Raw genomic sequence first — 57671 nt, 5'->3', positions numbered from 1 at the left:
AATGCTCAACGTCCAATACAGCTAACGTTGTGACAGCTTATTTAAAAGGTGCCCCCCTGACTGATGTGAGTACCTGGACGAATGAGAATAGAGATAAACCCACAACGCCCTGGATCTATTGATAACCAGGATAACATTGCAAACCATATGGCAGAGATGAACCCGGTAATGCAGCTGGCTTATGATTATTTGGAGAGCACGAATACCGTGGTTTTCCTGACAGGTAAGGCGGGTACGGGTAAAACAACCTTCCTGCAAAACCTGCGGCAGGCATCCAAAAAGAGGCTGGTGGTAGTAGCGCCAACAGGTGTGGCGGCTATCAACGCGGGCGGGATGACCATCCATTCCTTTTTTCAGCTTTCTTTCGCGCCTGTTATCCCTTCAGGAACAGAGCGGCCCGATGTGCATTACAGCGCAGAGAAAAAGGACTTGCTGGCTAACCTGGAGCTCCTGATCATTGATGAGGTGAGCATGGTGCGGCCGGATGTACTCGACCAGATCGACCTGATTCTGCGGAATGTCAAAGGATCAGCTCATCCTTTTGGTGGTGTGCAATTGTTATTAATCGGCGACCTGTCGCAATTGAGCCCAATCATTCGGGATGAGGAATGGAGCATATTAAGGCCCTATTACTCAACGCCCTACTTCTTTAGCAGTCTGGTTATGCAGCAAGCGCCTTATGTGCGCATCGAATTGAATCATGTCTTCCGGCAGAAGGAACAGACCTTTGTGGATATTTTGAACGAAGTGCGCAACCAGCAGATCAGCGCCGAAAGTCTCGCGCTGCTGAATGCGCGATATGTGCCGGACTTCCGTCCTGCATGGGACGACCCTTATATTACGCTGACCACGCATAATAGCATTGCACAGGAATTAAACCAGGAGTTTTTAGATGCGTTGCCGGGGCAGCAAATTGAATTTACGGCGATCATCCGGGGTGAGTTCCCAAGGGATGCCTACCCGACAGAAACGAGCCTGAAGCTTAAAATTGGCGCACAGGTTATGTTTGTGAAAAATGACGGCTCGGCAGAAAAGCTGTTTTATAATGGAAAGATTGGGACGGTGACGAACATATCGGGGAATACGGTTTTTGTGCAGTGCGGCCGCGAGGACAAAGAGATTGCGGTGGAGGCGCTTGAATGGGCCAATGTAAAGTACCAACTGGATGGCGAAGCCATCAATGAAACCAATGCAGGCAGTTTTGCGCAGATCCCATTAAAGCTGGCCTGGGCTATCACCATTCATAAAAGCCAGGGGCTGAGTTTTGATAAAGCCATCATCGATGTTTCTGAATCCTTCGCACACGGCCAGGCCTATGTGGCGCTCAGCCGCTGCCGTACTTTATCAGGCATGGTATTGCGCAACCCGGTTGCCGCGCATAATATCATCGGCGACTCCGCTGTCGCCCGTTTTAACGAACAGGCCAAAGCTATTCGGCCTGATGTGCAAAGCCTGGAACGGGACCGGGAACTATACCGGCTGTTCCTGTTGACTGAACTATTCAATTTTGGCCCGCTTCAGACAAAGACCAAAGGTTTTGAAGTGTTGTTGCCTGAATTGGATAAAGACATTCTGGAGATTGCTGCAAAATTTATTAAGCAGTTAAAACCCGAACGATGTCAGCAGGCGGCAGTCTATTTCCGGGAGAAGTTACGCGCGGCTATTGAATTATTGCACCAACAATTGCCTACGCTTATCGGTCAGTCGAAAGACAGGGCCGCTAAAGCTGATCAATTCATTATTTGGCTCATGAACCGTTTGCTGCTCATGGAACATTTTGCGCTGCACCCATTTACTACCGCAGCTTATTTAACGCTTGCCAAAGACAAAATAAAAACTTACGACCGTTCCTATCTAAAAGCGCTGAACGCCAGGCCCAATGAAAAGTTTTATGAACAGTTACTCGGCTGGCGGGAAGAAATTGCGCTGAAAGAAAAGATCATGCCGGGTATGGTTTTGTCCGAAAAAACCGCGGCGGCTATTGCTGAAAAATTACCGGCGACGTTAAAAGCATTGGGTGGGATCAAGGGCCTGGGACCACATAAGGCAGGACAATACGGCACCGTGCTGATCGGGATGATCCGAGCATTCCAGCAGGAGATATCTGGCCAGGGGGCCGACCAACACAGTTTATTTTGACCAGGATGCCTGGATGAACCTTCCGGTTTTATTTGCTGTTGCGCGATAGACGGCCGTTGATATGCCGGCCAGCCCGTTCACCTCCATGCTGCATGCTAACGCGCACATCATTGCCGTTCACCCGTTTTAACGGCTGTGGCAATAGTATGACCCAAACGGATTGCAAAAGCTCGTACACATCGCCATTTCAATTTGTTCAAGTCGAACCGGCTCCATTATAACTTTATGCTTTGTCCTCCGCGGAGAAGATATTGGTCAATAACCAACTATTGTTCTTTCTGCAAAATCCAGTCAATATTGGAGAGTTAATTAATCATCCTAATCATACCTTAAAGCGGGATAATCCAGTAACCTGCGCCATAAGGCGAGCTGACCGATGATATTCGCTTCCCGGTAGATCATAAAAGATAATAGCTCATAATAAGTCATTTTCATAAAACCCATATCAATTTCACTATCGAGCTTTTCATCGTCAATATTCACGAGTACCTCCCGCGCTACAGGACTGATCTTTTCCCAATCCTTTAAATATTCGGCTATAGTGGGATACTTTGCATCGTCCCGGATTCCTTTGTTGTCTTTGAACAGCTCGTCCCCGATCTGTTTTAATCCAGGGTTAGTCTCCTTCGTCATCTCATACCGCTGCTGCACCAGTGTTCCCGTGAGCCATGCGATATGGTTTGCCTTGGTATTTAAACGATCATAAGTATCTTTCTCGGAGACCCCTTCTATTGCACGTGCAAAAAAGGTAGTCTGCATATCAAATAAGGTCAATAAGCCCTCCATTCTTCTGCTTGCTGTTTTTGTTTCCATAGCTGTATATTAAGTTTCATTAGGTTTATTCGGTAAAGTTATACCAGGAAACGATTAAAACGCCTGTGTCATTGTGACAAATTAGTGGGCTATTCGCGACAATCTTTACCTTCTAATAGAAATGGTTCTTTCTTTTTCATATGAGTTGAACCGTTTTTATCGCTTTCCGCCGCCAGGTTGGCATCCTGTAGCCGGAACAGCTCCATCTCAGTTTCTATAGGTAACTTTTAAAGCATTTTAAAAATTCATGGCCGTCATCCCAGGTCAGGTTCTGGCTTATGTTGTTATCTATACGTCCTTTTTTTGGCAGGTGTCTAAAACAAAAAGAGACAGCCCCTTTTGAGACAGTCTCCTTATTATTTACTCCCCTCGCTGTCTTTCAAATCTTCAGGGAGTATAAGGGCCGCGCACAATCAGCTTATCACCAGAGTCATCTATTTCAAACAAATGTGGTATCCGCCTATACCGGCCATTAATATTTTGATGACTATGTACTGCCATCACCAGTTTGCCCTGTAATGTTTTGAATAGCATGCCATGTCCGAAATTAGGTGGAGTAATCGGTTCTTTCTCCTGTACCCAAGGGCCATCAAGCATACCGCTTGAAGAATAGGCCACACCCTGCGTATAAACGTCATACACCCAACTCGTCCAGATCATACCCAGGCGTCCTGTTTGAGTAAGGAACACGTATGGCCCATCTGTAACCTTATTGGGACGAACATTCCCATTTTCATCCTTTTCCCTGCTCCAGGGGGAATCGCTGGCACGGAATAATACTTTCCCAATCCCCACTGAGCCACTTAAATCAGGTTTTAGTTCAATTTTCTCGATAGTCCCGTTCCAGTTCTGTAACCATTCATAGCAATATATCATATAAGGCTTTCCGTCTTTGTCCACCCAAAATGTTCCGTCCAGCGTCGGTTTGTTAGCTGGTAAATAAGTAGCCTCCTGCATTGGCACATAAGGCCCGCCTGGCTGATCGCTAATCAGGATATGAGATGCGCGGCGTTCTATGACATTACCTTTTACTGTATCAATCTTGACGTCACGGTTAGTAAACGTAGCAAAGTAATAATACTTGCCCTTATACTCATGCAATTCCGCAGCCCAGATCATCGGATGAGATCCCATCCAGGACTGGGGATCGGTCTTTGCAACCTGGAATGGGCCATCCCACAATTTGAGATCTTTACTTTTCCAGAGCAAACCGCCGGTACCGGTCATGTAGTACATGGCAGTTTTAGAGTCTGCCAGAATACAAGGATCGCTAAGCTGGATGGAATCAAGCGGGACATCTTTCCTCGGGGTATAAGTTCTTTGCTGAGCAAAAAGGGTGATTGGAAAAATCAACAAAAAGTGTAAAAAGGAAAAAAACTTTTTCATATCAATAAGATCTGGCATCTAATATAGCTTTAGATTGCACAAAATCGGTTTAGTTATGTTTTTTTATTGATTAAATACGGCTTTCGATATTAGCGATTTCAGTGTAAGTTATATCATTAAATAATTTTGAATATATGGCCATTTGCCGGGTAAAAATGCTATCAGAATGATTTGTCAGCAATTCCGGAACGAGGTGATTAACGGTTCCGGGATGTCCTATTTCAGTGTTTTTATGGCAATCGTAACCCTGTGCGGGCGACTCCCTCGTGGGAGATGAGTAAGGCTGGATATGAATGGTCAACATGAGAAATCCATTGTGTCCCCGGTTCGATCATAGCTGGTAACACAAACCATTAAAAGCCAGTTTTCCTGCGAAGACCGGCTTTTAATGGTTTTAGATGTATTTTTGTGTTGTCCCTTTCATGATCCATTTGATCAAGAGATTTATAGTAATCCTAAAAGCTTAATTGTGGCTGAAAGGATCAATCAGTTTAATAGAACCATTCGCATTATGCTGCAGTTGGGTTACCTTAATATTTCTTAAGTGGGTTTTGCCCGATAGCTCGGTATCATGATAAAATATATACCACTTTCCTTTTATTTCGATTATAGAATGATGGGTGGTCCAGCCCTGAACCGGTTTCATGAAAACACCTTTATAAGTAAAAGGCCCCAGTGGGCTGCTACCGGTAGCATAGCACAACAGATGTGTATCACCGGTTGAATAGGTGAAATAATATTTACCATCGTATTTGTGCATCCATGACCCTTCAAAAAAACGACGGTTATGGTCTTTGGTCAGCAAAGGTTTACCCAGGCTATCCAAAATAACCACGTCCTTTACTTTACCATCAAAATTCTTCATATCGGGCTTAAGCAAAGCCACCTTGCAACTGATGGCAGGTGCATCCTCTTGTTTCGAATCAGTTTTTGAACCGTCGGCCTCATATTTCCCGGTTATCCATCGTTGCAATTGTCCACCCCAGATACCACCAAAATACATGTATGTTTTGCCATCAGTATCGGTAAACACGGCAGGGTCAATGCTGTAGCTGCCTGCAATTGGTTCGGGGTCAGCTTTAAAAGGTCCTGCCGGGTTGGCTGATGTGGCAACTCCAATATGAAATACATCTTTTTTGTCCTTGACCGGGAAATAAAGATAATAGGTGCCGTTTTTATAAGCAGCATCAGGCGCCCATAATTGCCGGCCAGCCCATGGAATATCTTTTATGTCGAGCCCTACCCCATTATCTGTAAGTTTACCGCCAATGCTGTCCATAGAAAGGATATGGTAATCTTTCATCGCAAAGTGATCGCCATTGTCATTTTCCGGAATCCCCGCATCAATATCATGTGAGGGATAGATATAGATTTTACCGTTAAATACATGGGCCGATGGGTCGGCTGTGTAAATAGAGCTGATAAGGGGTTCCGCAAGGTATTTCACTTTCTTACTGGTGTCGGTCTTGCTGCTATCGGCATTATCTGCTTTTTTACCTGCAGAAGTACATGCGTTTAAAAAACATGCTAAAAATAAGGTAATAATTAATTTTGGTGTTGTAAATTGATTGCTCATTGGCGGTTAATTTATGGTGGTGATTAATTGGTCATGTAATTATTCCCTCCTATTCCCGGTACAAAGTAAAATTTCATGTCTTTGTAATAGGAAAGTGGGTGTTCGGGCTTGGGATAGTTATTATCAATTGGCATTTTTGAAAATGTCTGGAAGTATAACACACAAGCATCACGCCATCTGTTGGCTTCTGTAAGCTGAACATTCATAAGTTGTTTCACCTCTATAAAGCGCTCATCATCTATCTTTCCTTGCATACTGTCCCATATCAAACCCATTTGTGTCACCGAACCAGCGCCCATGTAATAATGATTTACCAATTCATCCCACAACGACCTGCCCGATCGCATTTTATATGTCCATTTTAAGTGGTGAAACCATAAAATATATGCGTCGGGGCACATTGCAAGATTTTCCCAATATGCTTTAACCTGCGGCGCATACTGTCCCAGTGCATCGCTGCCGGTGCTCGTACGGTCGAACCCAATACCTGCAGAATCTGCCTTGTGATAGTACGTAGAATTCCAATCTGGCCGACCGGCCTGGTCAACCCATGGCCCCGGCCCATAATGGGTTGAAAGTCCCATGATGTGATGCAGCCCAAGCGGTGTCATGTAATTAACGGTATTCTCCCGCGACTGCAGCATTATTTTTTTAACGGGAGTTACAAAACCGGTATCGTGGGTAAACGTCATCCGGATCCAGTCGCCTGCAATAGTACCCGGCGATTGGTCCGGATTCCAGGCCAGCCTGCCGAAGGCGTACCAGTTGGCCTGTGCAAAAGGATGCCCGCACCAGTTTAAGTCCGTTCCGATATTGGCCACACCCGCCATGCCTGTTATCAGCTTTTTGTTAAACTTGCCGGTTATCACATCTGATACTGTTGCGCCTTTACCATGAGTATAAGTATCTGATTGCAGGCACTCGGCAAACAAAGGCGCTTCATAAACTAAATGAGTTGAAAAGCCTAAATATTCCTGCGTTAACTGGAACTCCATCATCAAAGGTGTGTTGGGCATGGCGCCAAACAAAGGATGAAAAGGCTCCCGGGGCTGGAAATCAATAGGTCCGTTTTTTACCTGTATAATTACGTTGTCCTTAAACTTACCATCATAAGGTTTAAACTCATTATAGGCCTGCTTCGAGCGGTCGTCGGGTACTTTATTATCATATACAAATGCGCGCCACATCACTATACCCTTATGCGGCACCAATGCATCAGCCAGCATATTAGCGCCGTCTGCGTGGCTTCTGCCGTAAGTTTGGGGACCAGGCTGCCCTTCGGAATTTGCCTTTACCAAAAAACCGCCAAAATCGGGGATGTAGCTATAAATTTCATTCACCTTATCTACCCACCATTTTTTCACTTCAGCATTAAGCGGGTCAGCTGTTTTTAAGCCTCCAAGCTCAACCGGACTGCTGAACTTTACGGATATATATATTTTAATGCCGTACAGCCTGAAAACATTAGCCAGTGCCTGTAGCTTAAGCAAATATTGAGGGGATAAGATCAAAGCATCGGCATTAACGTTATTTACTACGGAACCATTTATGCCTACAGAAGCATTAGCCCGGGCATAATCAATGTACCGCTGGTCGATAATTTGCGGCAACTTGTGCCAGTTCCAGATGGATGAGCCGGCATAACCACGTTCAACGGTGCGGTTAAGATTATCCCAATGATCAAGTATGCGGTACATGATGCGGGGATGCTCCGAAACATCCAGGCTGTTTATTGACTGCCGGGTTTGGATCAGCTTTAAAAAATTAAAAACACCATATATAACGCCGGCGTCTGTATTTGCCACTATTAATGTGCATTCCTTTTTGTTTACAGAAACGGTTTTCAGGAGGTATCCTTCATTTCCAATACTATCGGGGACAGCTATTGCCCATGATTTTAGTGAAAGAGGTGTACCAACCACGAGTGTTTGACCATTAATTACAGCCTTACTATTTGTAGGCGCTAATGATAACATACTATTAAGGCCTGTTAATAACTCCTCTTTTGCTGCCTTAAGCTGTGCTGAAGCAGCAGGAAATACGAGGTATTTTAATTGCCGGCTATAAAGCGCTGCCTTTTTTTGGTCGCTTACTTTATTATATTCAAGCCATAGCTTATATCCGTTATCAGCATGCGCGTTATTTACCCATGCTGATAAAAGCAGCATTAGCAAACACGTATTTTTTAAAAAGTATTTGGCCATGGTGTTGTAAATTACGCTTTATGCCTGCGCCATGGCAGTTCAAAAAACGTTTAAAATGGTTTAATTAAAGCTCATGAAAGAAACATTATAATCAATGCTCCAAAATACGGTTTATAAACAAATTATCTCTTATGCAATCGATTGCAAATATATGACCTTTATTTATATTAGCAATTTAAAACCAATTGTTTATAGATATATAAGATCACTATTTTTCTGCCATTGCTCTTTTAATACCCATCTCCAGTCCGCGAAGCTCGGCAAGCCCCTTTAACCTTCCAATCACTGAGTAACCGGGATAGGTATTGTAGTTAAAATCATCAAGCAATTTATGCCCATGATCGGGCCTCATCGGGATTGCAACATCGTCCCTACCCATATTTTCCCTGTTTATTTGCTCATTAATAATGGCTTTCATTACTTCATACATATCAACGCTGCCGTTCAAATGATCAGCCTCATAAAAGCTACCATCGTACTGGTATGCTACATTACGCAGGTGCAGAAAATGAATATGACCGCCCAACTGTGAAATAATAAGCGGAATATCATTTTTAACCGAAGCTCCCAATGAACCGGTACAAAGTGTTACACCGTTGGCAATTGAAGGGCAGCAATTTACAATATCGGTTAAATCCTGCAGTGATGAGGCTATACGTGGCAAACCCAATATTGGGAATGGCGGATCATCCGGGTGAATGCACATTTTTATCCCCAGTTTTTCGGCGACGGGGATTATTGCCCGCAAAAAATAGAAAAGGTTTTCCTTCAGCGCTATTGAGTCAATTCCACTATATTTATGCAGATGCTGTTTAAATTCATCAACTGTAAAAACCTCATCGGTGCCAGGCAAGCCGGCTAATATGGTATTGGTTAAAAAAGCTTTGTCCTGCTCGTTTAAACTATCTAAATATATTTTAGCGGCATTCTGCTGTTCGATGGAGAACTCATCGTATGCATTTTCCCGCTGTAAAATATACAAGTCAAAGACAGCCAGGGCGGTTGCGTTATACAGCAAAGCCGAGGCGCCGTTACTCAACCTGTAATCGAGATGGGTACGTGTCCAGTCTAATACCGGCATAAAGTTGTAGCATACGATGTAAACCCCTTCCGCGGCTAAATTTTCGAGGGTTTTAATGTAATTGCCTATGTAAAAATCCCGTTCGGGTGTACCTGTTTTTATACTTTCATGAATATTCACGCTCTCCACAACCAGCCATTTAAAACCAGCTTCATGGATAATAGCATGCCGCTGCCTTATCCCGTCGATACTCCATACATCGCCGCATGGAATATGATGAAGGGCCGTAACTATCCCTGAAGCCCCGGTTTGTTTGATAGCTGCCAATGTAACCGGATCATCGGGCCCAAACCACCTGAAGGTTTGCTCTAAATCATGTATCATATCTTAAATAAAATTGAGAAATAAAGTTATGCAATCGGTTGCCAAAAAATAGGTAAATCGGTAATTAATTTTTACTTTTAGCCGTTAATCGTTTTTATAGTGGTACATTATGGTAACGCCGTTGCTATTTAAGCGTATTAATTAAATTTTATGCCTGACAGTAAAAAAGAGCTCACAATATATGACATAGCCGAAAAACTTAAAGTTTCGGCAGCAACAGTTAGCAGGGCGCTTAAAGATCATCCACGGGTTAATAAAAACACCAAAAGGATGATTATCAAAGCGGCCGAAGAAATGGGTTATCGCTCCAATTCTTTCGCCAGTAATTTAAGGAAAAAGAACAGCAATATAATTGGAGTTATAGTACCAAGACTAAACAGCAGCTTCATGGCCGATGTTATTGCCGGCATTGAAAAGGTGGTGAACGACAATAATTATAACCTCATTATCAGTCAATCGTTGGAGACAATGAAGAAAGAAGCAAACAATGCCGGGGCTATGCTCAATAACAGGGTAGACGGCCTATTGGTTTCTTTAGCTTATGATACTACAAATATTGAACACTTTGAGCCATTTATAAAACGCAATATCCCGGTTATCTTTTTCGACAGAATCTTCGAGCACGGTCACTACCCGCAGATCTATATTGATAACTTTAGGGCCGCCTATGAAATCACCAACCATCTTATTGAACAGGGCTGTAAAAGAATAGTGCATATTACCGGCAACCAGTTGCGCAATGTTTATTCGGAAAGACTGAGGGGTTACAAAGCTGCACTTGAAAAACATCATATTGAATTTGAGGATCAGCTACTGATAATTAACGATCTGACCGCCCGTGAATCGATTGCCGCTGCAGAAGCAATACTGGAGATGAATCCTCTGCCAGACGGAATATTCGCTGTTAATGATGTTTGTGCGRTAAGTTGCATACAGGTACTTAAAAAGGCCGGAATAAAAATCCCGGAAGATATAGCTGTAGCTGGTTTTAATAATGACCCTTTATGTTGCGTAATTGAACCCAATTTAACAACTGTTAACTATAGGGGATACGAAATGGGCGAGGCTGCCGCTAACATGCTGATTAACCACCTGGTGAATAAACACGACCTGCAACAAACCCATAGCCTTATTTTAAGGTCGGAACTGATCGTGCGCCAATCTTCCCTCAGGAAGAAATTATAATTAGCCCACATGAACTATATTAAATGACAACACCGAAAACAAAACTTGCCATAGTTACAGGCGGCGCTTCGGGCCTGGGGCTCGCGACTACTAAAAAATTTATTGAAAATAATATCCGCACCATTATTATTGGCCGCGATGAAAAAAAGCTGGCCGATACTGCGAAACAATTTGGCGGGCTTTGCAGCTATAAGCAATATGACCTGGGCGTAACCTCGGGTATCCCCCAATTAATTTCGGAGATTGAACAGGAATTTGGCACACCGGATATTTTAGTAAATAACGCTGGCATCAACCTCAAAAAATCTTTTACTGATGTTAGCGACCAGGAATTTCAGCAAATAATACAAACTAACCTTATTTCGGTATTTGCAATGAGCCGGGAGGTTGTTAAAGCGATGCTCGTTGCCGGCAGGGGAAGCATTGTGAACATCAGTTCGATGGCCGCACAATATGGCATACCATATGTAATAGCCTATACAGCTTCAAAAACAGCCATTGAAGGCATGACAAGGGGTATGGCTACCGAACTTTCACCACAGGGCATTCGTATCAACTGCGTGGCCCCAGGGTTTATCGCAACAGATATGTCGGCAAAGGCATTGGATAACGACCCCGACAGGAAACAAAAAGTATTAGGCCGTACACCAATGGGCAAATTAGGAGATCCGGCCGATGTGGCTGATGCCGTTTATTACCTGGCCACCGATAGCGCAAAATATGTAACGGGTGTAGTGCTCCAGGTTGATGGCGGTAACTCCATCGGTTTTTAGGTTTATGGTTTTCTCCCTGTTATTCATTACGGTTAGTCACATCGTTTCCTTTATTCGCACTGCCTTAACCTTATCTCCTACTTAATGACACCTTTCGGACCCTATGGCAATACCTTTTCATACACCGACCACAAATGTTATATATTGTATTTAACAATCATGGCTCGCCAATAAAATTACTGCCTGCTTTCCGCCCCGTCTCATCCCGATCTATAATTCATAAATAGGTTCATCCCATATCTTTCGATTAAGCACAGCTATTGCACTGGGCGGTTTCCGTTAAATACAATGTATTATAAATGCTTAAATAGCAAGATCTGCAAATAGCACCCAAGCAGTTACACTCCTAATTTCCAAATCAACACGGCATAATCAATGCAATCGATTGCTTTATTTAAAAATAAACACGATAAAAACGCTTCTTATTATTGCAATAAATTCAAGTTATTATTTATTGTATTGAAATTTACAAACCAAATTAAGTCATCGTCTATCAATATAATAAAAATTCAAAGTTTGTGCAATCGATTGCAATAATTTGTAATATTTGTATTATACTTTTTCAAAGTATTCATCCAATTATCCATTACAACCAAACGATTATGAAGAAAATCAAACTAAGGCATTTGCTTAAAGTGTTTATCGTCTCGGGATTGCTGATGTATCCGGCGATTTTATGGGCGCAAAACAACAAAATTACCGGCACGGTCAATGATGAGAAAGGCCAGCCATTGCCCGGGGCAACAATCAAGACTAAAGTTGGCACATCTGCAACTGTAACAGATGCCAACGGGGTGTTTTCCATTGGCGTACAAACCAATGAAACCGCTATATTGGTTTCTTTTATAGGGTACCCCACCCAGGAGATCAGTCTTAAACCCGGTGTGAGTAATTATACGGTTAGCCTTACTCCAGATGCAAAAAACCTCAATGAGGTGGTTGTGATTGGTTATGGTACGCAGCGACGAAAGGATGTTACAGGTTCGGTGGTTTCCGTTAGTGGTAATACGCTGAGGGAAGTTCCGGTGGCCAATATACAGCAAGCCTTACAGGGCCGGGCAGCCGGCGTGGAGGTACAGGCTACAGGTACCAGGCCGGGTGCAAGCGCCCAGATCAGGATACGCGGTGAACGCTCTATCCAGGCTGGTAATGATCCCCTTTTTGTTTTGGACGGGATTCCTTACAGCGGCAACTTAAATGACATCAATCCTGATGATATTGCTTCGGTCGACATATTAAAAGACGCCTCTGCCACGGCTATTTACGGATCGCGTGGTGCCAATGGCGTAATTTTAGTGACTACAAAAAGAGGCGCTACAGGCGATACCAAAGTAACTTTAAATAGCTATTACGGTATCAGCAGCGTAACGTCTAAATACAAAGTATATGATGCTGATCAGTACCGGGCCCTGCGCGATCTTTCTATATACACGCAAGGGTATAGCGCTGATGAATTGCAAGGCATGGCGACAGGCCGTAATACCGACTGGCAGGACCTGGTTTACAAGAATGGTTACATCACCGACCATAACCTTACTATCTCCGGTGGCGGCGAAAAAAGCCAAATCTCGGCAGGTGGTGGCCTGTTTAAACAAACCACCGTTTTACCCGGCCAGGACTTTACCAGGGGAACAATAAAAATCACCGCCGATTTTACTATCAGCAAAAATGTAAAAGCCGGGTTTAACAACCTGTCAAACTATAATATTACACATGGCAGCCAATCACCTGCAAGCGTTTTCCCTTTATTAACGCTTAGTCCATTATCTTCTCCCTATAATCCTGATGGTTCCATCAATATCAAACCCGCCGGTAATACAGATGATTTCAACAATACTTACAGCCCGCTGTTGCTGCGTGCCAACCCAAAGGCATCTGTTGACAGGGTTAGGCGCTTCCATACTTTCAATAGCTTATATGGCGAGGTAAGGATTATAGATGGTTTAAAATACAGGTTAAATGCCGGCCTGGATTTTCAGCAGGAAGAAGGTGCGCAGTTCCAGGGAACGGATAGCTACTTCCGGCCAGGCACCTACAATACGGCCAGCGTTAATAATAGTACACTTACCAAATACAGTTTGGATAACCTGCTTACCTATGATAAAACATTTGCCCAAAAACACCGGGTAAGTGTTACCGCGTTGTTTGGTTTTGAGCAGGAGCAATCACATAATACTTCGGTACGGAAGGATTCTATCACTGCAGATTTTGTACAGTTCTACAACCTTGGGCAATCATCAGTTAGCCCAGCCCCTATTCTGGGCGGTGGTGAAGCAAAATCTTCGCTGGTAGCAATGATGCTTCGTGCCAATTATATATATGATGATAAATATATGATTACGCTTACCGGCCGCCGTGATGGTTCGTCAAGGTTAGGTGAAGGGAACAAATACAAATCATATCCCGCGGTATCTGCCGGGTGGGTAGTTAGCAATGAAAAATTCATGCAGCGTGTTCCGGTAATTTCCAATTTAAAGTTGCGTGCCGGTTTTGGGATCACTGCCAACCAGGGTATTGCGGCCTATAGCACATTAGGTGGCCTTTCGGCAGTAAATACAAGTTTGCCGGGTAGTCCGCAGGTGCGCTATAACTACGGCACCACCATTGTTAATGGCTACTACGTAAGCCGGATTGTTGACCCTAACCTGGATTGGGAATATACCCGAACCACGAATGTCGGCCTTGATTTCGGTTTGTTTAATAACCGCATATCGGGCAGCGCGGAATACTACACCGCCAAAACCACTAAATTATTATATGGCGTTGCATTGCCCCCCACATCCGGCATTACCGACCCTTATTTAACCAACGTTGGTAATGTAACCAACAAGGGTATGGAATTTAGTATTTCCAGTCAAAATATCCTGTCGGATAAACACGGCTTTACGTGGGGAACAGACCTGAATTTCTATTTTAACCGTAACAAACTGGTAGCCTTGAACGGAAGCGTAACACAGGTGATAAGCAGCCAGTTATTTGTAGGGCAGCCATTAAGCGCTATTTATGATTACAAAAAATTGGGTATCTGGCAATTAGGTGAAGCCGCAGAGGCTGCCAAATATGGCTTTGTACCGGGTCAGATAAAACTGGAAGATCATAACGGTGATGGTAAATTAACCGTAGACGATAAATATGTAATAGGCAGCGCACAAGCCAAAATACAGGGAGGCTTAACAAACCGGTTCACTTATAAAGACTTTGATTTCTCATTTGTATTATATGGCCGGCTTGGCGGCACCCTCATTAGCCAGGTGTACCAGCCGCTGGCAGGATACACCACCATAAATGACGGCCGCCGCAACCAGGTAGCTGTTGATTACTGGACTCCAAATAATCCAACGAATTTCTACCCGTCACCAAATGTTTCCGGCGGTCAGATTTCATCGGCATTAACCAGCGATGCGGGTAGCACCCTGGGTTATTTTGATGCCAGCTTTTTGAAAGTAAGAACCATAACTTTTGGCTATAACCTGCATAAAGAATGGGCTAAAAAGATTGGGATGCGAAACCTGCGCGTATATGTATCATCGCAAAATCCATTTATACTGTTCTCGCCTTACGTACGGGCAGGCGGTATAGATCCCGAAGCTACAGGTACAGGTAATCAGGGTGTTCAGGACCCCGGTAACATATCAAGCCGGGCATTAACTATTGGGGTAGCTACACCTTCAACTAAGTCATTTATTGCAGGTATTAATATCACATTATAAACATCAATTTTTTAAATTATGAAATCAAGATATATTATACAGATTACGCTGCTGCTTTTGGTCGCGACAGCGGGAAGCAGCTGTAAAAAGTCCCTGGAAGAACATCCTTATACAGCTTTCACAACTGATTATTATAAAACTGCCGATGGCCTGCAATCTGCTGTAAACGCGGTTTATGCCAATATGCGCTATGACTTTGGCCCTATTGGTGCAATGGCATTAGGCAACGTAGGCACGGATGAATTTACCTATGGCGACCAGGTGGCCGGTTCAGGCCAGTTCCTGGAGCTTGGCAGCTACCAGATACCATCAACCAACGGGGCGATATTAACGCCGTGGAACAGAAACTTCAACGGCATTAATCTTTGTAATGCTATACTAAAATTTGCCCCCGGTGTTAACATGAGCGATGCTTCAAGAAATGTTATTATGGCCGAAGCGCATTATTTAAGGGCCCACCTGTACTTGTTGCTTGTGGAAAATTTTGGGGCTGTACCCGTAGATTTAGGTTCAGGAGATTTGCAGTTTACTGATGTGCCTTATTATGGCTTTAACCGCCTGCCATTTAATGATATCCTGGTTAAAGATTACAAAGCCATGGTTGATGACCTGACCTTTGCCACACAAAATTTGCCGGTAACGCGTCCTGCCGGGGCTTTTAAGTTGTCGCAGGCCGCAGCGTTGCATTTATTGGCCAAGGTATACCTGTTCAGGGGCTACTCGGCGGTTAAGCAGTCATCAGACTTTAACATGGCTTATACCACTGCAATGGAACTCATCAACAATAAATCGAAATATGGCGCTGATCTGCTGCAGGACTATGGCCAGGTACACAAACAAGGTAATGATTATAATAAGGAGATCCTGTACTCTGTTGAGCGTTTGCCACTGAATAACTCGGCCAATGAGGACCTTTCGCCAAGCACCGACTTTGCCAACAAGGTAAACATTGCCAACAATATGTTTAATTGCTTATATCAAAACGTGGCATCTGTTGGAGGCGTAACCTTAATTGACGACCGCCCCCTACAATACGGACGTCCTTTGCGGCAACTTGCGCCAACTCTTTACGTTAATAATGTGGCTTTTGCGGATAAGTTTAATGATAGCCGCTATGACAACACCTTCCGTGTAATGTGGCGTGTGGCAACCATTCGCACTGGTGCCGATTTGCAGGCTTTTATAGCAAAACTGGCAACTGTGGGCTTCAAATTAGGCGATACTGCCATATACCTGCCACCAACCGATGCCCGGGCCGCCCAGTTAACTGCAGCCGGTAAAAAATACCTGGTTGAAGGCCCAACCAAATGGTGGAACAATCAAACCAAACCAAGTTTTCAGTTTCCCAACCTGAAAAAATATGATGATAGCGTACGCGCCAACTTCCAGGATGTTTCTGGTCGACCGTTCATCGTATCAAAATTATCTGAAACTTATTTAACTGCTGCTGAGGCTGCTATGCAGGACGGACATCCCGCCGATGCAGTTACCCTGATTAACACTTTACGCACCCGTGCCGCTTATCGCCCGGGATTGACTGCTACCGACCTTGCAGCAAGAGTGGCTGCTAACCAGGTTACCCTGTCGCAAATCAATCTTGATTTTATATTGGATGAACGTACCCGCGAACTTTGCGGCGAATGTATCCGCTGGCCCGACCTGGCTATGCGGAATAAACTGATTGATCGGATTCAACGCTATAATCCAGATGGGGCGACTAAAGTTGCGGCATTCAATAACCTTCGGCCTATCCCACAGAGCCAGATCAACAGCGTAGTTGACCCGGCCGGCGATCCGAACAGGAATAAATATCAAAACCCGGGTTATTATTAGTCAATCATTTAAAAGGCACAAAACATGAAAAACATGTCATTTATATTGAGTTTTATGTTATTTAAATACACAAAAGATGAAAATTAAATCATTTATATTGAGTTTAATGCTACTGGCTGCTATAAGTACATTATCCTGTAAAAAGGAATTTTATAACGGAGCAAAAAGTACACTATCAAACCGCTATACCGATACAGTCGGTCCGCTAAAATCGGTATCGGCTACTACCATAGGCATGGCCATTGATTATGATTTTATTGCCAATACTTATGGCGACCGTGGCATAGTTACCCGCGAGGCCAGTACCGTAACTTTTGGTTATACCATGAAGCACGGCGCCATTGTTAAAAATGACGGCACATTGGATTTTTCCCGGGCCGATGCTTTAGTTGACAATGTTAATGCCGCCGGTTTACAGGTTTACGGGCATACGCTGGCCTGGCATCAAAATCAAAACGGAACGTATCTGCGGTCCCTGATACCTGGCTCTGCCGGTAATACCGTACCCAATTTATTATTGAACGGCGATTTTGAATCAGGGAGCGGCAGCAACTTTACCAACTGGAGCGCTTACAACGGCGGCACCTCGTTTGGTGAAACCAAGGTAGCTGCCGAGATACATGGCGGCGCACGCGCCTTAAAAGTAGTTAACGCTGCCGACAACCCCGGCGCACAATACAAAGTACAGTTAGCCAGCGATTTAATGAACACTACCGTTGGTACTACCTACAATGTTTCCATGTACGTACGGTCGGCCGGTGCAGGGGGTTCGTTTCGGTTATCAACTCAGCCTACAGCGCAATACCAGGGCGATCAAACTACCAATACCACCTGGAGCCAGGTTACCTGGTCGTTCGTTGCCAAAGATGCGCAAACACGCCTGCTGATTGATATCGGTTTAAAAGCCAATACCTATTTTATTGATGACATCACCGTTACCGATGCCAGCTTATCCACACCACTGCCTGCCGCAACCGTTGCTGCCAAAATAGATGCGGCTCTGCAAACATTTATAAGTGGTATGGTAAATCACTTTAAAACCAAGGTACACGCATGGGATGTAGTGAACGAACCGGTTAAAGACGACGGCAATTTAAGGGCAGGCCCGTATGTTGCGGGCACCGATGCTTCTGATACGTTTTACTGGGGCCAGTATTTAGGTCGCGGTTATATTGTCAAAGCCTTTACTTACGCCAGCCAGGCCGATCCAACAGCCCTGTTGTTTATCAATGATTATAATCTTGAATCCGGATCGGCCAAGGTGGATAGTTTGGTCAAGCTTGTGGGAGAGTTAAAGGCGGCAGGTGTGCCTATCCACGGCATTGGCACACAAATGCACAGCAGCACAAGTACCTCCTATAACGATATTGATAATATGTTTAAAAAGCTGGCCGCTACCGGGTTGAAAATCCGCGTTTCGGAGCTGGATGTTAAACTCAACCCAAGCAACAGGGTAATTGATCCGGCTTCCTCGCCTACGCTGTACGCCCTTCAAGCCAGTATGTATAAGTATATTGTACAATCTTACATTAAAAATGTACCCGCAGCCCAGCGTTACGGGATAACTATTTGGGGGCAAAAGGATAAAAACAGCTGGATAGTAACCCAGCAAAAGTTAAATGATGCACCTTTGTTATTTGATAACAACGGCAAAAAGAAACCGGCTTACGGCGCCATGGTAGCAGCATTAAAGGCACAATAATTCTCCATGTAATTTTTAATTACCCGGAATAGTGCAACACCTTTTTATGATTCATCGTTTGAATGGCTGCATAGCAACGGCAGCCATTCTTCCTACATAAGCAGGCTTTTAAATTTTTAGTACTATACTATGAAAAACATATTCGCTTTATTTTTTTTATTCGGGTTATATGCAACTCATGCTCATGCACAAAAGGCAGCCGGGAATACGATGCCCCGGATTGTTAAATCGGGCAATAACTTTCAATTCATTGTTGATGGTCAACCCTTTTTAGTGCTGGGAGGCGAGCTCGGCAATTCCAGCGCATCCAGCAGTGAATACATGAAACCGGTTTGGCCCAAACTAAAAGCTATGCAACTCAATACAGTGATAGCGCCTGTTTATTGGGAACTGTTGGAGCCAACAGAAGGAAAATTCAATTTTTCGCTGGTAGATGATCTGATCAAAAATGCGCGCCAGAATAACATGAAACTGGTATTATTATGGTTCGGAACCTGGAAAAACAGCATGTCGTGCTATGTGCCTGCATGGGTAAAAACCAATCCTGCTAGGTTTCCACGTATTGTGGATCGTTCGGGCAATCAGCAGGAAATATTGAGTCCGCTGAGCAAAAACAATCTTGAAGCAGATAAACGGGCATATGTGCGGCTGATGCAGCACTTAAAAGAGATTGACGGTAAAGATCACACCGTGATTATGATACAGGTAGAAAACGAAATTGGTATGCTCCCTGATGCCCGTAACTTTGATACTGAAGCCAATAAGGCCTTTGAAAGCGCTGTGCCTGATAAGCTTCTCTCCTACCTTAAAAATAACCAGGCTACATTGCTGCCCGAACTAAAAGCCACCTGGGAGGCCAACGGCAGCCAAACATCAGGAAACTGGACAAAAGTATTTGGCCAAACCCTGGCTGCAGACGAAATTTTTATGGCCTGGCAGTTTGCAGATTTTGTGAACGAAATTGCCATAGCCGGGAAAAAAGTATACAACCTGCCTTTGTACCTGAATGCTGCTTTGAACAGACCGGGGGTGAAACCGGGAGATTATCCAAGTGCAGGCCCATTGCCGCATGTTATGGATATCTGGAAAGCCGGGGCACCGGAGATAGACCTATTGGCGCCAGATTTTTATAATCCCGATTTTAAACACTGGTGCGATTTATATACCAGGATCCCAAACCCATTGTTTATTCCCGAGATAAAATTTGAACCCGGTGTTGATGCCAAGGCATTTTTCGCCTTTGGTAACTACAATTGTCTTAGCTTTTCACCTTTTTCCATCGAATCAACAGAAAACCCCGAAAAAGAACCGATCGCAAAGGCATATGGGATCTTAAAACAGCTTACACCCCTTATTACAAAATACCAGCCTTTAGCGGCGGTTAAAGGTTGTCTTATTGACAAAGGCGATGCAGCGCAGCAGCTCACTTTGGGAAACTATATTTTAAAGGTAACACATGATTACAAATTGGGCTGGTCGCCAGAATCAAAGAACGATACCTGGCCGCAAACGGGAGTAATTATTATTGCTGTAGCTCCGGATGAATACTATATAGCGGGCACCGGGATTGTTATGACATTTGAGGCTATTGAGAAAGGGAAAAAAGCAGGCTTGCTAAATGTTGACGAAGGCTTTTTTAAAAATGGCCACTGGATTAATCAGCGCCGCATGAATGGGGACCAGGATCACCAGGGCAGGCATGTACGTATACCGGTAAATGAATATAGCATACAACATGTTAAACTGTACTCATATTAATCGGCGAAAGACATAGCCGGCCGTCATTGCTCAAGGGGAAATAAAAGGTTTGTCATCCTTAACGGAGTGAAGGATCTATTCGCAGACTGTACAGGGCGAAGAGGCATGGCGAATAATAGATGCTTCACTACGTTCAGCATGACAAAAAGGTTTAATTGCAAAAACATCATGGGTAGTTGTAAAATTTCGCGAAACTCTGAAGGGGAAATGACGCATATCGCATGGCTGCGAGTCGACTCACCCCGACGATCCGTTAGCTAACGGACGTCTGCCCCTCTCTCCGACTGCGTCGCATAGAGGGGCAATAAAACAAAAATTGAGCTGCACCCTCTTTGCGGCATAAGCCGGAGAGAGGGTCGGCCAGCGTAGCGTAGCCGGGGTGAGTCGTGGCCGGCGTTTAAGCCAATGTTTGTGTAAAACCAAACATGTCATGGGTAGCCTGTCGAAGCATAGCGGGCAAAGGCCTCTCCGCACGAGTCTTCGACAGGCTCAGACTGACAGGCCTTTACGCCTTGAAAATAGAATACCTAAAAGGTAGATACGAAGCAATGACGGTCTGTTTTTATATTTTTAGACGGTCTAAGTTTTGAATTACAGCTTTATATAAACAAGAGAAAAATGAAATTTACCCATCGAATTTATATCATTGGAAGTTTATTGATAACCTTTGCTACATCCGCATACGCAAACGTTAAACTTCCTGTGTTGATTAGTGATAATATGGTGCTGCAGCGGGAGGTAAAGGTTAAAATATGGGGTTGGGCTGCCCCGGGAGAACGGGTACACGTTAGCTTTGCCGGGAAGAAGTATCATGCAAATACCGGCGCGGAAGGCAAATGGCTGATTGTGATGGATGCTATGCCGGCCGGTGGCCCGTTTACAATGAACATACAAGGCGCAAATTCAATTACGGTTAAAAACATATTAATAGGTGATGTATGGTTTTGCTCAGGGCAATCCAATATGGTGATACCTATGGAACGTGTAAAGGAAAAATATCCTGATGAAATTGCAGGAGCAGATTTTCCGCAAATCAGGAATTTCTTTATCCCCACACTGGCCGACGTTACCCGGCAACATGACGACCTGCCGCCGGGTAAGTGGATGGCGGCAAGTCCTGCCAATGTATTGGGTTTTGGTGCGGTAAGCTATTTTTTTGCGCAACAGCTGTATCGTAAATATCACGTACCTATCGGCATCATTAACGCAAGTGTGGGCGGTACGCCTATAGAAGCCTGGATAAGCGAATCGGGCTTAAAGCAATTCCCCGAATACCAACAGGCCATCAACAACTTTAAGGATACAGCTTATACCAATAAACACTTCAGTAATGCCCCAATTACACCTGCTACACAACAACCAGCGCCCGACAAGGGACTGAGCGGCCCAAAAACGTGGTACGATATTTCTTACGAACCTAAATTCTGGCATAAATTCTGGCTGCCGGGCTACTGGGCCGACCAAGGCATTAAGAACCTGAATGGCACGGTATGGTTCCGGAAGGAAATTGATTTGCCGGCAGCAATGGCGGGCCAGGCGGGAAAGATTTTTATGGGCCGGATTGTAGATGCTGATCAAACCTATATTAATGGTGTTTTGGTTGGCAAAACCACTTATCAATACCCGCCGCGCAGGTATGAAATCCCTGCCGGCTTACTTAAACCGGGTAAAAACATCATCGTAGTTAAAGTGGTAAATACAGCTGGTAAAGGAGGATTTGTTCCCGACAAACCTTACTACATTACTGCAAACGGGCAAAATATCGATTTGAGAGGCGATTGGCTATATTGCGTAGGTCAGGTAGATGTACCAGCGGATAACACTGCTAATGTTGGCTCTATGCAAAATTCGCCAACCGGCTTGTATAATACCATGGTGGCGCCAGCTATTGCTTATACCCTTAAAGGTATGGTATGGTACCAGGGCGAGGCTAATACGAATAAGCCCAAAGAGTATCAACAGCTATTGCCGGCACTCATTGCCGACTGGCGCAACAAATGGGGACAAGGTAATCTGCCATTTTTGTATGTACAACTCCCCAATTTTATGGAAGTAAATTATTCGCCTTCGGAAAGTAACTGGGCAGAGCTACGATCGAGCCAATTAAAGGCTTTGCAGGTGTCAAATACAGCTATGGTTGTAACCATTGATGCCGGCGAATGGAATGACATTCATCCTTTGAATAAAAAGGTGATTGGCGAACGCCTGGCATTAGCCGCGCAACACTTTGCTTATGGAGATCAAAAAACGGAATATTCCGGCCCAATTTGCAAGTCGGTAAAAATAGACGGCAGTAAAATGATATTAACCTTCAGCCATATAGGCAGTGGTCTGGAACTAAGAGATGGAGAAGGGTTGCCATATTTTGCCATAGCGGGCGCAGATAAAAAATATGTTTGGGCCAAAGCAAGTATTAAGGGCGATGAAGTGATTGTTTGGAATGATACCGTTACGCATCCGGCATATGTTCGTTATGCCTGGGCTGACAATCCCGAAGGGGCCAATTTATATAATAAGGATGGGCTACCTGCTTCGCCTTTTGAAACGGGCGATTAAACGGGGAAATCGCTTTTAAGCAGGAGGCACCTACGGAGCCCGGCTTGGGGGTTTTACATATATTTTAGGAAAACCCCAGAGGGGTTGAATGTCGGTAGAAAAAGATCAAAAATAGCTTTACGTGCCATAGGTACGTTACTATTGAACTTTTCAGGTCAAATGAGCGTTGACAAACAGCCAAATTTGGTGGTTAGTTTCGTACCTACGGCACGAAAAGGGTGGGGTACTTAATTATCCTACCGACATTTCACTCCTAACGGAGTGCCTTTTCAAAATTACTATGTCCTATAAAGATATACACACACAGTAGCGGAGAGGCGCACGGATAACATTTGATTAAGAGCCATATTTCCGACAGAAAAGTGCTATCAGCACATCAGGCTTTTGTTAACCAGTTGAGGAATTGAGGTGCCTTGCCTTTACTAACGATCACTTTTTCGCCAAAGGGTACATTAAGATTGAGGGACAGTTTTCGGGAGAAGAAGCTGGACACATCGGTAATTGCTTTACGGCAAACCAGGAACTGGCGGTTAGCCCGGAAAAAGTAGCTCCCGCTTAATTTTTCCAGTTCGTCCAGGTTTTTGTTGGGGTAAAAGGTTTTGCCCGAAAAGGTGAGCAAATGTGTGATCTCGTTAGCCAGGTAAAACATGGCTATATCTTCCAGCTTAACCGGGATGATCTTATCCTGGTGATAAACCAGTACCGAAGAAGCCGTTTGTGGTTCGCGGTTGGCCAGCATTTGCATCAATGCATCGTATTGTGGTGTCTGATCTGCCGAAAATATTTTTTTTAGCTGCCTGTATTTTTGAAGTGCATGATCAAGGGTTTGGATTGTAAAAGGCTTTAATATGTAGTCTATTCCGTTAGCTTTAAATGCGTCTAACGCATATTCGTCATAAGCTGTACAAAAAATCACAGGAACGGAAACTGGTTCGGCTACAAATATTTCAAAACTTAACCCGTCGCCCAGCTGGATATCACTGAAAATAAGGTCGGGAGCTTCCGATTTTTTGAAATAAGCAATAGCTTCCTTCACCGATCTTAGCTGAACAATATCCACGGGTTCATCTATCAATTTCCTGATATTCACCTCAAGTTCATCTGCAACTACCCCTTCATCCTCAATGATTACTATATTCATTTTTAACAATTTTATACTTACTGCAAATGAGCGTCGACCTTCTTTGATAATATCGTCATCCCCCCGACCAGAAACGGTACATAAATACAAATGTAAGTAATTGAAGGAATGTGCTTAGAGATTGTACACCGAAGCGGGCAAAAACAAGGCTTAATAATTATAATTGGTGATTGAAGGGTGAGCAGCGTAGAAATTTATCATCAAACAGTGTTAAAGAAGTTTTGGACTGATCAAATTCCCGGATGCATTATACCAGTTTGCTTTTCGGCGAAAGCTACAACTTTTGAAACGTTTATTTTGCAACTGCGTTTGGCTATGAAAATGCCGCTAAAAGACGTGTTGTTGTTAAGGATGTGGTAAGATTTGAGGATTCAATCAAAAATATCAACAGAAAACGTTTAATTTACAAAACCCTAATTTCATGTTACGAAAACAAAGAAAGAAAAAACACCTAAACCCAGGGCTGAAAAAAATACGACACAAAGCTTGCCATTAACGGCGGCTTTGATGCTGTAATCAAGACCTCGTTTTTAGATAAACCGCCTGTAGAAAAAAAGGATAAATTGAATTGTACTAAATTTTATTGCTACTCTAAAACACCACAGAATGAAAAAATCAATCCTTATCGCTGTAATGGCAATCGCTGGCTTATCGGCCAAATCCCAAACGCTTCCTATTGATAGCGCAACTCAAAAAGTAACTTATAATGCTATTGTAACGGCCACAGGAAAAAAAGACGAACTGTATAGTAAGGCCCGTTCATGGTTTGCTACTGCCTTTAAAAAGGCTAATTATGTTCTGCAGATGGATGATAAAGAAGCGGGCAAATTAATAGGCAAAGGAACGGCTACTGGGGTACTAAAAGATAGTTGGAATATATCTGTTACGGCAGGATTTACATTAAGCTATACCGTGTTTGTAACCGTTAAGGATGGTAAATATCGCTATGAGATAACGGATTTTTCAGAACAGGATTATGAACTTGCAGGGCATGCTCTTTGGTCTAAACATAATTATGATATTTCAGATCTTGCCATAAACCCAAAGTATAAAAAAGGTAGCGGGGAGTACAAAAAGGATATTCAACCATATCTTAAATTAACGCAATCTGTGGGCGAAGATTTAAGCAAAACATTAATTGAAGCAATGGCGGGAAATAATAAAGATAATTTCTAATTGTAAAACATTTACTAATTTAAGAGGCTAAATCAATAGGCTCGTTTTTATGGGTAAAAGTATTTTAGATAAGCTTAAGGAAAGATACGAAACGGATCAGAACCGTTTAAAAAATCCTGACTTAATTAATACATCTACACAAAACAATATTGCTGCAAAACAAAAAAGACCTATCATCAATCGAATTAAGAATATATCACTTGTTGATTGGGCAGCACTTGCTACTATATTGGCTACTATCATTGCTATTTGGATTTATATTTTACAACCTCTTTTTAATTCTTAATCATATCCCAACTGGTATATAGTTACCTGTTTTTTTGATCATTATTTTTCTGTTACGGGCACTAATTGAATTTCGAGGATTTTCATTAACGCGCTTTTTGTTATCGCTACCGGGGTAATTTGCAGGGTATGTATACCCGGCGACAAGCTTACCTCGCCCAGGTCGATAGTTTTAATTTCTTCTTTTGCAGATGATAACACCTCGGCCTTTTTAACCAGGTTGCCTATTGTAATTTGATAGCTGCCTGCATCAGTGCTATCTGCCAAATATTTTAATACAATTTTATAAGCAGCGGGTTGTATGAGCCTGAAATCCCATTTAATTAACTGGTCTTTTTTACTCCATCCTTCCACATAATATTTGCCGGTTTTGCCATCGCCAAAACCAAAACCCTTGCCTATCAATTTGGCATCAAATGCCAGCAAGCGGTTTATAACGTCAGCGCCGGATAGTAATCGTACAGAATCTGTTTGAATAGCACCTTTTGTTTCCAGCACAATAACGGTATTTGCCTGATCGGGCACCCGTGACGGAACATTTATACGTACATCCAACGAATCGATACGTTTAAATGATAATTCTTTCTTTGATGGATCTGCTAATAAATAAGCCCTGCTAATGTCGCTTTTTATCCCTCCTACTATAATATTATTGTTAATGGGCCAATTGAACACATGCAGGTATAAAAGATTGCCCCTACGGGTAGATACCCCCCAGCTTTGAAAAGGTAAAGGTGTTTTGGTGGTTTTATAAATACTTTCCGAATTTTTATTCATCCATTTAGCCAGTCCGTTTAAAATATTTACATCCTCCGGGGCAAACTCACCATCGCCCATGGGGCCAATATTCATTAGTAAATTACCACCCCGCGAAGCCGATTTAGCCAGCAACTGTATAAAAAAGCCCAGGGGTTTATGGCTCTTATCATATTTAGAATAACCGTATGATTCATTGGTGGTGGGTATAGCCTCCCAATCGCCATCAACCGGAAAAAACTCGGCAGGACGATCGGACGTATTTCTGTAATCGCCCATATTAAGGTTAGCACTGCGGGCCAGCCTGCCGTTCACCACAACATCGGGATCTGTTTCGCGGATTGCCTGCAGGATGCGGATATTTTCGGATAGCGGGAGTTTTTGCGGTGTATCAAACCATAAAATATCCGGGTGATACAGGTTCAGCAATTCCTTAATTTGTGGTATGGCTTTTTCATCCACATACCTTACAGCTTTAGGCAACAATTCGGGATGAAGGTCGTACCAATCACGTCCGCCATACAGGTTCAGGTCGCCGCCAGGATTTTTATAGTCCCAATCGTTGCCTGGTGCATCCGGGTGTTCCCAGTCAAAGGCATGTGAATAATAAAAGCCGAATTTTATCCCGTATTTTTTACATGCTGCCGAAAGGTAGGCCATGGGGTCATGCTTCCAGGCGGTTTGTTTCACCACATTAAAATCAGATACTTTAGAGTTATACATGGCAAAACCATCATGATGCTTGGCGGTGATGATCAAATAACGCATGCCGGCTTGCCTGGCTGCTTTTACCCATTTATCCGCGTCGAATTTTACCGGGTTAAACCGGTGGGCCAGTTCCAGGTATCCGGCACGTGGTATTTTCTCTTTACGCATCAGGTGTTCGGCATAACCATCCACCCTTTTACCCTTCCATTCGCCGCCCGGAAGTGAATAGATCCCCCAGTGAATAAACATGCCGAAACGCGCATCCCGCCACCAGGCTACACGTGCATCATGTGTTTTCATGCTGGCTGTCCACCAGCCGCTTACAGCATCGTCAATAGCTTTTTTGTCGCGGTCCTTCGCCTGGTTTGCCATTGTTTTATCCTCATCACCTTTGTCCTGGGCAAAGGCTAAGCCGGTATTTAATAATGCTGTAAGCAAACATCCGGTTATAGCTAAATTTCTTCTCATCATGATTTAATCAATCCATATCAACGGATGCCTTACCGGCAAATTCCTGATCACTTCTTCTACTTTAGGGTCGTGATCCAGGCCTTTCCAGGTGTTAAGCCATTCCTTATTATTATAGGCAACGGCGCCAAAAACAAGTGATGGCTGTGCTACAGGCCAGTTTTGCCAATACATTACATCATGTGCAAACGGCCATTTATTTTTGTCGGCAAGGTAAGGGTGCAAATATGCTATACCCATTTTTACAGATCGGCCATCGGTTGTTTCATATTCCCATAAATTATTTTGTGGTGTTGACAATACCTGGCAAAGCGTTGTTAAAGCATCCAAATCAAATATGGAGTAACCAAAAGGCTTGGTTCGCTTTAGCTCCAGCGGCAAGCTACCATCGGCAGCCATCTGGTTGGGCAATAAAATAGTTTTGTAACGGTTAGTGCAAGTATCCATCAAAGCGGTATCATGTGTAAACCTGGCAAAGCAGGCAACCTGCATGGTCCAGCAGGTACCGTGGTTGTTTTTCGCAGCTTTTTCTTCCAACCCGTTTTTGCTGGTGGTTAGCCAGGTAAGGTATTGTGCAAACCAGTTGCGTATACCCTTTACTAATGTTTTATCCATCCTGGGATCATTCTCCATAACCATTAAACCCTGCACCACCTCCATTAGCTGGATGGTATCAATAATACCAATACCCCTGCCGGTAGTAATGCCTTTTAATGCCTGCGCATATTGCAAATTGGGGTTCATTAAGGTTTCGGGATTGATAAACCAGGCCTGCAGATGGATCATAGCCTGCTTAATATACCTTGTATTATGTGTAAGTTTATATGCAGAGGATAATGCACCTATAATGCGGCTAAAGCGAATCATAGCTAAACGGTGCGCTACAAAATTATCGGGATTGGTGAGGCCATCTTTTTGAATGTAAGGGCCGTTGCGATTTTTAGGATCGGGCCACCAGTAATCACCTTCCGAATAAAAATCATGTTTAGCCCCGGCACTACGGGCACAGGTTTGTGCAGTAACGGTTACCGGCTGCTGCTGCATAGCCCAGGCTGCCTCTTTTAAAACATATGGGCGTAAGGTACTTTCAACCTGTTGTTTAATATCGTTACTTGTTTTAAACCCGCAAAGCAATAAGGTGATAAGGCATAACGGAGAAATAATTTTATAATTCATTATGCTACAGGTTTAAAAATTGGGCGGGTAAACCGGCAGATTGTACGCCGATAACAGAACTTCCGGCATTCAGTTTAACACTTATGATAGCCCTGCCGTTATAAGCCTGCACTTTACGCGAGCCTTTGGATGTACCCAGGTCATCAAGTAATATGCCCTTGCCTGCCAGCGAGAAATTTATCCAGTTAGCGGCATCAAGGCATAGTATGCCATTTTTATCTACCAGGGTTGCCTGTACGGTAGCCACACCATCTTTATCGGCTATTTTGGTTAACAGCAACCTGGCCGGTTTATCCCATTTTTCGGTTTGATAATCCTGGCTTATGGTATCGGTTACTGCGGCTTTTCCTTTATAGGCAACAACTTTAATATTGTTTTTCCCTTTATTGTAAACAACCATCCATCTTAAGCCCGCCGCCGGGAAATTTTGCGGATTGCGTTTTTTAATGCCATAGCTTTTCCCGTTTACAAACAGCTCTGCCTTATCGGCATTAGCATATACTTTTATCATTTTGGCTTCATTGTGTTCGCCCCACCTTACCGGCCAGCTGTGCCCGTAAATGTGAGCCATTAGTTTAGTGCTCCAATAGGATTGAATTACATAGTAGGACTCCTTTTTTGTAAGATCACGCTCAACCACCCCTTTTTGATTCACATAAGGCACGGGGTTTTCCGGACGGATGGGGGTTGAGAAATCTTTGAAGGTCCAAAAAGCGGAGCCGGTTAACCATGGCATATTTTTCTGTTCCTTTAAATGCCAGTCGAACAGGTTGCAGATATAACTTTCGCTCCAATCGCTGTTTTCTGATATGTGTGTAGTGCCGCCAAATAAAGTGGAATCAACTAAAAGCTTATTAATGCCGGTATCGGTAATTATTTTTTCCAGGGCCCTGTCAGGTTCTTCCGAGTGACGGTTTGCATGGCTATCGCCACCCCATTCGGCATGGATAAAATGAGGCACTTTTTCAAATTCATCCCGGGTGAATTTTTTATAGCTGGTATAAAATCCCCTGTACCACCCGGCCCATATTGTAGGAGAATACACATCGGGTATATCTTTACAAAAATCGCAACGGCGCAGCGTAGTTTTGCGGGATGGATCAAGCTGATGGGCCAGGTTGTTTTGTTCGCTCATGAATGCCCTTATCTTTTGCTTGTCAAATTCCTTGAAATCGCCGTCCCAATCGTTCTCGTTACCCAGGCCCCATAATATAATTGAAGGATGATTATAATGCTGCTGTATCATATTGGTAAGCATGCTGCGGGCCTGCGCTTTATAAGCATCGCCGCCTAAACCGCCACGGCACCAGGGCTCTTCTTCCCAAACCAAAATACCTAAACTATCGCACAGGTTTAAAATGGTACGTGATTGCTGGTAATGCCCCAGGCGAATAAAGTTGGCCCCCATATCTTTTATCAGCTGCATTTCCTCACGCATCATGCTATCTGTCATGGCTGCGGCAACACCGGCATGGTCTTCATGACGGTGGGTTCCCCTAAGCAACAGGCGTTTACCGTTAAGATAGAAAGGTCCGTGGTCTGCAAACAGGAAACTGCGAAACCCAACCTTGTCTGTTTGTGTATACGTTTGTCCCCCCGCAATGCAGGTAACCTCAATGGTGTACAAATAAGGGGCATCGGTGGTCCATAAATGAGGTTTACTGACGTTTATTTTCCCGATGGAACAGGTATTGCTTTGCTGTAAATTATCGGCTGTATATTTTTTCCGCCCAACTACCTTGCCCAAGGCATCCTTAACCAGCAATTCGCCGGTGACAGACCCTATACCTGTTGGGTTGTAAAAGCTTAAATTGGTATTTAACCAGCCGTTTGCAGCTTTTGCATCAACAACGGCGCTGGCATATATTTTATCAATGCTTAAAACAGGCTGGTAAACCAGGTTAAGATGCCGGTATAATCCTCCGTATACACTAAAATCAGATAATTGCGAGGGGATGGTTTCCAGGTTACGTGAGTTATCGCAGCGAATCTCTACAGGGATGTTCCCTTTAAATTGTTTGGCAAAAATGGCAGTTTTTTTAAAGTCGGCAACAGCTTGTGTAATATCTACTGTCCATTCATCATAGCCTCCCAAATGCGAACCTACTTTTATATCGTAAACATACACATCTGTTTTTTGCCCTGCGCCTTCAAAGTGCAACAGGGTACGGCCGTTTTGATAAGGGTTATTTATATTTAGGCGGGTGCGGTACCACCCGGGGCCCTGGTAATAATTTCCATCCGGGTCAACGGCGTCGCGGTCATTAAAGCAGTGTGGAAGGGATACCTGTGTCCACATAGGCAACGATTCGAGTTTTCCGGCTCCTACAGGCCTTATGGCTTCCCATATTCCACCGAGGTCTTTTTTCAAAAATTCCCAGTTATTGGTTAAACGGATCTTTTGCTGGCCAAAACAGATTGGAGTTAGCCCGATGCAGGAAATTAGTGTTAAGAATATTAACCTTTTTGTAAGTAGCATTTACTTTTTTTGTTAGTAATTAACCGCCTTTAATTAGAAACCAATTATCAGCCTCAATTATTGATGTTAGCTGTCTAAATTTGATTTATTAATGTTTTTATACTTCTAATGAACCACATCTCCACGCGTCATTGCGAGGTACGAAGCAATCCCCACCTTACAGGGTAGCTTTGCAAATCCGATCTGCATAGTCGGGGATTGCTTCGTACCTCGCAATGACGGTCTGTTTCTTTATTTTAGACAGCCTCTGAGATGATTGATACAGGCTGGGTCTATACCCACCAACATTAATGATTGTATTTAATACAATTAAAAACACGAAGGGCGCATAACCGAACAGCTTTCGTTTCATTTTTATTAAATATTTTACCAGGTATGCAGGATCTATAATTGGAATATGTTTTACTGCACCTATCAAAAATATCCCGATTACGATACCGTGCAGATGCTTTTGGCATATTTATTTACGACATCGTTTTCGTTAACCTAAAAAACAGGCCTAAACTCCGACTTATTACAAGGGGATAAGCTATCTCAATCTGGGAACACTAAGGGTACAAATAAACTGATAGCCGTTTCTACTTTTTTGGAGTGGTTGACTTACGTATAAACAGCTGGGTTGGCAAAACCAAAGTTTCAAACCGGGTGGCGGGTTTCTTGCTTAATATGAGATTTAGCAGCATTTCTGTCGCTTTTTGTCCCATTTCAAAAGCCGGCTGATAAATAGAGCTTAATGCAGGGTTTAACACTTCGGCCAGGGAGTTGTTGGTATAACCGATCAGGGCAATTTCTTCGGGGATCTTTATTTTAAATTTATTAAGCAGGTACAGGGTAACGGTTGTGATCCTGTCGGATGTTGTGAAAATGGCATCCGGCTTTTCATTCAGCGAAAGCAATTCCTTCAGCGCATTCTCAATCTCGTTTATGTCCCTGCCGCCATCCGGGCAATGTTTAATGTAATTATCAGGTACTGTTATCCCGGCTTCGGCCAATGCATGATTGTAACCGGCAAGCCTTTCTTTTGTAATTGATATATTGGGCGGACTTGTAATATGGGCTATCCGTTTATAACCCGAATCGAGGAGATGGCGGGTAGCATCATACCCCCCTTTAAAATTATCGGCAATCACCTTGTGTGTATCTATTTCATCAGTAATGCGATCAAAAAAAACAATTGGTAAGCCCTGCTGATGCAGTTTTTGCAGGCACTCAAAATCCCTGGTTTCGCTTGATAAGGAGATCAGCAAACCATCAATAGAGAGATGGGCAAGGTGATTGATATTTTTTACCTCGAGGTCATATAATTCATGCGATTGCGTAATGATAACGTTATATCCCGTTTTGTGGGCAACAGATTCAACCCCATTAATCACCTGCGAAAAAAACTGATTTTCAAAAGTTGACACAACTATACCCAGTGACCTGCTATGCCCATGTTTTAAACTTTGGGCAAAAGGATTAGGCCGGTAATTATGTTTTTCTGCGTAATCGTTTACTCTCTTTTTTGTTTTCTCACTGATTTCGTAGTTATCCCTTAATGCTTTTGAAACCGTGGATATAGACAGATTAAGTTCCCGGGCAATGTCTTTTATTGTAATAGCGTTGAAATTCATAACTGTTAACTCGAAGCAATTTCGACCGGATTATGCTGGCAGTTCCACAATATAAAAAATCTTATATAACATTAGCAATTTAATTGCAGCTACAGCTTAATCAGCTTAAATGTACACGTAAACCAAAACACAAATAGCGCTTATAAGGTTATAATCAGCCTTATAAATCTGCCTGCCATAACTATAACGTTTGCGTAGAATTAATACCCGTTTGCAATGCAATTTAAGGGAATACATTGTAATATTGATTTATCATGGTACTGTTTTACCAATTACGGTTTCCATTAACTTATAAATCAAGTCGAATAAAACTATGAAAATTAAACCCGTACATCAGCTGATCTTAGCAATAATTAGTTTGGTAACCATGGAAAACACCGTGACCGCACAACAAATTAAGAATGATAGCATCAACCCAAAAACCGCCCAAAAATGGCTGAAAAGCAAAGACTGGAGCAACCATATCAGGTTGAATGTGTATCCATCGGTTAATGCAGTTGAGTTTTATAAACAATACCATGCCAATAAAGCGGTTTGGGATAAGGTGTTCCTGTTTATAAAAGAGCAAAACTTAGATACGCTTAGTGTAGGTAAACATCCCATTGATGGAGAAAACGCCTATGCCAGTATTACTGAAAGCCCATCAAAAGACCTGGAAAAAACAAGCTGGGAATCGCATAAAAAATATATTGACCTGCAATATGTAATAAAAGGCAAAGAACAAATAGGCGTAGCTGCTGTAAGCAGTGCAACTGTTACAAAACCTTATAATGAGGCAAAAGATGGAGCCGCTTACACTGCCGAGGGCACTTACTACACCGCTGAACCCGGAACCTTTTACCTGTTTTTTCCGCAGGATGCACACCGGCCTACCATCAAGGTACCCGGCTATGACATTGTAAAGAAACTGGTGATCAAAATTAAGGTAGTCAATTAAGGCCGGCATTTTTTTTAAAATATTCTATGAAAATTAAACACCTACTGCCACTGATTTTATTTAACGGAATAACGTTCAGTCTTTTTGCGCAAAATAATGCTGATAAAGCCTTCGTTTTTGCCCAGCATCAAACCAAATTGTTGCTTAATGAAACTGATAAGGCAAAAAAAGCAGCAGCTAATCCCAACCTGTTATCTCCGCGCGCACTGAATGCTAACGGCGATTTGGTTATTGTACCTACTAAAGATTGGTGCAGCGGTTTTTTTGCCGGGAATCTTTGGTTCCTGTATGAATATACCGGCGATAAGTTCTGGAAAGAACAATCCATACCCTATACCACTGCAATGGAGGCCGAAAAAACCAATGGCGTAACACATGATATGGGCTTTAAAGTTTATAACAGCGTTGGTAATGCCTATCGCCTTACGCACGATGCTGAATATAAAGAGGTGATTATTCAATCGGCCAAAACGTTAATAACCCGTTTTAATCCTGTTGTAGGCTGCCTCAAATCATGGGATAACCGTAAAGATTGGCAGTTTCCCGTGATCATAGACAATATGATGAACCTCGAATTGCTGTTTGAAGCCACTAAATTAAGCGGCGATTCCAGTTTTTACAAAGTGGCCGTGGCACATGCTAATACAACCATGAAAAATCATTTCAGGCCCAATTATAGCTCATACCACGTAATTGACTATGACCCGCAGACTGGCAAAGTGCTGCATAAACAAACCCACCAGGGCTTTGCCGATAGTTCATCCTGGGCCCGGGGGCAAGCCTGGGGATTATATGGTTATACCATGTGCTACCGGGAAACCGGCAATAAAATATACCTGCAACAAGCCGAAAAAATTGCCAAATATATTTTTAGTAATCCTACCATGCCTGCCGACCTGGTTCCTTACTGGGATTATGATGCTGCCAAATTACCTGGTCAGCCCCGTGATGCGTCAGCGGCGGCAATTGCGGCATCGGCTCTTTACGAGCTGAGCACCTATAGTAAAAATGCCAGGGTATACAAAACAACCGCCGATAAGATATTGAACAGCCTGAGCAAAAATTACCAGGCACAGCCGGATAGTGCAAAAGGTTTTTTGCTATTACACAGCACAGGGCATAAACCCGCCCAAAGCGAGATAGATGTACCAATTATTTATGCTGATTACTATTACCTTGAAGCTTTGCTGCGACAAAAACGTTTGGCCAACAAAAAAAATGTTATCAATGCGGCCGGCAGCTTAAAAAACTAATAATATGATACAAAGCAATTTATTTCTGTACGAACATAATACTACCTGGGAAATAACGGGCGACGGCGTTCAGCGCCAGGTTTTAGGGTTTGATGATAAGCTAATGCTGGTAAAAGTAAAATTTAACAAAGGCAGCTGCGGCACTTTACATAGCCATGCACATTCGCAGGTGAGTTATGTGGAAAGTGGCGTTTTTGAAATGACCATGGGCGATACCAAAAAAATCATTAGCAAAGGCGATGGTTATTATGTACCGCCTTATACCATACATGGTTGCGTTTGTTTGGAAGAAGGCATGCTGGTTGATGCTTTTAGTCCGGCGCGATGGGATTTCACCAGGATTGATGGCGAAAAGTATGCTTTATAAACTACCTGCATTATTACGTAGTTAAAATTGGAAACTAAAAAAATGAAGAAGAAAATAATATGCGGGTTGGGTTTGTTAGCTATGATTTTGCCAGCTAAAGCGCAATTGGTAAGCCTTAATAACAAGGAGGTTGCTGCAATGCGTAAGGCCATACATCTTGATGAAAAAGAATCGTTAAGTTACAAAAAGGCCTTTGATCCTTTTTTAATGACCGCGAAACAGGCACTTAGCCAATCGCCAAATCCTATAAAGGAAATATTATCACAGGGATTATTGGAAGGCGATCCTAAAAAAACAGCAAGCTTAAAGGCCGTTGAGGATGCTTATAAAGTATACGCGCTGGCTCTTGCTTATAAGTACGATAGTAACAAAACCTATTTGGATAAAGCCACTGAATACCTCCTGGCCTGGGCAAAAACCAACGTTGCCACCGGCGACCCGATCAATGAAACCAAGCTGGAAGATATGGTTACCGGGTATGACCTGGTCCGGAATGATGTTCAATTAGCCAACAGGGTAATAATTGATCAATGGCTGCAAAGTATTGCCGATGCTGAGGTAAACAGCGCATCGGCAAAGCCAGGCAAAAGCACAGCCATAAACAACTGGAATTCGCACCGGATTAAAATGATCACGCTTATAGCCTATACCTTGCATGATCATAAGTATGATGATCTTATTATAACTGAGCTGGAAAAACAACTTGCGGTTAATTTAAATCCCGATGGCACAACTCATGATCTTGAACAAAGGGATGCTTTTCATTATCATATTTATGACCTTGAACCACTCCTATCAACCTGTATTGCCATTTACAGGAATACCGGCAAAAATTATTTTATCTATCAAACTCCAAATGGAGCATCCATCAAAAAATCGGTTGATTACATGGTGCCTTTTATGACTGGTGAAAAAACACATCCCGAATTTGTAAACAGCAAAGTTGCATTCGACCAGAAGCGTGCAAAAAACAACGAGAAAGGTTATGCCCCTGGTACACTGTTTAACCCGCAAAGCGGCTTACAGGTATTTGCTTTAGCTTCATTTTTTGATCGGAGCTACTTAACAGTTATATCAGGCACATCAAAAAGCGGAAGCAAATTCTTTAACTGGCGGATGGCTATTAATGATTTTACAAGAGATAATAAATAATGAGCCCGGAGTACCAATATACATCACTAACCAAATACAGGAGAACGATATCGTTGTAGTAAATATCTTGATGAATTCCTGTATGAGTTGCCATCAATAGCGGTATATTTAAATATTTCAGGCTGTAAAAGATGCAGGTTGACTTCCGCTTCATAAATTATAAATAGTCCGTCTTTTTGGTAATCTCTGTAATGCCGCAAAGCAGTTTTTATAAAAGTTGAGGAGAAACAGTTTTAAATAAGAATTATGAGTATTGTTAAAACATTAGGCCAGTTTATTATTGAAAGGCAACAGGATTTTCCATTTGCTAAAGGAGAATTGTCAAGACTGCTCCGGGATTTAGCGATCGCAGCAAAGATTGTTAACAGGGCAATTAATAAAGCAGGTCTTATTGATATTTTGGGGGAAGCCGGCTCTGTCAATGTGCAGGGTGAAAATCAAAAGAAATTAGACCTTTATGCCAATGAGCAATTTATTGCTGCCCTACAGTGCGGAGGCGAGTGCTGCATCGTTATTTCAGAAGAAAATGACGAATACATTTACATTGATTCTGAAGTATCAAAGGATGCAAAATATATAGTAGCGCTTGATCCTTTAGATGGATCCTCCAATATTGATGTCAACGTAGGTATTGGTACCATTTTTTCCATCTATCGGCGCAAATCGTTAACCGGGGCCGCTACACTTGATGATACGCTTCAAAAAGGAACCGAACAGGTAGCTGCAGGCTATATTATTTACGGATCCTCCACGATGCTTGTTTATACTACCGGGAAGGGGGTAAATGGCTTTACGCTCGACCCTTCCATAGGAGAGTTTTGTTTGTCTCACCCGGATCTGCGGGTACCGGATGCGGGCAATATCTATTCTATAAATGAAGGAAATTATAATTATTTCCCCGATGGAGTGAAAAAATACATAAAATATTGCCAGGTAGAAGACAAAGAAACAAACAGGCCGTATACCTCAAGATATACAGGATCAATGGTAGCTGATTTGCACCGGACTTTGATTAAAGGTGGTGTTTTTATTTATCCCCCTACATCGGGAGCACATAAGGGTAAACTGAGATTGGTGTATGAATGTAATCCCATGGCATTTATTGTTGAACAGGCAGGCGGACGGGCTTCTAATGGATACAAAAGAATACTTGATGTTGAAGTAGAAGAACTTCACCAGCGATCGGCAATTTTTATTGGCTCGGCAGATATGGTTAAAAAAGCAGAAGAGTTTATGCTTTCCTTTTCGCCCCAGGTTTTTAAAAAGTCATACGAAGGGAATGTTGCCATCCAATAATTTTTTTGACGGATATTAGTTTTCTAAATCCATTTTTGCCGGGAATACCAGCAACGGAATCTTCTGCTGGTCAAGCGCTTTATAGGCGAGGCTTAGTTTAAGCATCCGTGAAAAAAACGAGCGCGGATGATGAATAATGGCAAGAGCATCCGCGTTATCCTCCTCGCACAAGCGATTGAGCCTTTGAATCACCTCTTTCCCCCTAACATCTTTAAAAGCAATATGCGGATACTTTAAACCGGCTACCTGCTCCATAAAATCAATCTCCTTTTCTGTTTTTAACGTCCCGGTTTCTTCCGATGGCATAATATGTACCAGCTCAAATTTTGTGTTGAATATTTGACCAAGCCTGGTGAGGTAGCGCAGGCTTTTGAGATCTTCCTGGCTAAAATTGGTTGCCACTATAACATTATCAAGTTTTTTTAATTCGGTTTCTGTCCGTAAAATCAAAACAGGACGGCTGGCATGCTCAATTACAGAATAGGTATCGCTCCCATAAAAGATATGCTCGAACGAATTGTCAGACCGGGAACCCATCACAATCAACTCAATATCATACCGTTTGTCAATTTCTTTTACCAGCTCTCCCAAACTCCCTTCCCCGCATAAGTTGCTGATGGCCGGTTTAAATTCTTCCGGAGGGATCTCGCTGACTACTGATTCGAGGTGATTTTGAAAATCAGCAATATGATTTTTACTCTGATGTTCCCAGTAAGAAGTATCTTCTCCTCCCCATGGGGTGCTGGTATAATAATTGGTTACCGGAATAGTTTGGTAAGCATTAAATAACAAAACATTAGCATGAAGCTTGCCGGCAAGTTTCACAGCTGACTGAGCTGCATGAGCAGCATTATCTGAAAAATCGGTGAGAACAAGTATAGTTTTCATTACTATTGAATTAATATAAATGAGTAATAAACTGGCAAGATTCAATGCGGGTGTTTACCGGGAATTGATAAACAAATATCCCCATTTTTTAAACTAAAAAAAATGACTATGATCAGTTATTCCATTGAAAAACTGTGTATTTCGGAACAGGTAAAATACAGCAAACACCCTGCCAAACATCCAATAATCCATCGACTTTAACTATCTCAAACATAAACACTGACAAAGTAGCGTCACCACCCGTAATTCTACCAAACAATAGTGTGATCTGGCATTTGCAAGTACTGGCCCCGACACCTGTTTTTTAAAAATGCGAACATCTGTTTAATTCAAAATATTGGTGGGATTTTGGCCAGCTGTTAAGCCAACCTGCTCCGGCAAAATATGTCCAGGTAAGTTCAAAAAAATGGACAATAATTGATATAAAGAATAGAAATTATTTAAAAAAATCGAGAAAAATATACAAATATTACGTGATGAGTTTTTTAACCGCTGTCGGCTTCCCGGCGTCGTGTTCTTGTCCTCCTGGATCACTTAAGCGCTCCCTTAAAAATACCTTTGGGGTACCATGCTATCCAATGGTTGAAAACAAACAAATTAAACTGGATAGTTACGGGTACGCCAGGCTTTTGAGCTGCGATGTATCCCACGCCAAATGAGGAATAATCATATACTGACAAAGTAGTGTCACCACTATCATCAACAGGCAGTCGTAAATTTGGAGTGTTCATAAATAATTATTTTCATTTACAAATGAAAGTGAAAGCGCAGGCAAAAGAAATCACCGCATATTGTATTAATATATTTCTCCGCTGGTGTATGCGTGTCGCGTGTACCCTGCTGATAAGTGAACGCTATGCAAATCCCGGATGCAAGTTTCTCATCCGGCTTTGTTGCAGATTCTTTAGCCGACAGCATAGTTAATTTTAAAGGAATCGTTGTAGTTTTATGCACAAACTAATGTTGATGAGTAAGAAATTTATATTGCCTTTTTGTAAAGGACAAATATTGGGTAAACGATCAGGAGCCAGCGTTGGGTTTGGAAAATGATGAAAAGGAAATATTTCGGCAAATCACCACGTGACATAGCCTACATTTTAAGCATAGGAGTGTATCTGTTGTCACTCACCCAAAAGTGCTATTGCACAACTGCATCTTGCGGAGATTCCTTAGCGGTGCTGTTTTCAGGAATAATCGGCGTATTTCTCGGAGGAGCGGGTCTGACGTGGCTGGCAAACCCCGTTCTGTTTGCATCGTGGTTTTACCATAAGCGCGCGCCGTTAGGTTCGCTGATATGCAGCGTTGTCGCGGTGCTGATTATGATATCATTCTTGTTCTTCAAGCGGATAGTAGCCGACGAGGCAGGCACTTATAAGAATATTGTAGCCTATAAGGCGGGGTACTGGCTTTGGCTGTCAAGCGCTATAATCATGGCAATTTGCAACGCGATATCCTACTTTTCAACCGCCAAGACGGCTGGTTTGGACGGTCTCCCAGCTACCGCAAGGGCTTTTTGATCGCTACCCAGGCTGCCGCAAGGACTTGCGATAGCAGGGGGCAAAACAAACCATATATTATAATCCCGATGCTGCTAAATACTTACCCGGCTCACCTACATATATTGGCCAAAAAAAAAACCAAACTAATTAACTAATGAAACTTACCAAAAGCAAACTTATAAAGCTTACTGAATTAGGACTAAAAGAGCTAGGCTATAAAGAAGTTAAAGACACAATTACCGGAGCTCAAGGATTGTATATTAAGAAAGTTAAAGTTGGATTTTATCTAACATTGGGTTTAACTATTTCCAGATATTACGACAGTCTTTTTACAGCTTCATTTTATCTATCGAAAACAACTATATGGTCTGCTGTTTGGGGTGATATATCTAAAAATTCATATCAACGAATAGGGCATTTTTTAACCACTGAAGATAGGGGTAGACTTTTAAACAAGGAATATTCCCTGGAGAACGTGAGAGATGCATGGTGGGATATTAATGATAATAGTGCCATTGTCTATTTTTTGGAATCGGTGCAAATCGCGGAAGAGCGATTTCTTGACCAGCCCAATTTGTTTTATGATATTGAAAGAAGTGAAGAAATTAATAGACTTTCAAGATTAGCTACATCTGTTATCAAAAAAATGGATTTGAATGAAATAACTAAATATGAGTATCAATTTGTCCCAGAGAAACCAATTGATGGCATACCGTTAGAGTGGTTTAAATTGGCTGAAAGGGTTATAGTGGAAGAAAGTGGTATTTTAAATTATAATACTGTCAAAAGGCTGGCCGCAGATGCTTATAGGCAAAAGTTGATTTAAAGACATCGGATACCCCCAGCTGCAGAAAGGGCTTTTTGATCGCTGCCGCAAGGCTCCAGCCTTTTGGCCCGCATGCAAAGTATTGAATTTGCAAAGCCCGGATATCCGTTTCATCTTGGATTTTGTATTTTTAACGTATGAGCTGCAATTATAAATTCAGAAATCTGGGAGGATTATATTTTGGAAGTTTTGCAACTGTTTTTTGGATAGATGTTTTGTGAGGATGTAATATTTTGGTTGCCTAACATAGTACTGTCCTAAATGCATGGCACATACTTAGCATGCGTGTCACAAGGCTGGAGCCTTGCGACAGCGGGGGGGGGGTTAGATCAACAAATGAGAAAAATTAATAATATACAACAACCAGTACAAACAATAAAGCCGAGCAAAGAGGATTTTAAGAAGGAGGAAGAATAGCGATGAGTAGAATGTTAAGATTTTTAACAATTGCGAATTTTGGTTTGACCGCATTTGCTTTAACAGCAACATTTCTGGAATGGAAATTTACATATATATCTGAAGATGTTTTTTTTCGATTTATTGTTATTGAGTTTGTTTGTTTAATCCTAATCATCACGATTAAAAAGATAAGAATTCTAAATAAATTGGCGAGTCATATTATCATGTTTTTGATAATAGTTCTAAATATTTTTTTTGTTTGTCGGCAAGTTTTTATTGTCAACGGTTTTGTAATTGCTGTCCCGCCTAATTTCAAGGGTCAGATTTACATAAAAATGAATGACAAAAACTCAGATTTCCGATTAAGACCTTTTAATGGAGTCGTCGTTTTTCCGATTGATTCAAAAGGGCAAGTATTTACGAAGTCCATTTTTGACGTATCAGAGTCTGCAATATTTCCTATGGAGCTTGTAAATGGGCGTCTGGTTAACAATAAAAATTTAAAAATTACAGAGGTAGTAATCCATCATCGTGATTTAAATGATAGCTCTGAAGTTGTAATCACAGCGCATATATACTGATATAAGATGTTTCCTTTCGCTGGTGCACGCGTGTCGCGTGTACCCCGTTGATATATGACCGCTATGCAAACCAGGATGTGCTAATAACATCCGGGCTTTGCTTTAGATTCTTTATCCGGCAGCATAGCTAATTTAAAGGAATCGATGTAGCTTTATGCGCAAACTAATGTTGATGAACGGAAAATACTACATTGATTTTTGTAAGGGACAAACATTGGGGAAACGATCCAGACACACGCGACACGCGTGCGCCAGCGATGGCCATACGTGGTCTATTGACTTAAAACACTCTTTTTTTGTCGCAGATAGCCCTGACCTGTATAGGTCGCATCACATATTTTTGTAGTATGAGAAAAGTATCATTTAGTATGAACATTAGCCTGGATGGCTATTGCGACCACACCTTGGGCGAACCAAGTGAAGAGCTGATGGAGTATTTTATTGGGTTAATGGATGATGTGGATCTGCTATTTTTTGGTCGCATCATGTATGAACTCATGTTTCCCTATTGGGCCGATGTCGCAAAAGACCGTTCCGGTTCTCCCGCCGAGATTCGGTTTGCAGAAAAGCTCGTCTCCACCAGTAAGGTGGTGGTGTCGCGATCTTTGGAAAATGCGTACAATAATACAACCATTATCCAGAACGACCCGGTAACTGGCCTACGTAAATTAAAACAGCTGCCCGGCAAAACGATCTCGGTAGACACCGTAAGCATGTTGCCAGAATTGATGGCAGCGGGCCTGATTGATGAATTTCACTTAGTAGTGCACCCCGTCATGGCGGGCGGTGGAAGACATCTACTCGATGCCGGCAGCCTTTCCGCGAACTTTAAGCTGGAACTGGTAGAAACACAGACCTTTAAAAATGGCTGTGTAGCACTTTACTACCGCAAAAGACAATAATATTAATGTTTGCAGAAAAGCTCGTCCCTCCGCTGGTGCACGCGTGTCGCGTGTACCCCGCTGACAGGTGAACGCCACGCTAAATATTGAATATGCAAATCACCCCGTTGATATATGACCGCTATGCAAAGCCCGGATGTGCTACTAACATCCGGGTTTTGCTTTAGATTCTTTATCCGGCAACATAACTAATTTAAAGGAATCGATGTAGCTTTATGCGCAAACTAATGTTGATGAACAGAAAATATTACATTGACTTTTTATAAGGGACAAACATTTGGTAAACGATCCGGACACACGCGACATGCGTGCGCCAGCGATGGAGATAAAAATGAAAGAGATGAAAAATTATATTCCACAAGGAAAAGATGATACTAAATATGCCTTGTATCTAAAGGAGTTGCCGTTTGAAGCAGTATCAGGTGGTGTCTCTGAACTTTTAATATGGCTACAAGATCTGCATTGGGATGCAGCTCAAGGAGTTGTCGAATATCTTAGACCTTATGTAAATGAAATAAAAGTTGAATTAATCAAAGTCTTAAGTGATAATGATGCAGAATGGAAGTTAGGCGTTATGACATTAATTTCACGTTCAACAAATAAACTTGATCAGGAGATTATTACAGCTTTAAAACATATTATCAACCACCCCACTAAAGAAGATCAAGAGCAAGAACTTGATGAAGTGGCAAAAGACATTATTGCAAGATATTCTGCTTAAACCCGTGCCCAGCTCCAACACCACCAGCACCTCAAAAGCCTCCGCTGGTGCACGCGTGTCGCGTGTACCCCGTTGATATATGACCGCTATGCAAAGCCCGGATGTGCTATTAACGTCCGGGCTTTGCTTTAGATTCTTTATCCGGCAGCATAGCTAATTTAAAGGAATCGATGTAGCTTTATGCGCAAACTAATGTTGATGAGCGGAAAATATTACATTGCCTTTTTGTAAGGGACAAATATTGGGTAAACGATCCGGACACACGCGACACGCGTGCGCCAGCGATGGACGTTGAAAAAAGCACACTTTCAGGAATAAATAGTAATAGATTGCGATTTGATTTAGGTGAAAATAAGACACTAAGTAGTAGAACTAACCAGGCGATTGATCGGGCTTTGCAAATCTTGAACTATTGTTTTAATGGATATAGTTTATGGTTACGAGTAATATTGTGGGGCGATGACGAGGAAAGAAATATTATCAAATCAGGATTTTATAAGAATGCAGCGCAAACCTATTTTAAACATGTTGGTGATGAAGATGTACTATATATGGAACTTAAAGAATATTCGGATTTATTAGTCAAACCACTTGTGGAATCTGTAGTAAACTATGAAATGGCACAAGAGCCGTCAGCAAATATTACCTGTTATTACGTGAACTTTAAAATTCCAATGATTATAAATATATATGATGACAGAGGGCTGGATGTGGTTTCTTCAAATAACGAACTGATGTTAGCGCTGTCAAATAAATTCAGCAATTGGCTAAATAAATGACGAAATAACTTTGCTTATAATAAGCTTTAAACCCGGCCGCATAAAAGCCGGGCTTAACTTTTTTAAAGGCTTTGAGTAGTGCTGGTTATCTGTATATACCCCAGCTGCCGCAAGAGCTTTTTTTTGATCGCTGCTCCAAGGCTCCTGCCTTGTGGCCCGCATGCCAAGTATTGAATATGCAACTCCCGGATGTTAGTTTTCATCCGGGAGTTTTGGACCCAAATGTTGCGTAAAGGATTGGCGTGGATACAGGCCATTGCGCTTAAAGCCTGCAGGCGTATGAACAGAAAGCCTGACCGCCGCTTCTACCAGCGGAGGATACGCCCAAACAAGCAAAACCAGTAACGTTATATTGCCCGGCGCTTTCAAACTTTCAATTCGGGATAAGGCCCTGCGCCCTGGTTATGCACAAATGATAATAAGATTATTTAAATTATCCGCCACCATTGCATAACAACAGTAATATACTTAAATTTAAATTACCATTGTTAACCTAATACCCTCATAATCATGACTTTTACTTTTAAGTTTTTTCCGTTTAAGGATTTTATATTTTCCATTATACCAACCATCGGTACTTATGGCGGCTTCCTTGATGGCATTATTACTTTCCCCAATAAATGGGTGGCCTTTGGGTCGGGATTGGTGGTATCTGTTGTCCTGGGCGTCATCTTCCATGCCGAAAATAAACGCAACTACCGGCGATCGCTGGCCGAAATACTGGCCATGGGTTATTTTATGAATTTTACCGGCAGGCTGGCCAAACTTTTAAAAGGCAGGGCCGATATTAACTTTTCTTTTCCGGATGCCAATCTTAAAGCTTACCCGCCCGGCAAGGTTAACGTTAAGGTAGGCATCCCGGCCACGCTAAACGCCCTGGTGCAATACTGCAATATGGTAGAGGCCCAGGCCGAGGTTGTGTACATCCGCGAGTCGACAAAAAATGATCCTTACTGGGTACGGGCAAAAAAGGAAACGGATGGAACTATAACCATTTACGAGTTCCCGCGAACCCTGTTCGCTCTTTCAAGGTACCTGGAAAAAGAATTTGAAAACCAGGAGAAGGCCGAAAAAAACTCGAAAAAGATTTATAAGTACTTTGATGAAAAGTTAAAGCAATTAAAAATACAGCACAGCAACGAGTTCCCCAACGACAGGATTAAGTTTGAATATGTATAAGATCCCAAACCTGCCAGCCTATTTATTTTTATTCAACACCTCGTCAAAATTAATGAACAGGCCGGCCTTGCCGTCGTCGTCATAAATCCCACCTGCTATAATGCTTTGCCCCGTAACTGCGGGGTTATTGCCATGCCCCAAAGGCCAGGAACCTGCGGCATTGGATACCCCGAAACCGGCGTAGGAGGCCGCTTTAATGGCAAAATCGGTACAGTTGTTTTTGGATAGATGATACTCCAGGCCATCGTACCTTTTGGTTAGCGCCAGGATGCGCTCAAATCTTTTTTTGGTAATAAACTTGCCCATAACCTCGTCCCATTTGTGCCCGCGGTCATTTTTAAATGTTCCTGAGCAGGATGGATCCAATGGCGTTGCCGAAAACAGGTTATCCTTCTGCGGATAAAATCCAAAGGAAATAGAAACAGAAGTAGAATCGGTATTATACTTAATGAGGGTAATAAAAGTATGACCGGTATTGGTTAACGCAAATACTTTGGGTTTGCCCGGCACCGGTTGCTTTACATGAAACAGCAAGGCATAGGCAGCAGCCTTTTTACCATCATTAAATGTATTAACGATGCGGTCGTAAGTTATTGCCTTGCTTTTTTCTTCGGTTTTATCGTTTAAGCCGGATGGTTTAGGGTCGTTAACAAATACAGAATCGTCCTTGGCGGTAATAGCTAAATAAGCGGTATCTAAGTTTAAATCCCGGTTTGCAGTATCGGCAGATAAGGAATCAACAATAGGTTGAGATTGCAGCTGGCTGTTAACCGCCTGCTTACCCCTATACTGCATTGTTTTAAAAAAACATTTCATGGCAAGGGGGTACAGTCGCAACCTGGCAAATACATTGGCCAGCCTGTAATATACCTTAACTTTTGATTGATTATAATTTACCTGGTTGTTGCCTGCCGAAAGTTCTTTTAAGTAACCCATCAGTTTTTTTCGCTCCTGGCGGTTATTTAAATGGGTTTCCATACCTTCTATGAGGCTGGCATTATTTTCAATTACTACAGGCGCTTTGCTGGCAGCTACCGGTGTTTTCTTTTCATCAAACAAAACCAGGTTACTGTAATTGTTATCAAAAATGTCTTTGGCAGTGGTATCGCCTGGCTTTAGTTTATAATGCACCGCTGCCGATAGTTGGGCATGTGCGGGCAAACTGTACAAAATGTAACCTATGATTATAAACGCCTTAAATAAGTGCGTTATACGATGCGTAATCATAAAAAATGGTCTTTATTTGGATATTATATTAACGTAAATGAATTACAAACAGTACGTGGGGTTTGTTTATCCACAACAACAATAATTGCAATTATTATAATTAACCAAATGATGAGAAGCGTTTTTCATATGCGATACAAACGTAATAACATTTTAAATAGTCTACAAATTTAGTAGAGTATTTATTAAACTTGCAACATCAACCTTATTTTTAGTTTGATATGACATTGTTAAGATGAAAGAATACGCTTTAATAACGGGTGCAAGCAAAGGCATAGGCAAATCCATGGCTTTATTATTAGCGCAAAAAGGCTATAACTTATTGCTGGTAGCCCGGTCTGAAGCTGAACTGCAGGCGTTATCGGTTCATATCAAATCTACATATCATGTTGAAGTACGCTATTTTTTGGCCGATCTGTCGGATGCCGGCTCAGTTATGCGGATTGCGGATTGGTATACAGGTTTATCGGTACCGGTATCCATACTTATAAATAATGCCGGCTATGGCATCTGGGGTAACTTTGATAAACTGAACCTGGCCGATCAGATACGTATGATACGGGTTAATATAGATGCGGTGGTCGAATTATCGCACCATTTACTCCCTGCCTTAAAATTGCAAAAGCAGGCGTATATATTAAATGTAAGCAGCACCGCGGCTTACCAGGCTGTGCCTACCCTGGCGGTATATGCGGCATCAAAATCATTTGTACTGGCATTCAGCAGGGCTTTGCGTTATGAGCTAAAAGATACTGCGGTATCGGTAAGCTGCCTGTGCCCCGGCCCTACCGACACGGGATTTGCTCACCGCGCGGGTATGGACGCGCTGGCCGAACTGGCAGCTAAATTTAATATGACGCCCGACGAGGTGGCCGGGATAGGTATACGGGGCATGTTTGGTAAAAAAGCCGAGATTGTGCCGGGCTTTTTAAATAAACTATCGGCAGCGGCTGCAAAGCATAGTCCCAAAGCCTTTATTGAGCGTGTAACCGCAGGCTTGTACAAGCAATAAAAATATTTTCCTGAAAATTTGTTTGATTTAATAATTTATTTACATTTGCATAGTCTATTAAATACATAGGCATTATATACATTGAATAACACAAGCCACATACCTTTTGCATGCGCTATGCGAATGCCCTTTCAAACAAGGGTCATGTGCAGCTGTTGTTGTTAATTTCCCCGGGGATCCAATCCTTCTTTTAAAAGCTGTTTAAAACAGTTCCCACATTTTTTATACTCATTTCCAGGCATTTTTAATACTTATTTTCATGGCAGGCTCATATCAAAAATTCACCTTAGGCTCAACAATTACACCTCAGCAACAAGCTTTTTTTAACCAGCACGGTTTTATTCACTTTACAAACTTCATTAAGCCCGAAACAGTGGCCGATATCATTGATGCATCAGAACAGGTTCAGCAAAACTGGCTTAGTAATAAGGTTGAAAAGATAAATGGCGTACCAATTAAATATGGTAAAGATGTGGATGGCTCCCCTATTGTACAACGCTTTGCTTTTATTAACAAACACCACCCATTGCTTAACGAATTTTCGCAGGACCCGCGCTTTCGTATATTACTAAATCTTATTGGCGAAGGCGCCCGTTTGGGTACCGACGAAAAAGACGGAATGGTTTTTAACCACTATGTAAACGGACCCGAAAGCAGCTTTACCAAAATGGGCTGGCATACCGATGGTTTACGCGATATTTTCCATGGCCAAAAATTAAACCCGATGCTTAACGTCGGCATTCACCTGAGCACCCTTAAACCCGAGAACGGTGGATTAAGAATTTTACCCGGAACGCACCAACAGAATCTTTACCAGATGCTTTTCCGTAAAAAGTATTTCTTAGATCATGATACTGATGAAAATGAAGTTGCCATTATTCCGGCTGCCGGCGACCTGACTATACACGACGGCCGCTTATGGCACCGCGTGGCACAGTCATCAGTAATTGGCGAAGAAAGCCGCAGGAGGGTAATTTATATCCCCATCATCGCCGGTAAGTATGAGCCTAAAAACGCCGATAGTCCTACCGCTTTTTATCAACGTTTTGCGGGTATTGTTAAGTAAAGAAACTATGTTAATCGCACTATTCATCGGCTATCTTATCCGCACCGGAAAAATGGCTGCCATCAGGAATTTCTTTAATAAAGTACCCGTCAAAGTATACATTCGTCCGCCCGTCGGTTGAGCCGCGGATTCGGGATTAATCAGCAAATAGCTTTTTTTGTAGTAGGTTTTGTATATTTATGCATTATAAACCAGGTAGATAGCCAAATACTACATAAAACATGATAGCCAATAAGCCCACTACCATTGACGAGTATATTGCTGATTTTCCGGCCGATGTTCAAAAAATCCTGCAGGAGGTGCGTACAACTATTAAAAAAGCCGCGCCCGATGCCCAGGAAAAAATAAGTTATGCAATGCCTACTTTCACCCTTAAAGGAAACTTAATCCATTTCGCGGCTTTTAAAAATCACATCGGGCTTTATCCAACACCTAATGGGATTGAGGAATTTAAAGAGGAACTCTCGGCATACAACGGTGCAAAAGGTTCTGTTCAGTTCCCGATTGATAAACCCATGCCCCTGGATTTGATAACCAGGATTGTGAAATTCAGGGTAAAGAAAAGCTTAGAAAAGCCGGATAAAAAACACAGCTAAGGGTTATGCTAAATCCACCAGCTGTTGCAATTGCATAATATCCTCCGGGGTTGTTCTGCAACAGCCGCCAATAATTTTTGCTCCTGCCGAAAACCAAATTTTTGCATCATCAAGAAAGTGTGCACAGTTGGCAGGCGCCGGCAGCCAGCGTTTATTAACCGCATCCCACACCTCCCCTTTATTAGGATAAACGAGGACATGCTTGCCGGTATTTGCTGCCGCGATTTTTATTAGCGAGGCGATGTGCTGCGGTGCAGTACAGTTGACACCAATTGCAATTACCTGGCCCGACTGGCTTAACAATTTTACCGCATCAGAAAAATCCTCGCCACTGCTCAGGTGGCTTTCATCTTTACAACTAAAACTGATCCAGGCCTGCACACCCGGAAACTCCGTTAACAACTCTTTCAAGGCGATAGCCTCATCTAAACAAGGGATTGTTTCGCATGCCAGCAAATCGGCACCGGTTTCAATCAGCAATTTCATCCTGCTGCGATGAAACGATTTCAGGTCTTCAATACTCACGCCATAATTACCGCGATATTCTGAACCATCGGCTAAAGATGCGCCGTAAGGGCCTATAGATGCTGCTACCAGCGGTTTCTCCCTTCGGGATATAACTTTCATGGCATCCTCGCGTGCCTGGAAAGCCAGTTGCACACTTAGCTGCATCAATTCAACTGCTTCTTCGGCAGTGTATCCATTTTTGGCAAATCCTTCAAAACTGGCCTGGTAACTGGCTGTCGTGATAACATCTGCACCTGCAATCAAATAATCGTAATGCACCTGTTTAATCAACTCCGGGTCTTCCCTCAATAATTTGGCCGACCATAATGTATGATTAAGATTGGCTCCCCTTGATTCTAATTCTGTAGCCATTGCGCCATCAAGGATAACAAATCCTTTCGCACGGATAAAAGGGTCAAATATATTTTCCATTGGTATAATTCTACCTGCAAGGTAGTAATTGTATTTTTTGTGAATGAAAAAACCTTTTATTTAAATGGTACTGTTTACATTCAACATATGGCCGGTGGTTTCACTACAAGTAAAAAGTCAGGCCTCGTTTTATTTCCTCCGAAGACCTATGGTGACAACACTATAGATGTTGGGAAGATTATAAAAAGCGGAGGATGTGCGATTCCTTCCTTGGGGAAGGAGGAGGAAGGGGTTTTGCGAACGATAGGACCGCTGCCAATCAAGCGTAAAAGCCTAATGTAGAAACCCCTCCCTGCACCCTCCCGTTGGGAGGGAATCGCACGAGGCCAGCCTTTTTATAATCTTCCTAAGACCTACGGTGATAACACCCGACCATTACACTTAAGAAAGGACGGCCTCCTTCACCTCCCTGTAAATTTCGCCTCGCCCATCCAAAATAAATGTTTAAACTTCTTATTTTTACTTTATGGAATTAGGAATAAGCACATTTGGCGAGGTACATCCCGACGGCACTGCCGGTAAAGCCGTTAACGCTCATCTGCGGGTACAGGAATTATTGGCCGAGGTTAAACTGGCCGATGAGGTTGGCCTGGATGTTTTTGCCTTTGGCGAGCATCACCGGCCCGATTTTGTGATTTCGGCTCCCGAGGTATTTATGGCCGCGGCGGCTTCCATCACCAAAAATATCCGGTTGTCCAGCTCGGTAACTGTGTTAAGCTCGGCCGATCCGGTGCGTACTTTTCAAAATTTCGCCACTGTGGATCTGATCTCTGGTGGCCGGGCCGAAATGATAGCCGGTCGTGGTTCCTTTATCGAATCGTTCCCCCTTTTTGGTTTCGACCTTGATGATTACGATGCTCTTTTTACCGAAAAGCTGGAAATGTTCCTGCAGATCAACAAGCAGGAGATAGTGAACTGGCAGGGTAAATTCCGTGCACCGGTGGTTAACCAGGGTGTATATCCGCGCCCATTGCAGGAAGCCATCCCGGTTTGGATTGGTGTTGGCGGTACCCGCGCCTCGGCCCTGCGTGCCGGCAGGTTAAACCTGCCCATGATTATTGCCATATTAGGTAGCGCTCCTAAACATTTTGTTCCGTTTGTAGAAGCTTACCGCGAATCGGCAGCAAAGGCCGGGCACGATGTAAGTAAACTGCAGTTAGCCATATCCTCGCAGTTTTACGTAGCCGAAGGCGCCGAACAGGCTGCTGATGAGTTTTACCCCTCATACGCAGCCCTGATGACCCGCGTGGGCCGGGAACGCGGCTGGTCGCCCATGACCAGGGATTCGTTTGAATACCTGCGCAAGGATGGGCCCCTGGTTGTAGGCGATGTACAAATGGCTGTAGATAAAATTATGCAGCAATATGAGTTGTTTGGCAATACCCGCTTTGTGGCACAACTGGTAACCGGCCATACCCCGCACAAAAAAATCCTGAAAGCGATTGAGATCTATGGCACCAAAGTGGCGCCCATAGTACGCAAGGAAACAGGCACCACCTCATGATTCCAGGTCCTGTTTTCTATTTCAGGCCTGGAATCTCTTTACTAAAAATGCTATAATTTAGACCCAATATGGAGAAAAAGCCCGACCTGTTAATAAATGGCGAATCGAAATCCCGGCCAAAGCTTAGGTTTAAGCTTATCCCCTGGCTCACCTTAAAAGAGCCTTGTACAGCAAGCCGATAAGTAAAGTTTTTTTCGATGCGTGTGATGGGTTGATTGTTGCTATTAATATCGGGAATTTCTGCCGATTGATGCCGCAGCATAGCCTCTGCCGAAATATTAAAATCGGCGGCTTTTTTCAGGAAGCCAAAGCCCGCGTCAAAGTTGGTGGTAAGGGTATCCCTGTTTTTGAACATGTACCTTGTGGTAAAAGTAATATAGTCATCGGGCGATAGCGTGTATGAAACATTAGTCCAAAAGCCAATTTTTTCGAGGCTGTTATTTTTTGAGGTATTGAAGCCGCTTGCCGCCGCCATTTCCACAATAAAACCTTTACGCTGATAAAGCATATCGGATATTTTTTTTGCAAGCCCCTTATAAGCTTCGGCGCGTGCGTTTACAACGTCATCTAAAAATGATTTAATACCCGCAGGGTCATCTGTATAATCATCCTGGAGCCTTATCGCATCATTCTTTGTTTCGGTCACTATTTTAGGATCAATTCCGGCTGTGGTAAGCATATTATCAATACTGGCTATGGCTTTTTGCCTGGTATCAATTGCGCCGGCACCAACCGAAGCCCGGATTCCGCTAATAATAGCAATAACTGTGGTTTTGGTTTTCAGTTGTGCACTCAATTTGCCCAGGTCACCGGCCGGCTCGCCATTATACAATTTAAAGCGGAGCCCAGCCCCAAGCTTGTTATTCCCCGAGGCAGAATCTTTTACAGTGGCGGCCGACAGGCTTAAGCTTCGTAAAATTGTTTGACCCAAATTAGGGTTAAGATAATTTTGCCGGCTTAATTTAGGATGACTCGCTAACCAATACGGCGCTACTTCAAGCCCCAGGTTCATCAACAGTTTGCCATCCTTATCAAAGGCATTAAGAATATCTGATGACAGGGATTTGGCAGTTGTAGGCCGCATAACCGCAGATGGCTCAAAATTAAGGATGCTAAAAGCAGGACTTGCCGGTACTGTTAACTTAGCTTCATCCTGTGCAAACAGCAACTGCGGCGCCATAATTATTATCAATACAACTACGTAAATCCAACGTTTCATGAATTTGTAATTTTGAGCGTATAAACTATCGTATCCAGGTCACTATCTACCTGTTCGCTATAAGGGCCATAGGTTACCAATCCATCTCCTTCATGTACGAAAACTGTCATGCTTGTCCAGTTGGTTTCCGTTAATGTATCAACAATGGTTACAGATACTACAGTTGTTTTACCGCTAACATCTGCCTTTTTACCTATGTTGGCCGGCGCATTAGCGCCAATAAAGCGGGGGCCCAGGAAAACCGAGTAAGATCCATCTTCGTCAGCCGCATCTCCTATTTGTACCTCAACAATAATATCGTTATCATTTGTTCGCGGCGTGTAGCTCACTGTTTCTAAATCAACATGTTTTACTGCCATATACTGATGTTTAATAATTTAAAAAGCCTTTGGTAATATCGGATATTTTTCTCCTGGTTAACCTGAAAACTCCATAACCTTCGCGGCTTTGCCCGGTATTGGTATTACCTTCAATAGTTGTTAAATTTCCACCGTTTACACTTTCAACAATGCCGGTATGCCCAAGATTACCTCCATGGTCAATAATAAAAATACTGCCCGGTTTTATCTTAGATGGGTCATTAATGGCATCAGCTTTTGTAATCTTTGTACACTTTGCCCGGGCCCAATGGTCTAATACCCCGGCGGTTTTAACTACAGGATTAGGGATTCCCAATTTTTTCGCAGTTTCGTTAAAACTCCAGTAAACAAAAGCCGCGCACCAGCTGTAATGCTGCCCTTCCGGGTCTAATCCTGTTGTGCGTAAATATACGTCAACTTCGGGTCCCCGGTTACTGCCCAGCGGCTGTTCTACTACATTAATTTGCGAGATAGCAACTAAAAGGGCATCCGCAAGCAAAGGTGATGGAGCCTGGTTGTCATTAGCAGCAGCAATAGTTTCTGCTCCAAATAATGCAGACCAGGTCATGGCACCTATCTGGCCATCTGCCACAAGCGAGGCGCCCATATTGTCGGTATGCCGGGTTTGAAATAATTTTACAGCGCTGACTGTGTTATTGCCAAAGTCGCCATCAACATCCAATGGACCGCAGTTTTTTTCGTTCAGTTTACTTTGAATTGCTATTACAACATCTGTGTCGCTTTCGCCTTTTTTAATAACTCTGTTTGGGTAATTCATATCGATATAGGTTTAATTTGTTAATTGCTGGTAGCTGTTAAGTATTTATGAAGCATCCTCGTCAGATGCAGCTTCACCGCCACCTTTAGCGGCCTCCTTGGTGTCTGTATTTTTTGTGTCGGTAGTTTTTTGCTTAGCTGGTTCAGTCTTGTTTGAAGAGGCGCTTTCTGAAACAACCTTACCACCACCTCCATCATCATTTGTAGGCACGGGTGCGTCTTTTTGCTCTTTCTGCGCCTCGGTTGTTTTTAAGCCGGCATATGCACCAGAGCTTATGCCAAGCAGTATCAGTACATTACTATCAAAATCGGGCATTAAATGGTTTGATAATGCCTTTTGCAAAAACAGCATTCCAAAAAAAACATTAAAAGCCACGTTTTGAAGACGCTGAATGTTTATACTGCTGCCATCAGATAAAATATCCATGAACCAGCCCTCGCTTTTAGCATTTTTATCAATTACAACATTGCCTTTATCCTTGTTCTCAATTATTTTTGAAACAGCTGTTGTAGATACACTTATGCCTAAAATTGCCAGTATAGAAAGCGGCAGATCGGGTAAAACATCGGTTTTAAAGCATATATACAGGTACGCTGTAATTACAAGCACTGTCCAATAAAATAATTGTGTGCGGCCCAGGCTATAGTAAAGGTTCTGATCATCCTTTAAAATATTTTGAAATAACGCTACCAGAAATATTACTGCTAATATAAAAGCAGCTGCAAACATCCACCATTTATTAAGCTTTTGTCTTACCTCTACATATATGGGTGCGTTTGCTTTTGCTATTATCTTTGTTAAGCTGCCAACACTAAAATAAACGGGAACTATCGCCTTTTCAAAAGGGCTGCTTTTTAAAAATCTCAAAAGCGAATCCTGCATGTTGGGCGATAATTGAAAATAAAGCATCTTTTCATTATTATCAGATTTACTGAATTTTAAAACAGGCATTGGCATGCCATTAACATACAAGTTACCCAATGAGTCAATCGGCTTTAAGGTGTAAACCCTAATAGCAATTACCTCATTTATTTTTGCAGAATCTTTTTGAGTCCGCAGATTTTTTATACTAATGATGGAATCTTTTAAAACTACGGGTTTGGGTGGTTCGGCTACAACCGGTTTGGCTGGATTTAGCGGTGGTGTTTGGGCTAAAGCAATTATTGATAAAAACTGCAAACAAAAAACAGTAAGAATTACGGATAACGATCTGCCTGAAATAAAATGGGTACAGGGACGTAATTTAGTTGGTTTAACTGCTGGGGTCATTGTGTTAAGATTTAGGATTAGGTTGCTTACTCTAAATTCCGTTTTGGGCTTCCCGGAGGCTATTTTATAGGGAATAGCCAAACTTATACTAAATAAAAATTCAGATCACCTTAAAACTGATTTAAGGCAGTATTAATAAAAAATCGTATTTTTAAAAGCGTAAAGAACCTTACTAATCAGGTATAAATTGATTCATTAAATATAGTTCTTATTTTATTAAAGAAACAAAATTTATTCATCTAAGTTATCATTAACATATTAACGATCAACCCAATACAAAAAAATATTTTTTTTCTAATTTGTTTTGCGATTGAAATTACCCCAACACCCTACCGCCATCAATAACCAGGCTCTGGCCTGCACCGCATTGCAGTTTCATGAGATATAAAAACCCTAAAGCAATATCCTTAACATCGCCTACCCGTTTAAGCCGCAAACTACCTCGCTGATTTTTGTACATACTATTGCACTGCTCTTCTGTAAGGGTATTCCAATGGTCGGCTTTTCAGTGTTTATATCTGTATAAATCAAACAATTAAACACATCAAACCTTATTATAAGATAATAAAGGTACAAATGCCCAAGTGGACAAAAACAACATTAAAAATATTAGGAGCTTTAACAGGCATTGTAATAATTGCCTTTGCAGGCATTTTTATGTACATTATTTTCAACAAGGAAAAGGTGCTCAAAATGATCACCACCGAACTGAACAAAAACCTGGACGGTACACTCACCATCGGCAAGCTTGATCCAACATTTTTTAAAGGCTTTCCGGGTGTTTCTGTAAATCTTAAGGACGTGGTTATTAAAGATCGGCAATGGCCTGCACATCATCATACTTTATTGGATGCAAAAAACGTTGATGTGTCTGTAAATGCAACGGCATTATTGAAAGGGAACGTGGAGATAAATAAGATAGACATCGGCCAGGCAAATATCGACCTGTTTACCGATAGCACAGGTTATAGTAATACAGCTGTTTTTAAAGGCAAACCAAAAGATAAAAATGCTCTCAAAGATACCAGCAGTTCATCAACCCAAATAAAACGCTTTCACCTTAGCAAGGTTAATTTTGTAGTTGATGACCGCAAAGCTTTTAAGCTGTTCAGGTTTGAAGTGATGGATTTAAACGGTCAGATGCGGTACCCACCAACCGGCTGGCACGCCGATATAAGGCTGAAAACGCTGGCTAAAAACTTTTCGTTCAACACCAAAAAGGGCAGCTTTATGAAAGATAAACTGCTTGATGGTACATTTGATATTACTTATAATGAACCAGCTAAACTTATTACGGTAGCCCCCAATGTTTTAAACATTGGCTACGATGCGTTTACCATTGGAGGCAAATTTAACCTGGCCAAACCCAATGTAGCATTTGTATTGAATATTGTTAATGATAAAATCCTGTGGACAAACGCAGCCCGCCTGTTAGCACCCAACATTACAAAAAGCCTTAGCAAGTTCAATATCGACAACCCCATCGCGGTTACCTGTGATATTGCCGGCTTTTTTAGGGCCGGAGGCGACCCATCTATTTTTGTTACTGCCAAAGTAAAAGATAATGTGGTGACCATGCCCGGCCTGAAAGTTGAAGACTGCAGCTTTAATGGGGTGTTCTCCAATAATTATATCAACGGCAAGGGCCTTAATGACGACAACTCAGTTATAAAATTGTACCATTTTAATGGTACTTATCAAAAAATACCATTCATTATTGATACGGCCTTTATCAATAATTTAAACACCCCGGTAGCTACCGGCATATTCAAATCGCATTTTGATATATCGCAGCTTAACCATGCTGTTGGCGATGATGACCTGAAATTTACCAAGGGTTATGCCGACGTGAAACTGGCCTATAAAGCCAACCTTGTTGATTACCAGTTCAGCAAGCCAAAACTGGCCGGCACCATCAACATTAAAAATGCCAATGTAAGCTATGTGCCGCGTAACCTTAATTTTAAAAACACGGCTATCACCATAAAATTTTCGGGAGACGACCTGTTACTCAACAACATTCGCTTACAAACCGGTAACAGTATCGTGTTTATGGAAGGCAGGGTAAACAATTTTCTTAA

The 57671-nt window shown here is 42.5% G+C and carries 46 protein-coding genes (1 of these 46 only partly in view); 27 read left to right on the top strand and 19 right to left on the bottom strand.

The features are described 5' to 3' along the window. Positions 1–147: 147 nt before the first annotated feature. Positions 148–2139: an AAA family ATPase gene (locus tag AC1DO4_RS23350; protein ID WP_477419974.1), complete on the top strand. Its 1992-nt coding sequence runs from the start codon at positions 148–150 to the stop codon at positions 2137–2139. A gap of 318 nt (positions 2140–2457) precedes the next feature. Here the strand turns inward: AC1DO4_RS23350 and AC1DO4_RS23345 are convergent, their stop codons facing one another. The 5 genes from AC1DO4_RS23345 to uxuA all read right to left on the bottom strand — a co-directional run bounded on the left by AC1DO4_RS23345 (position 2458) and on the right by uxuA (position 9523). After that, the gene (locus tag AC1DO4_RS23345; protein ID WP_477419973.1) at positions 2458–2952 is read right to left on the bottom strand and encodes a DinB family protein; all 495 of its coding nucleotides are present in this window, start codon (positions 2950–2952) and stop codon (positions 2458–2460) included. A gap of 387 nt (positions 2953–3339) precedes the next feature. Beyond that, positions 3340–4356 (bottom strand): glycoside hydrolase family 43 protein, encoded by a 1017-nt coding sequence (locus AC1DO4_RS23340; protein WP_477419972.1) that lies wholly within the window; start codon positions 4354–4356, stop codon positions 3340–3342. A 445-nt stretch (positions 4357–4801) separates the two neighbouring features. After that, positions 4802–5914 carry a glycoside hydrolase family 43 protein gene (locus AC1DO4_RS23335; RefSeq protein ID WP_477419971.1) on the bottom strand — a complete coding sequence of 371 codons (1113 nt, stop codon included), beginning with the start codon at positions 5912–5914 and terminating at the stop codon, positions 4802–4804. A 23-nt stretch (positions 5915–5937) separates the two neighbouring features. Continuing rightward, positions 5938–8082: an alpha-glucuronidase family glycosyl hydrolase gene (locus tag AC1DO4_RS23330; protein WP_477419970.1), complete on the bottom strand. Its 2145-nt coding sequence runs from the start codon at positions 8080–8082 to the stop codon at positions 5938–5940. Positions 8083–8326: 244 nt separating this feature from the next. Continuing rightward, complete coding sequence (gene uxuA / locus AC1DO4_RS23325) at positions 8327–9523, bottom strand: mannonate dehydratase (protein WP_477419969.1); 1197 nt, start codon at positions 9521–9523, stop codon at positions 8327–8329. 150 nt (positions 9524–9673) lie between these two features. Between uxuA and AC1DO4_RS23320 the strand changes: the two genes are divergently transcribed. From AC1DO4_RS23320 to AC1DO4_RS23290, 7 genes are all read left to right on the top strand, one after another. Then, on the top strand, positions 9674–10708 hold the full coding sequence (locus AC1DO4_RS23320; RefSeq protein ID WP_477419968.1) for a LacI family DNA-binding transcriptional regulator: 1035 nt from the start codon (positions 9674–9676) through the stop codon (positions 10706–10708). A 23-nt stretch (positions 10709–10731) separates the two neighbouring features. Continuing rightward, positions 10732–11481, top strand: coding sequence for an SDR family NAD(P)-dependent oxidoreductase (locus AC1DO4_RS23315; protein ID WP_477419967.1), 750 nt, complete (start codon positions 10732–10734; stop codon positions 11479–11481). A 602-nt stretch (positions 11482–12083) separates the two neighbouring features. Then, the gene (locus AC1DO4_RS23310) at positions 12084–15191 is read left to right on the top strand and encodes a SusC/RagA family TonB-linked outer membrane protein (RefSeq protein WP_477419966.1); all 3108 of its coding nucleotides are present in this window, start codon (positions 12084–12086) and stop codon (positions 15189–15191) included. 18 nt (positions 15192–15209) lie between these two features. Further along, the gene (locus AC1DO4_RS23305; protein ID WP_477419965.1) at positions 15210–17024 is read left to right on the top strand and encodes a RagB/SusD family nutrient uptake outer membrane protein; all 1815 of its coding nucleotides are present in this window, start codon (positions 15210–15212) and stop codon (positions 17022–17024) included. A 76-nt stretch (positions 17025–17100) separates the two neighbouring features. Further along, positions 17101–18726 carry an endo-1,4-beta-xylanase gene (locus AC1DO4_RS23300; RefSeq protein ID WP_477419964.1) on the top strand — a complete coding sequence of 542 codons (1626 nt, stop codon included), beginning with the start codon at positions 17101–17103 and terminating at the stop codon, positions 18724–18726. 129 nt (positions 18727–18855) lie between these two features. After that, the gene (locus AC1DO4_RS23295; RefSeq protein WP_477419963.1) at positions 18856–20484 is read left to right on the top strand and encodes a GH35 family beta-galactosidase; all 1629 of its coding nucleotides are present in this window, start codon (positions 18856–18858) and stop codon (positions 20482–20484) included. A 618-nt stretch (positions 20485–21102) separates the two neighbouring features. After that, the gene (locus tag AC1DO4_RS23290; RefSeq protein WP_477419962.1) at positions 21103–23040 is read left to right on the top strand and encodes a sialate O-acetylesterase; all 1938 of its coding nucleotides are present in this window, start codon (positions 21103–21105) and stop codon (positions 23038–23040) included. Positions 23041–23416: 376 nt separating this feature from the next. Here AC1DO4_RS23290 and AC1DO4_RS23285 read toward each other — a convergent pair whose 3' ends face one another. Further along, positions 23417–24181 (bottom strand): LytR/AlgR family response regulator transcription factor, encoded by a 765-nt coding sequence (locus tag AC1DO4_RS23285; protein WP_477419961.1) that lies wholly within the window; start codon positions 24179–24181, stop codon positions 23417–23419. Between the two features lie 606 nt (positions 24182–24787). On the opposite strand from AC1DO4_RS23285, the gene AC1DO4_RS23280 reads away from it, so the two are divergent. Both AC1DO4_RS23280 and AC1DO4_RS23275 read left to right on the top strand, forming a co-directional pair. Continuing rightward, positions 24788–25357, top strand: coding sequence for a DUF4468 domain-containing protein (locus AC1DO4_RS23280; RefSeq protein ID WP_477419960.1), 570 nt, complete (start codon positions 24788–24790; stop codon positions 25355–25357). A gap of 49 nt (positions 25358–25406) precedes the next feature. Further along, positions 25407–25643, top strand: coding sequence for a hypothetical protein (locus AC1DO4_RS23275; protein ID WP_477419959.1), 237 nt, complete (start codon positions 25407–25409; stop codon positions 25641–25643). 41 nt (positions 25644–25684) lie between these two features. On the opposite strand, the gene AC1DO4_RS23270 is transcribed toward AC1DO4_RS23275, so the two are convergent. From AC1DO4_RS23270 to AC1DO4_RS23255, 4 genes are all read right to left on the bottom strand, one after another. Continuing rightward, a complete protein-coding gene (locus AC1DO4_RS23270) occupies positions 25685–27577 on the bottom strand; it encodes an alpha-L-fucosidase (RefSeq protein ID WP_477419958.1) in 1893 nt (630 codons plus the stop codon). A gap of 3 nt (positions 27578–27580) precedes the next feature. Then, entirely contained in the window at positions 27581–28750 is a 1170-nt protein-coding gene (locus tag AC1DO4_RS23265; protein WP_477419957.1) for an alginate lyase family protein, read from the bottom strand. A 4-nt stretch (positions 28751–28754) separates the two neighbouring features. Then, positions 28755–31229 carry a glycoside hydrolase family 2 TIM barrel-domain containing protein gene (locus AC1DO4_RS23260; RefSeq protein WP_477419956.1) on the bottom strand — a complete coding sequence of 825 codons (2475 nt, stop codon included), beginning with the start codon at positions 31227–31229 and terminating at the stop codon, positions 28755–28757. Positions 31230–31807: 578 nt separating this feature from the next. Then, positions 31808–32842 carry a LacI family DNA-binding transcriptional regulator gene (locus tag AC1DO4_RS23255; RefSeq protein ID WP_477419955.1) on the bottom strand — a complete coding sequence of 345 codons (1035 nt, stop codon included), beginning with the start codon at positions 32840–32842 and terminating at the stop codon, positions 31808–31810. Between the two features lie 313 nt (positions 32843–33155). On the opposite strand from AC1DO4_RS23255, the gene AC1DO4_RS23250 reads away from it, so the two are divergent. The 5 genes from AC1DO4_RS23250 (at position 33156) to fbp (ending at position 37847) form a co-directional block, all read left to right on the top strand. Then, positions 33156–33779, top strand: coding sequence for a NanQ anomerase/TabA/YiaL family protein (locus AC1DO4_RS23250; protein ID WP_477419954.1), 624 nt, complete (start codon positions 33156–33158; stop codon positions 33777–33779). A gap of 26 nt (positions 33780–33805) precedes the next feature. Next, positions 33806–35032 (top strand): glycoside hydrolase family 88 protein, encoded by a 1227-nt coding sequence (locus AC1DO4_RS23245; protein WP_477419953.1) that lies wholly within the window; start codon positions 33806–33808, stop codon positions 35030–35032. A 4-nt stretch (positions 35033–35036) separates the two neighbouring features. Continuing rightward, positions 35037–35399 carry a cupin domain-containing protein gene (locus AC1DO4_RS23240; protein ID WP_477403333.1) on the top strand — a complete coding sequence of 121 codons (363 nt, stop codon included), beginning with the start codon at positions 35037–35039 and terminating at the stop codon, positions 35397–35399. Between the two features lie 42 nt (positions 35400–35441). Beyond that, positions 35442–36551: an alginate lyase family protein gene (locus AC1DO4_RS23235; protein ID WP_477419952.1), complete on the top strand. Its 1110-nt coding sequence runs from the start codon at positions 35442–35444 to the stop codon at positions 36549–36551. Positions 36552–36797: 246 nt separating this feature from the next. Next, complete coding sequence (gene fbp, locus AC1DO4_RS23230) at positions 36798–37847, top strand: class 1 fructose-bisphosphatase (RefSeq protein WP_477419951.1); 1050 nt, start codon at positions 36798–36800, stop codon at positions 37845–37847. Positions 37848–37862: 15 nt separating this feature from the next. Here fbp and AC1DO4_RS23225 read toward each other — a convergent pair whose 3' ends face one another. Together AC1DO4_RS23225 and AC1DO4_RS23220 are read right to left on the bottom strand one after the other, a co-directional pair. Continuing rightward, positions 37863–38735: a universal stress protein gene (locus AC1DO4_RS23225; RefSeq protein ID WP_477419950.1), complete on the bottom strand. Its 873-nt coding sequence runs from the start codon at positions 38733–38735 to the stop codon at positions 37863–37865. 530 nt (positions 38736–39265) lie between these two features. After that, positions 39266–39466, bottom strand: a complete 201-nt coding sequence (locus tag AC1DO4_RS23220; protein ID WP_477419949.1) for a hypothetical protein — start codon at positions 39464–39466, stop codon at positions 39266–39268. 588 nt (positions 39467–40054) lie between these two features. On the opposite strand from AC1DO4_RS23220, the gene AC1DO4_RS23215 reads away from it, so the two are divergent. The 7 genes from AC1DO4_RS23215 to AC1DO4_RS23185 all read left to right on the top strand — a co-directional run bounded on the left by AC1DO4_RS23215 (position 40055) and on the right by AC1DO4_RS23185 (position 45621). Beyond that, positions 40055–40252: a hypothetical protein gene (locus tag AC1DO4_RS23215; protein ID WP_477419948.1), complete on the top strand. Its 198-nt coding sequence runs from the start codon at positions 40055–40057 to the stop codon at positions 40250–40252. Between the two features lie 136 nt (positions 40253–40388). Then, positions 40389–41060, top strand: coding sequence for a hypothetical protein (locus tag AC1DO4_RS23210; protein ID WP_477419947.1), 672 nt, complete (start codon positions 40389–40391; stop codon positions 41058–41060). 419 nt (positions 41061–41479) lie between these two features. Then, positions 41480–42040, top strand: a complete 561-nt coding sequence (locus AC1DO4_RS23205) for a hypothetical protein (RefSeq protein WP_477419946.1) — start codon at positions 41480–41482, stop codon at positions 42038–42040. Positions 42041–42387: 347 nt separating this feature from the next. Continuing rightward, entirely contained in the window at positions 42388–42942 is a 555-nt protein-coding gene (locus AC1DO4_RS23200) for a dihydrofolate reductase family protein (protein WP_477419945.1), read from the top strand. A 340-nt stretch (positions 42943–43282) separates the two neighbouring features. Further along, positions 43283–43663, top strand: a complete 381-nt coding sequence (locus AC1DO4_RS23195; protein ID WP_477419944.1) for a DUF5071 domain-containing protein — start codon at positions 43283–43285, stop codon at positions 43661–43663. Positions 43664–43947: 284 nt separating this feature from the next. Then, positions 43948–44442, top strand: a complete 495-nt coding sequence (locus AC1DO4_RS23190) for a DUF3885 domain-containing protein (protein WP_477419943.1) — start codon at positions 43948–43950, stop codon at positions 44440–44442. 510 nt (positions 44443–44952) lie between these two features. Then, positions 44953–45621, top strand: coding sequence for an STING domain-containing protein (locus AC1DO4_RS23185; RefSeq protein WP_477419942.1), 669 nt, complete (start codon positions 44953–44955; stop codon positions 45619–45621). 18 nt (positions 45622–45639) lie between these two features. Here AC1DO4_RS23185 and AC1DO4_RS23180 read toward each other — a convergent pair whose 3' ends face one another. After that, positions 45640–46848: a hypothetical protein gene (locus AC1DO4_RS23180; protein WP_477419941.1), complete on the bottom strand. Its 1209-nt coding sequence runs from the start codon at positions 46846–46848 to the stop codon at positions 45640–45642. Positions 46849–47083: 235 nt separating this feature from the next. Here AC1DO4_RS23180 and AC1DO4_RS23175 point away from each other — a divergent pair, with 235 nt between their 5' ends. The 3 genes from AC1DO4_RS23175 to AC1DO4_RS23165 all read left to right on the top strand — a co-directional run bounded on the left by AC1DO4_RS23175 (position 47084) and on the right by AC1DO4_RS23165 (position 49522). Further along, on the top strand, positions 47084–47860 hold the full coding sequence (locus AC1DO4_RS23175; protein WP_477419940.1) for an SDR family NAD(P)-dependent oxidoreductase: 777 nt from the start codon (positions 47084–47086) through the stop codon (positions 47858–47860). Between the two features lie 259 nt (positions 47861–48119). Beyond that, on the top strand, positions 48120–48926 hold the full coding sequence (locus AC1DO4_RS23170; protein WP_477419939.1) for a phytanoyl-CoA dioxygenase family protein: 807 nt from the start codon (positions 48120–48122) through the stop codon (positions 48924–48926). Positions 48927–49147: 221 nt separating this feature from the next. Further along, positions 49148–49522, top strand: coding sequence for an iron chaperone (locus AC1DO4_RS23165; protein WP_477419938.1), 375 nt, complete (start codon positions 49148–49150; stop codon positions 49520–49522). A gap of 3 nt (positions 49523–49525) precedes the next feature. Here the strand turns inward: AC1DO4_RS23165 and mmuM are convergent, their stop codons facing one another. After that, positions 49526–50461 (bottom strand): homocysteine S-methyltransferase, encoded by a 936-nt coding sequence (mmuM, locus tag AC1DO4_RS23160; RefSeq protein WP_477419937.1) that lies wholly within the window; start codon positions 50459–50461, stop codon positions 49526–49528. Positions 50462–50927: 466 nt separating this feature from the next. Here mmuM and AC1DO4_RS23155 point away from each other — a divergent pair, with 466 nt between their 5' ends. Next, positions 50928–51965, top strand: coding sequence for an LLM class flavin-dependent oxidoreductase (locus AC1DO4_RS23155; protein WP_477419936.1), 1038 nt, complete (start codon positions 50928–50930; stop codon positions 51963–51965). A 16-nt stretch (positions 51966–51981) separates the two neighbouring features. Here the strand turns inward: AC1DO4_RS23155 and AC1DO4_RS23150 are convergent, their stop codons facing one another. The 5 genes from AC1DO4_RS23150 to AC1DO4_RS23130 all read right to left on the bottom strand — a co-directional run bounded on the left by AC1DO4_RS23150 (position 51982) and on the right by AC1DO4_RS23130 (position 56050). Further along, positions 51982–53184 (bottom strand): hypothetical protein, encoded by a 1203-nt coding sequence (locus tag AC1DO4_RS23150; protein WP_477419935.1) that lies wholly within the window; start codon positions 53182–53184, stop codon positions 51982–51984. Further along, positions 53181–53543 carry a hypothetical protein gene (locus AC1DO4_RS23145; RefSeq protein ID WP_477419934.1) on the bottom strand — a complete coding sequence of 121 codons (363 nt, stop codon included), beginning with the start codon at positions 53541–53543 and terminating at the stop codon, positions 53181–53183. Before AC1DO4_RS23145 ends, AC1DO4_RS23150 begins: the two co-directional genes overlap by 4 nt. A 10-nt stretch (positions 53544–53553) precedes the next feature. Continuing rightward, complete coding sequence (locus AC1DO4_RS23140; RefSeq protein ID WP_477419933.1) at positions 53554–54321, bottom strand: CHAP domain-containing protein; 768 nt, start codon at positions 54319–54321, stop codon at positions 53554–53556. Between the two features lie 45 nt (positions 54322–54366). Then, entirely contained in the window at positions 54367–55590 is a 1224-nt protein-coding gene (locus AC1DO4_RS23135; protein ID WP_477419932.1) for an Asp23/Gls24 family envelope stress response protein, read from the bottom strand. A gap of 316 nt (positions 55591–55906) precedes the next feature. Further along, complete coding sequence (locus AC1DO4_RS23130; RefSeq protein WP_477419931.1) at positions 55907–56050, bottom strand: hypothetical protein; 144 nt, start codon at positions 56048–56050, stop codon at positions 55907–55909. A 116-nt stretch (positions 56051–56166) separates the two neighbouring features. Between AC1DO4_RS23130 and AC1DO4_RS23125 the strand changes: the two genes are divergently transcribed. Next, positions 56167–57671: the 5' portion of an AsmA family protein gene (locus tag AC1DO4_RS23125; protein WP_477419930.1), read on the top strand. The gene runs 985 nt beyond the window's last position; only the first 1505 of its 2490 coding nucleotides appear in the window; it begins with the start codon at positions 56167–56169; the stop codon falls past the right edge of the window.

This window comes from Mucilaginibacter sp. P5_A6 (assembly GCF_056400585.1).
The sequence above is the reverse complement of the archived record's forward strand: the minus strand, read 5'-3'. Positions and strand labels throughout refer to the sequence as shown.

Excerpts from the sequence above, each read along its gene's own strand:
- AC1DO4_RS23350 (WP_477419974.1), top strand. The coding sequence starts at position 148 with ATGGCAGAGATGAACCCGGTAATGCAGCTGGCTTATGATTATTTGGAG.
- AC1DO4_RS23345 (WP_477419973.1), bottom strand. The coding sequence starts at position 2,952 with ATGGAAACAAAAACAGCAAGCAGAAGAATGGAGGGCTTATTGACCTTA.
- AC1DO4_RS23340 (WP_477419972.1), bottom strand. The coding sequence starts at position 4,356 with ATGCCAGATCTTATTGATATGAAAAAGTTTTTTTCCTTTTTACACTTT.
- AC1DO4_RS23335 (WP_477419971.1), bottom strand. The coding sequence starts at position 5,914 with ATGAGCAATCAATTTACAACACCAAAATTAATTATTACCTTATTTTTA.
- AC1DO4_RS23330 (WP_477419970.1), bottom strand. The coding sequence starts at position 8,082 with ATGCTGCTTTTATCAGCATGGGTAAATAACGCGCATGCTGATAACGGA.
- uxuA (WP_477419969.1), bottom strand. The coding sequence starts at position 9,523 with ATGATACATGATTTAGAGCAAACCTTCAGGTGGTTTGGGCCCGATGAT.
- AC1DO4_RS23315 (WP_477419967.1), top strand. The coding sequence starts at position 10,732 with ATGACAACACCGAAAACAAAACTTGCCATAGTTACAGGCGGCGCTTCG.
- AC1DO4_RS23310 (WP_477419966.1), top strand. The coding sequence starts at position 12,084 with ATGAAGAAAATCAAACTAAGGCATTTGCTTAAAGTGTTTATCGTCTCG.
- AC1DO4_RS23305 (WP_477419965.1), top strand. The coding sequence starts at position 15,210 with ATGAAATCAAGATATATTATACAGATTACGCTGCTGCTTTTGGTCGCG.
- AC1DO4_RS23300 (WP_477419964.1), top strand. The coding sequence starts at position 17,101 with ATGAAAATTAAATCATTTATATTGAGTTTAATGCTACTGGCTGCTATA.
- AC1DO4_RS23295 (WP_477419963.1), top strand. The coding sequence starts at position 18,856 with ATGAAAAACATATTCGCTTTATTTTTTTTATTCGGGTTATATGCAACT.
- AC1DO4_RS23290 (WP_477419962.1), top strand. The coding sequence starts at position 21,103 with ATGAAATTTACCCATCGAATTTATATCATTGGAAGTTTATTGATAACC.
- AC1DO4_RS23285 (WP_477419961.1), bottom strand. The coding sequence starts at position 24,181 with ATGAATATAGTAATCATTGAGGATGAAGGGGTAGTTGCAGATGAACTT.
- AC1DO4_RS23280 (WP_477419960.1), top strand. The coding sequence starts at position 24,788 with ATGAAAAAATCAATCCTTATCGCTGTAATGGCAATCGCTGGCTTATCG.
- AC1DO4_RS23275 (WP_477419959.1), top strand. The coding sequence starts at position 25,407 with ATGGGTAAAAGTATTTTAGATAAGCTTAAGGAAAGATACGAAACGGAT.
- AC1DO4_RS23270 (WP_477419958.1), bottom strand. The coding sequence starts at position 27,577 with ATGATGAGAAGAAATTTAGCTATAACCGGATGTTTGCTTACAGCATTA.
- AC1DO4_RS23265 (WP_477419957.1), bottom strand. The coding sequence starts at position 28,750 with ATGAATTATAAAATTATTTCTCCGTTATGCCTTATCACCTTATTGCTT.
- AC1DO4_RS23260 (WP_477419956.1), bottom strand. The coding sequence starts at position 31,229 with ATGCTACTTACAAAAAGGTTAATATTCTTAACACTAATTTCCTGCATC.
- AC1DO4_RS23255 (WP_477419955.1), bottom strand. The coding sequence starts at position 32,842 with ATGAATTTCAACGCTATTACAATAAAAGACATTGCCCGGGAACTTAAT.
- AC1DO4_RS23250 (WP_477419954.1), top strand. The coding sequence starts at position 33,156 with ATGAAAATTAAACCCGTACATCAGCTGATCTTAGCAATAATTAGTTTG.
- AC1DO4_RS23245 (WP_477419953.1), top strand. The coding sequence starts at position 33,806 with ATGAAAATTAAACACCTACTGCCACTGATTTTATTTAACGGAATAACG.
- AC1DO4_RS23240 (WP_477403333.1), top strand. The coding sequence starts at position 35,037 with ATGATACAAAGCAATTTATTTCTGTACGAACATAATACTACCTGGGAA.
- AC1DO4_RS23235 (WP_477419952.1), top strand. The coding sequence starts at position 35,442 with ATGAAGAAGAAAATAATATGCGGGTTGGGTTTGTTAGCTATGATTTTG.
- fbp (WP_477419951.1), top strand. The coding sequence starts at position 36,798 with ATGAGTATTGTTAAAACATTAGGCCAGTTTATTATTGAAAGGCAACAG.
- AC1DO4_RS23225 (WP_477419950.1), bottom strand. The coding sequence starts at position 38,735 with ATGAAAACTATACTTGTTCTCACCGATTTTTCAGATAATGCTGCTCAT.
- AC1DO4_RS23220 (WP_477419949.1), bottom strand. The coding sequence starts at position 39,466 with ATGAACACTCCAAATTTACGACTGCCTGTTGATGATAGTGGTGACACT.
- AC1DO4_RS23215 (WP_477419948.1), top strand. The coding sequence starts at position 40,055 with ATGATATCATTCTTGTTCTTCAAGCGGATAGTAGCCGACGAGGCAGGC.
- AC1DO4_RS23210 (WP_477419947.1), top strand. The coding sequence starts at position 40,389 with ATGAAACTTACCAAAAGCAAACTTATAAAGCTTACTGAATTAGGACTA.
- AC1DO4_RS23205 (WP_477419946.1), top strand. The coding sequence starts at position 41,480 with ATGAGTAGAATGTTAAGATTTTTAACAATTGCGAATTTTGGTTTGACC.
- AC1DO4_RS23200 (WP_477419945.1), top strand. The coding sequence starts at position 42,388 with ATGAGAAAAGTATCATTTAGTATGAACATTAGCCTGGATGGCTATTGC.
- AC1DO4_RS23195 (WP_477419944.1), top strand. The coding sequence starts at position 43,283 with ATGAAAAATTATATTCCACAAGGAAAAGATGATACTAAATATGCCTTG.
- AC1DO4_RS23190 (WP_477419943.1), top strand. The coding sequence starts at position 43,948 with ATGGACGTTGAAAAAAGCACACTTTCAGGAATAAATAGTAATAGATTG.
- AC1DO4_RS23185 (WP_477419942.1), top strand. The coding sequence starts at position 44,953 with ATGACTTTTACTTTTAAGTTTTTTCCGTTTAAGGATTTTATATTTTCC.
- AC1DO4_RS23180 (WP_477419941.1), bottom strand. The coding sequence starts at position 46,848 with ATGATTACGCATCGTATAACGCACTTATTTAAGGCGTTTATAATCATA.
- AC1DO4_RS23175 (WP_477419940.1), top strand. The coding sequence starts at position 47,084 with ATGAAAGAATACGCTTTAATAACGGGTGCAAGCAAAGGCATAGGCAAA.
- AC1DO4_RS23170 (WP_477419939.1), top strand. The coding sequence starts at position 48,120 with ATGGCAGGCTCATATCAAAAATTCACCTTAGGCTCAACAATTACACCT.
- AC1DO4_RS23165 (WP_477419938.1), top strand. The coding sequence starts at position 49,148 with ATGATAGCCAATAAGCCCACTACCATTGACGAGTATATTGCTGATTTT.
- mmuM (WP_477419937.1), bottom strand. The coding sequence starts at position 50,461 with ATGGAAAATATATTTGACCCTTTTATCCGTGCGAAAGGATTTGTTATC.
- AC1DO4_RS23155 (WP_477419936.1), top strand. The coding sequence starts at position 50,928 with ATGGAATTAGGAATAAGCACATTTGGCGAGGTACATCCCGACGGCACT.
- AC1DO4_RS23150 (WP_477419935.1), bottom strand. The coding sequence starts at position 53,184 with ATGAAACGTTGGATTTACGTAGTTGTATTGATAATAATTATGGCGCCG.
- AC1DO4_RS23145 (WP_477419934.1), bottom strand. The coding sequence starts at position 53,543 with ATGGCAGTAAAACATGTTGATTTAGAAACAGTGAGCTACACGCCGCGA.
- AC1DO4_RS23140 (WP_477419933.1), bottom strand. The coding sequence starts at position 54,321 with ATGAATTACCCAAACAGAGTTATTAAAAAAGGCGAAAGCGACACAGAT.
- AC1DO4_RS23135 (WP_477419932.1), bottom strand. The coding sequence starts at position 55,590 with ATGACCCCAGCAGTTAAACCAACTAAATTACGTCCCTGTACCCATTTT.
- AC1DO4_RS23130 (WP_477419931.1), bottom strand. The coding sequence starts at position 56,050 with ATGTACAAAAATCAGCGAGGTAGTTTGCGGCTTAAACGGGTAGGCGAT.